The sequence below is a fragment of the Vibrio sp. HM8-C genome, from assembly GCF_058630515.1.
In genome coordinates, this window is sequence record NZ_JBMMKS010000003.1 from 115343 (window position 1) to 171818 (window position 56476).

60 protein-coding genes and 1 pseudogene (2 of these 61 cut by a window edge) are annotated in these 56476 nt (G+C 41.9%); 43 read left to right on the forward strand and 18 right to left on the reverse strand.

Features of this window, described 5'->3' with window-relative positions:
• The 3 genes from ACOSVQ_RS05280 to pabB all read right to left on the reverse strand — a co-directional run.
• A protein-coding gene (locus ACOSVQ_RS05280) for an aromatic amino acid transport family protein (protein WP_491981519.1) crosses the window boundary here: on the reverse strand, positions 1-939 show its 5' portion. Its footprint begins 315 nt before the window's first position; only the first 939 of its 1254 coding nucleotides appear in the window; it begins with the start codon at positions 937-939; the stop codon falls past the left edge of the window.
• Between the two features lie 263 nt (positions 940-1202).
• Complete coding sequence (locus tag ACOSVQ_RS05285; RefSeq protein ID WP_165311519.1) at positions 1203-1820, reverse strand: CoA pyrophosphatase; 618 nt, start codon at positions 1818-1820, stop codon at positions 1203-1205.
• 140 nt (positions 1821-1960) lie between these two features.
• Complete coding sequence (pabB, locus tag ACOSVQ_RS05290) at positions 1961-3334, reverse strand: aminodeoxychorismate synthase component 1 (RefSeq protein ID WP_491981520.1); 1374 nt, start codon at positions 3332-3334, stop codon at positions 1961-1963.
• Between the two features lie 182 nt (positions 3335-3516).
• On the opposite strand from pabB, the gene ACOSVQ_RS05295 reads away from it, so the two are divergent.
• The 13 genes from ACOSVQ_RS05295 (at position 3517) to ACOSVQ_RS05355 (ending at position 15697) form a co-directional block, all read left to right on the forward strand.
• Positions 3517-5034 (forward strand): fumarate hydratase, encoded by a 1518-nt coding sequence (locus ACOSVQ_RS05295; RefSeq protein WP_491981521.1) that lies wholly within the window; start codon positions 3517-3519, stop codon positions 5032-5034.
• 115 nt (positions 5035-5149) lie between these two features.
• A complete protein-coding gene (locus ACOSVQ_RS05300) occupies positions 5150-5335 on the forward strand; it encodes a hypothetical protein (protein ID WP_491981522.1) in 186 nt (61 codons plus the stop codon).
• A gap of 111 nt (positions 5336-5446) precedes the next feature.
• Positions 5447-6826, forward strand: coding sequence for a YcjX family GTP-binding protein (locus ACOSVQ_RS05305; protein WP_491981523.1), 1380 nt, complete (start codon positions 5447-5449; stop codon positions 6824-6826).
• Positions 6823-7845 (forward strand): YcjF family protein, encoded by a 1023-nt coding sequence (locus tag ACOSVQ_RS05310; protein WP_491981524.1) that lies wholly within the window; start codon positions 6823-6825, stop codon positions 7843-7845. Before ACOSVQ_RS05305 ends, ACOSVQ_RS05310 begins: the two co-directional genes overlap by 4 nt.
• Before the next feature lie 103 nt (positions 7846-7948).
• Positions 7949-9493, forward strand: coding sequence for a transcriptional regulator TyrR (tyrR, locus tag ACOSVQ_RS05315; protein ID WP_491981525.1), 1545 nt, complete (start codon positions 7949-7951; stop codon positions 9491-9493).
• On the forward strand, positions 9493-10071 hold the full coding sequence (rimJ, locus tag ACOSVQ_RS05320) for a ribosomal protein S5-alanine N-acetyltransferase (RefSeq protein ID WP_491981526.1): 579 nt from the start codon (positions 9493-9495) through the stop codon (positions 10069-10071). Before tyrR ends, rimJ begins: the two co-directional genes overlap by 1 nt.
• 1 nt (position 10072) lies before the next feature.
• Positions 10073-10663 (forward strand): HD domain-containing protein, encoded by a 591-nt coding sequence (locus tag ACOSVQ_RS05325; protein ID WP_491981527.1) that lies wholly within the window; start codon positions 10073-10075, stop codon positions 10661-10663.
• 9 nt (positions 10664-10672) lie between these two features.
• Positions 10673-11146, forward strand: coding sequence for a DUF2947 domain-containing protein (locus ACOSVQ_RS05330; RefSeq protein WP_491981528.1), 474 nt, complete (start codon positions 10673-10675; stop codon positions 11144-11146).
• Between the two features lie 256 nt (positions 11147-11402).
• Positions 11403-12821, forward strand: coding sequence for an SLC13 family permease (locus tag ACOSVQ_RS05335; RefSeq protein ID WP_491981676.1), 1419 nt, complete (start codon positions 11403-11405; stop codon positions 12819-12821).
• 95 nt (positions 12822-12916) lie between these two features.
• A complete protein-coding gene (locus ACOSVQ_RS05340) occupies positions 12917-14251 on the forward strand; it encodes an ATP-binding protein (RefSeq protein WP_491981529.1) in 1335 nt (444 codons plus the stop codon).
• A complete protein-coding gene (locus tag ACOSVQ_RS05345) occupies positions 14238-14711 on the forward strand; it encodes a response regulator (protein ID WP_491981530.1) in 474 nt (157 codons plus the stop codon). The genes ACOSVQ_RS05340 and ACOSVQ_RS05345 overlap by 14 nt, the downstream gene beginning before the upstream one ends.
• Before the next feature lie 249 nt (positions 14712-14960).
• Positions 14961-15182: a hypothetical protein gene (locus tag ACOSVQ_RS05350; RefSeq protein WP_491981531.1), complete on the forward strand. Its 222-nt coding sequence runs from the start codon at positions 14961-14963 to the stop codon at positions 15180-15182.
• A gap of 50 nt (positions 15183-15232) precedes the next feature.
• Positions 15233-15697: a hypothetical protein gene (locus tag ACOSVQ_RS05355; protein ID WP_491981532.1), complete on the forward strand. Its 465-nt coding sequence runs from the start codon at positions 15233-15235 to the stop codon at positions 15695-15697.
• An 89-nt stretch (positions 15698-15786) separates the two neighbouring features.
• Here ACOSVQ_RS05355 and ACOSVQ_RS05360 read toward each other — a convergent pair whose 3' ends face one another.
• A complete protein-coding gene (locus ACOSVQ_RS05360; RefSeq protein WP_491981533.1) occupies positions 15787-16962 on the reverse strand; it encodes a sugar efflux transporter in 1176 nt (391 codons plus the stop codon).
• Positions 16963-17191: 229 nt separating this feature from the next.
• Here ACOSVQ_RS05360 and ACOSVQ_RS05365 point away from each other — a divergent pair, with 229 nt between their 5' ends.
• Positions 17192-17374, forward strand: coding sequence for a hypothetical protein (locus ACOSVQ_RS05365; protein ID WP_491981534.1), 183 nt, complete (start codon positions 17192-17194; stop codon positions 17372-17374).
• 141 nt (positions 17375-17515) lie between these two features.
• On the opposite strand, the gene ACOSVQ_RS05370 is transcribed toward ACOSVQ_RS05365, so the two are convergent.
• Entirely contained in the window at positions 17516-17914 is a 399-nt protein-coding gene (locus ACOSVQ_RS05370) for an NUDIX hydrolase (protein ID WP_491981535.1), read from the reverse strand.
• A gap of 407 nt (positions 17915-18321) precedes the next feature.
• Between ACOSVQ_RS05370 and ACOSVQ_RS05375 the strand changes: the two genes are divergently transcribed.
• The 3 genes from ACOSVQ_RS05375 (at position 18322) to ACOSVQ_RS05385 (ending at position 23641) form a co-directional block, all read left to right on the forward strand.
• A complete protein-coding gene (locus ACOSVQ_RS05375) occupies positions 18322-19431 on the forward strand; it encodes a response regulator (RefSeq protein WP_491981536.1) in 1110 nt (369 codons plus the stop codon).
• Between the two features lie 6 nt (positions 19432-19437).
• Entirely contained in the window at positions 19438-21882 is a 2445-nt protein-coding gene (locus tag ACOSVQ_RS05380) for a sensor histidine kinase (protein ID WP_491981537.1), read from the forward strand.
• A 211-nt stretch (positions 21883-22093) separates the two neighbouring features.
• On the forward strand, positions 22094-23641 hold the full coding sequence (locus ACOSVQ_RS05385; protein ID WP_491981677.1) for an arylsulfatase: 1548 nt from the start codon (positions 22094-22096) through the stop codon (positions 23639-23641).
• Between the two features lie 73 nt (positions 23642-23714).
• Here ACOSVQ_RS05385 and ACOSVQ_RS05390 read toward each other — a convergent pair whose 3' ends face one another.
• From ACOSVQ_RS05390 to ACOSVQ_RS05400, 3 genes are all read right to left on the reverse strand, one after another.
• Entirely contained in the window at positions 23715-24056 is a 342-nt protein-coding gene (locus ACOSVQ_RS05390; protein WP_165311500.1) for a DMT family transporter, read from the reverse strand.
• A 148-nt stretch (positions 24057-24204) separates the two neighbouring features.
• Positions 24205-24408: a (Na+)-NQR maturation NqrM gene (nqrM, locus tag ACOSVQ_RS05395; RefSeq protein WP_491981538.1), complete on the reverse strand. Its 204-nt coding sequence runs from the start codon at positions 24406-24408 to the stop codon at positions 24205-24207.
• A gap of 15 nt (positions 24409-24423) precedes the next feature.
• Positions 24424-24900, reverse strand: coding sequence for a NifB/NifX family molybdenum-iron cluster-binding protein (locus ACOSVQ_RS05400; RefSeq protein WP_491981539.1), 477 nt, complete (start codon positions 24898-24900; stop codon positions 24424-24426).
• A 533-nt stretch (positions 24901-25433) separates the two neighbouring features.
• On the opposite strand from ACOSVQ_RS05400, the gene mglB reads away from it, so the two are divergent.
• The 5 genes from mglB to ACOSVQ_RS05425 all read left to right on the forward strand — a co-directional run bounded on the left by mglB (position 25434) and on the right by ACOSVQ_RS05425 (position 30772).
• On the forward strand, positions 25434-26408 hold the full coding sequence (gene mglB / locus ACOSVQ_RS05405) for a galactose/glucose ABC transporter substrate-binding protein MglB (protein ID WP_491981540.1): 975 nt from the start codon (positions 25434-25436) through the stop codon (positions 26406-26408).
• A gap of 127 nt (positions 26409-26535) precedes the next feature.
• Positions 26536-28044, forward strand: coding sequence for a galactose/methyl galactoside ABC transporter ATP-binding protein MglA (gene mglA, locus ACOSVQ_RS05410; protein WP_491981541.1), 1509 nt, complete (start codon positions 26536-26538; stop codon positions 28042-28044).
• 10 nt (positions 28045-28054) lie between these two features.
• Positions 28055-29062, forward strand: coding sequence for a galactose/methyl galactoside ABC transporter permease MglC (gene mglC / locus ACOSVQ_RS05415; RefSeq protein ID WP_491981542.1), 1008 nt, complete (start codon positions 28055-28057; stop codon positions 29060-29062).
• Between the two features lie 179 nt (positions 29063-29241).
• Complete coding sequence (locus tag ACOSVQ_RS05420) at positions 29242-30081, forward strand: AraC family transcriptional regulator (RefSeq protein WP_491981543.1); 840 nt, start codon at positions 29242-29244, stop codon at positions 30079-30081.
• Positions 30082-30130: 49 nt separating this feature from the next.
• The gene (locus ACOSVQ_RS05425) at positions 30131-30772 is read left to right on the forward strand and encodes a LysE family translocator (RefSeq protein ID WP_491981544.1); all 642 of its coding nucleotides are present in this window, start codon (positions 30131-30133) and stop codon (positions 30770-30772) included.
• Between the two features lie 245 nt (positions 30773-31017).
• Here ACOSVQ_RS05425 and ACOSVQ_RS05430 read toward each other — a convergent pair whose 3' ends face one another.
• The 5 genes from ACOSVQ_RS05430 to ACOSVQ_RS05450 form a co-directional block, all read right to left on the reverse strand.
• The gene (locus ACOSVQ_RS05430) at positions 31018-32658 is read right to left on the reverse strand and encodes a phosphoethanolamine transferase (RefSeq protein ID WP_491981545.1); all 1641 of its coding nucleotides are present in this window, start codon (positions 32656-32658) and stop codon (positions 31018-31020) included.
• A gap of 4 nt (positions 32659-32662) precedes the next feature.
• On the reverse strand, positions 32663-33019 hold the full coding sequence (locus tag ACOSVQ_RS05435) for a diacylglycerol kinase (protein WP_165311493.1): 357 nt from the start codon (positions 33017-33019) through the stop codon (positions 32663-32665).
• A 199-nt stretch (positions 33020-33218) separates the two neighbouring features.
• The gene (locus ACOSVQ_RS05440) at positions 33219-34745 is read right to left on the reverse strand and encodes a tripartite tricarboxylate transporter permease (RefSeq protein ID WP_491981546.1); all 1527 of its coding nucleotides are present in this window, start codon (positions 34743-34745) and stop codon (positions 33219-33221) included.
• Positions 34746-34754: 9 nt separating this feature from the next.
• Complete coding sequence (locus ACOSVQ_RS05445) at positions 34755-35252, reverse strand: tripartite tricarboxylate transporter TctB family protein (RefSeq protein ID WP_491981547.1); 498 nt, start codon at positions 35250-35252, stop codon at positions 34755-34757.
• A 187-nt stretch (positions 35253-35439) separates the two neighbouring features.
• Positions 35440-36411 carry a tripartite tricarboxylate transporter substrate binding protein gene (locus tag ACOSVQ_RS05450; protein ID WP_165311490.1) on the reverse strand — a complete coding sequence of 324 codons (972 nt, stop codon included), beginning with the start codon at positions 36409-36411 and terminating at the stop codon, positions 35440-35442.
• A gap of 353 nt (positions 36412-36764) precedes the next feature.
• Between ACOSVQ_RS05450 and cobU the strand changes: the two genes are divergently transcribed.
• From cobU to ACOSVQ_RS05485, 7 genes are all read left to right on the forward strand, one after another.
• A complete protein-coding gene (cobU, locus tag ACOSVQ_RS05455) occupies positions 36765-37322 on the forward strand; it encodes a bifunctional adenosylcobinamide kinase/adenosylcobinamide-phosphate guanylyltransferase (protein WP_491981548.1) in 558 nt (185 codons plus the stop codon).
• 11 nt (positions 37323-37333) lie between these two features.
• The gene (locus ACOSVQ_RS05460) at positions 37334-37942 is read left to right on the forward strand and encodes a histidine phosphatase family protein (protein ID WP_491981549.1); all 609 of its coding nucleotides are present in this window, start codon (positions 37334-37336) and stop codon (positions 37940-37942) included.
• Positions 37943-38421: 479 nt separating this feature from the next.
• Positions 38422-39681: an extracellular solute-binding protein gene (locus tag ACOSVQ_RS05465; RefSeq protein WP_491981550.1), complete on the forward strand. Its 1260-nt coding sequence runs from the start codon at positions 38422-38424 to the stop codon at positions 39679-39681.
• A gap of 69 nt (positions 39682-39750) precedes the next feature.
• Positions 39751-40665 (forward strand): carbohydrate ABC transporter permease, encoded by a 915-nt coding sequence (locus ACOSVQ_RS05470; protein WP_392477631.1) that lies wholly within the window; start codon positions 39751-39753, stop codon positions 40663-40665.
• A 2-nt stretch (positions 40666-40667) separates the two neighbouring features.
• A complete protein-coding gene (locus tag ACOSVQ_RS05475; protein ID WP_491981551.1) occupies positions 40668-41480 on the forward strand; it encodes a carbohydrate ABC transporter permease in 813 nt (270 codons plus the stop codon).
• 16 nt (positions 41481-41496) lie between these two features.
• Entirely contained in the window at positions 41497-44586 is a 3090-nt protein-coding gene (locus ACOSVQ_RS05480) for a beta-galactosidase (protein ID WP_491981552.1), read from the forward strand.
• A 96-nt stretch (positions 44587-44682) separates the two neighbouring features.
• Positions 44683-45768 carry an ABC transporter ATP-binding protein gene (locus tag ACOSVQ_RS05485; RefSeq protein ID WP_491981553.1) on the forward strand — a complete coding sequence of 362 codons (1086 nt, stop codon included), beginning with the start codon at positions 44683-44685 and terminating at the stop codon, positions 45766-45768.
• A gap of 10 nt (positions 45769-45778) precedes the next feature.
• On the opposite strand, the gene ACOSVQ_RS05490 is transcribed toward ACOSVQ_RS05485, so the two are convergent.
• Positions 45779-45916 carry a hypothetical protein gene (locus ACOSVQ_RS05490; protein ID WP_491981554.1) on the reverse strand — a complete coding sequence of 46 codons (138 nt, stop codon included), beginning with the start codon at positions 45914-45916 and terminating at the stop codon, positions 45779-45781.
• Between the two features lie 37 nt (positions 45917-45953).
• The gene (locus ACOSVQ_RS05495) at positions 45954-46115 is read right to left on the reverse strand and encodes a phage integrase N-terminal SAM-like domain-containing protein (protein WP_491981555.1); all 162 of its coding nucleotides are present in this window, start codon (positions 46113-46115) and stop codon (positions 45954-45956) included.
• 444 nt (positions 46116-46559) lie between these two features.
• Here ACOSVQ_RS05495 and ACOSVQ_RS05500 point away from each other — a divergent pair, with 444 nt between their 5' ends.
• From ACOSVQ_RS05500 to ACOSVQ_RS05515, 4 genes and pseudogenes are all read left to right on the forward strand, one after another.
• Positions 46560-46892 (forward strand): hypothetical protein, encoded by a 333-nt coding sequence (locus ACOSVQ_RS05500; RefSeq protein ID WP_491981556.1) that lies wholly within the window; start codon positions 46560-46562, stop codon positions 46890-46892.
• A 166-nt stretch (positions 46893-47058) separates the two neighbouring features.
• Positions 47059-47769 (forward strand): hypothetical protein, encoded by a 711-nt coding sequence (locus tag ACOSVQ_RS05505; RefSeq protein WP_491981557.1) that lies wholly within the window; start codon positions 47059-47061, stop codon positions 47767-47769.
• A 142-nt stretch (positions 47770-47911) separates the two neighbouring features.
• The gene (locus ACOSVQ_RS05510) at positions 47912-48535 is read left to right on the forward strand and encodes a DUF2971 domain-containing protein (RefSeq protein ID WP_491981558.1); all 624 of its coding nucleotides are present in this window, start codon (positions 47912-47914) and stop codon (positions 48533-48535) included.
• Between the two features lie 135 nt (positions 48536-48670).
• Positions 48671-49444: pseudogene (locus ACOSVQ_RS05515) on the forward strand (aminoglycoside phosphotransferase family protein).
• 117 nt (positions 49445-49561) lie between these two features.
• Here ACOSVQ_RS05515 and ACOSVQ_RS05520 read toward each other — a convergent pair.
• On the reverse strand, positions 49562-49879 hold the full coding sequence (locus ACOSVQ_RS05520; RefSeq protein ID WP_491981559.1) for a CcdB family protein: 318 nt from the start codon (positions 49877-49879) through the stop codon (positions 49562-49564).
• Entirely contained in the window at positions 49879-50124 is a 246-nt protein-coding gene (locus tag ACOSVQ_RS05525; RefSeq protein ID WP_053809770.1) for a type II toxin-antitoxin system CcdA family antitoxin, read from the reverse strand. The genes ACOSVQ_RS05520 and ACOSVQ_RS05525 overlap by 1 nt, the downstream gene beginning before the upstream one ends.
• Positions 50125-50323: 199 nt before the next feature.
• Here ACOSVQ_RS05525 and ACOSVQ_RS05530 point away from each other — a divergent pair, with 199 nt between their 5' ends.
• From ACOSVQ_RS05530 to ACOSVQ_RS05575, 10 genes are all read left to right on the forward strand, one after another.
• Entirely contained in the window at positions 50324-50833 is a 510-nt protein-coding gene (locus tag ACOSVQ_RS05530) for a ClbS/DfsB family four-helix bundle protein (protein WP_491981560.1), read from the forward strand.
• 125 nt (positions 50834-50958) lie between these two features.
• Positions 50959-51570, forward strand: coding sequence for a DsbA family protein (locus tag ACOSVQ_RS05535; RefSeq protein WP_491981561.1), 612 nt, complete (start codon positions 50959-50961; stop codon positions 51568-51570).
• Positions 51571-51896: 326 nt separating this feature from the next.
• On the forward strand, positions 51897-52496 hold the full coding sequence (locus tag ACOSVQ_RS05540; protein ID WP_491981562.1) for a glutathione S-transferase family protein: 600 nt from the start codon (positions 51897-51899) through the stop codon (positions 52494-52496).
• 143 nt (positions 52497-52639) lie between these two features.
• Positions 52640-53098 (forward strand): GNAT family N-acetyltransferase, encoded by a 459-nt coding sequence (locus ACOSVQ_RS05545; protein WP_491981563.1) that lies wholly within the window; start codon positions 52640-52642, stop codon positions 53096-53098.
• 171 nt (positions 53099-53269) lie between these two features.
• Positions 53270-53812 (forward strand): histidine phosphatase family protein, encoded by a 543-nt coding sequence (locus ACOSVQ_RS05550; RefSeq protein WP_491981564.1) that lies wholly within the window; start codon positions 53270-53272, stop codon positions 53810-53812.
• Positions 53813-53957: 145 nt separating this feature from the next.
• On the forward strand, positions 53958-54269 hold the full coding sequence (locus ACOSVQ_RS05555; RefSeq protein ID WP_491981565.1) for a DUF4144 family protein: 312 nt from the start codon (positions 53958-53960) through the stop codon (positions 54267-54269).
• 28 nt (positions 54270-54297) lie between these two features.
• The gene (locus tag ACOSVQ_RS05560; RefSeq protein WP_491981566.1) at positions 54298-54933 is read left to right on the forward strand and encodes an HAD family hydrolase; all 636 of its coding nucleotides are present in this window, start codon (positions 54298-54300) and stop codon (positions 54931-54933) included.
• A gap of 20 nt (positions 54934-54953) precedes the next feature.
• Positions 54954-55400, forward strand: a complete 447-nt coding sequence (locus tag ACOSVQ_RS05565; protein ID WP_491981567.1) for a GNAT family N-acetyltransferase — start codon at positions 54954-54956, stop codon at positions 55398-55400.
• A gap of 93 nt (positions 55401-55493) precedes the next feature.
• On the forward strand, positions 55494-55907 hold the full coding sequence (locus ACOSVQ_RS05570) for an SRPBCC family protein (protein ID WP_491981568.1): 414 nt from the start codon (positions 55494-55496) through the stop codon (positions 55905-55907).
• A gap of 143 nt (positions 55908-56050) precedes the next feature.
• Positions 56051-56380: a DHCW motif cupin fold protein gene (locus tag ACOSVQ_RS05575; RefSeq protein ID WP_491981569.1), complete on the forward strand. Its 330-nt coding sequence runs from the start codon at positions 56051-56053 to the stop codon at positions 56378-56380.
• Between the two features lie 37 nt (positions 56381-56417).
• On the opposite strand, the gene ACOSVQ_RS05580 is transcribed toward ACOSVQ_RS05575, so the two are convergent.
• A protein-coding gene (locus tag ACOSVQ_RS05580) for an RNA recognition motif domain-containing protein (RefSeq protein ID WP_165311472.1) crosses the window boundary here: on the reverse strand, positions 56418-56476 show its end. Its footprint extends 178 nt past the window's final position; the window shows 59 of its 237 coding nt (coding positions 179-237); its start codon lies off the right edge, out of view — the gene reads right to left on this strand; the stop codon is at positions 56418-56420.

Sequence of the window (56476 nt, forward strand, 5' to 3'; positions counted from 1 at the left end):
GTGACCGAAGTAGCTTGAAGTGATCGCAGCAAACGCAACCAGAGGACCCATGTATGAGATCAATGGTGACTCATGGATGTTTGCTAGGTAAGAAAGTACCGAAATGTTCTGAGCCTGAGCGTCTGCAAGTTGCTCTGGAGACAGAGAAAGAACCACAGAGAATACAAAGAACATTACAAAACCCATCAGCATCATTGCAGCGCCGCCAGTAACTGCGTCAGTTTTCTGAACGGCATTGTCACCGTGCTTAATTCGTTGCTCTTTAGAGAATTGTGAAATAACAGGGCTGTGGTTGAATGAAAAAACGATGATTGGAATTGCCAACCAAATAACAGAAGGCATTGTAGACCACTCAGGTGTTACTTCTACCATTGAGCTGTTCCATTCTGGAATTAGGTAGAATGAGAGGGCAAACAAAATTGCAACAAGTGGGTAAACCATTGCTGAAGTTGCTTTCAGCATCAGCTCTTTACCAAATACCACACCAGCAGTCATTGCTGCGATCAATAAGCCAGATAGTAACCAGCGTGGCATAGATTCCATGCCAATTTGGTTTACAAGGAATGAGTCTACCGTGTTAGTGATACCTACGCCGTAGATAAGAACAATAGGGTAGATGGCAAAGAAGTAAGCGAAAGTAATAAGGTTTGCGCCAGTTTTACCGAAATGTTCTTCAACAGTGTCTGTGATGTCTGCTTCTGGGTTTTTAGCGGATAGTACAAAACGCGCTAAGCTTTTGTGAGCAAACCAAGTCATTGGAGCAGCAATTAAAGCAAGAATAACTAATGGCCAAAAACCACCCGCACCCGCTTTAATTGGAAGAAATAGTACACCTGCTCCTACAGCTGTACCAAAAAGTGAGAGAGTCCATGCAAAATCTTGATAAGTCCATTTATTAGAAGATTGTTCTGATTTTTCGATAGCAATCGATGTGTTCATTTTTTATATCTCAATTTTTTATGGGAAAATAATTTCGGGCGCAATTCTCTATTTTTGTGTTGCAAAAAAAGTTGATGTAAATCACATCAAGTGTTTAGTGAGTAGGTTGTTTAATAAAAACAGCAGACAGATCACGAAAACTACGTGCCACACATGAGTTATTTTAGGATTAGAGATTAGAAAAACTAATTCTAACGAAGGTTGTACCAATGCTGTATGCTTGTGTTTAATTTATAATCAGTGTTTATGTTAATAAGTTTGATTTATTTGTGATGGATATTGATGTGACGTTGCAAAGCCTGAATGATTTGCGCCGTCATTCCCCAAATGAAATGTCGCTGATAGGGGATGGCAAATATTCTATGTGGTTGACTTTTGACCTGAAAAACGCCGGTGTAGAGTTTGTTTTTGTCGAGTAAGTGATCAGCCGGAACTTCGAATACTTCCTCAACTTCATTCGGGTCAATTGTTGCCTGATAGTCCGGATTAATGAAAGCCATAATCGGTGTCACAGAAAACTTACTGATAGTGATTATTTCAGGCAATTGCCCAAAGGTTTCAATATCGGAAGCGGCGATGCCGATTTCTTCTTCTGCTTCTCGGATAGCGGTTCGATAGAGTGTATGGTCGCTCTCTTCGTACTTTCCACCGGGAAAGCTGATTTGACCCGGATGATGTTTAAGGTGCTCCGCTCGTTTGGTTAACACGATGTTTAAACCATGTTCTCGTTGAACAAAGCCAATTAATACTGAAGCTTTACGTAGCGAATCTTTAGGAATCTTGTCAAAACGTCTCGTGGACTCAATATGATAGTCAACGGTTCTATGAAGTTGGAATCGTTGTATCAGTTCCGTTTTAGTGAGCGGTGTTTTGGCTTTCATGCTTATCCAATGGCTTTGATGCTTACCTAGAAGATTTAATGCTTATCTAATAGCTTAATTCCTAGGTATATAAATTTACTGTCGTTAGAAGTAGCCAGATAAGTCGCAACATGGTTGTTCCGACTTATCGTGTGTTCGGCTTATCTTTCTAATATAGGCAAAATTCTGCTCAGTTTGTCCAATGTTTCCTGAAATTCTGATTCACATTGACTGTCAGCCACCACGCCTCCACCAGCCCAAGCGTAGATTTTGTTTTCATGGGCAACAAGCGTACGAATAGTAATGCTGGTATCCATTTGACCATGACGGCTGATATAACCAATTGAACCACAGTAAGCGCTGCGACGGTGAGATTCGAGCTCTTCAATAATCTCCATAGCTCGTACTTTCGGTGCGCCAGTGATTGAACCACCGGGAAAACCTGCTTTCAATAAATCGCAGGCAGAATATTGGCTGTCTAACTGCGCACGAATAGTGCTCACAAGGTGATGTACCGCAGGGAAGCTTTCAATATCAAACAATTTAGGCACATGAACTGAGCCGGGAGCCGCAACACGACCGATATCGTTACGCAGCAGATCTACAATCATAAGGTTTTCAGCCTGATCCTTTTCAGCATTCGCCAGTTCAGTTGCATAAGCTTCATCTTGAATCTTATCTTCGCTTCTTGGTCGAGTACCTTTGATTGGCTTGGTTTCTATTTCCGTTCCTCTTAGCTGCAAGAAACGTTCTGGGGAAACACTGAGAATCGCGCCTTGTTGTGTGCGGATAAAGGCCGAAAATGGCGCTTGATTGTGGCGCTCAAGTTTTTGATAAGCATGCCATTCAGAGCCTTGATAGTGCGCTTCAAAGCGTTGTGCCAAATTGATTTGGTAGCAATCACCCGATTTCAAATATTCCTGAACTTGAGCAAATTTATATGCGTAACTCTCTTGAGTCATGTTGGATTGCCAAGGTGTGGTTAACGCAAACACTTCTTTATCAAGAGATTGTTGACGCTCTACGTTCAACCATTGCTCGGATTGTTCTAAGTTAATACCGATCCACTGAGCCGTTTTACTGTGGTGATCAACCACAATTGCCCACTCATAAAGACCAACAGCCATATCAGGCATATTAATGTCGTGCTGAGCCGTAACAGGGAGTTTTTCAACACGGCGACCCAAATCGTAAGCAAAATAGCCGACAGCGCCGCCAACAAATGGAAGAGTTTCACTGTAGCTTTGACTTGGAAGGTACTGTGCTTGTAGCTCTGCGATTAAGGTAAAAGGATCTTCCAATGAGGATGTAATGCCTGAAGGCTCGCTAACAATCGTTTCTTCACCAAAGGTGGTAAGAGTAACAATTGGGTTGGCCACCAAAATGTCAAAACGGCTATCAATATGTGTCTTTGAAGCAGAGCGTAACAGCATGGCCCAAGGGTGGTTTTCCACTGTCGCAAACAGTTGGTTTGCAATATCCGCGTGATAGGTAAGTGCTTTTGACTGAATGCTTTTTTGTTCGTTGTTCTTCATTTTAGTAGATGGTCATTTTGGTAAATTGTGACAAAGAGACTGATCACCGAATGGCGCGTTGAGGAAAGCAAGAGTATCATAAAGCCACTTGATGGGCTCACCAATTCCTACGCAATTTTCGTGATTCAAAGGTGAGCTGTTTAAGCTCAGCTCAAGGAAGCATAAATATAACGAGGCACGCAATGACGGTAATACGCAAACAAGACGTAATCAGTAGTGTAGCTGATGCTCTACAATACATTTCTTACTATCACCCACTAGATTTTGTCAAAGCCCTAGAAGAAGCCTACAACAAAGAAGAAAGCCAAGCTGCTAAAGATGCTATAGCGCAAATCTTGATCAACTCTCGCATGTCTGCAGAAGGCCATCGTCCTATTTGTCAGGACACAGGTATTGTTACCTGTTTCGTGAACATCGGTATGGCAGTTCAATGGGACTCTACTGATATGACGGTTCAGCAGATGGTGGACGAAGGTGTTCGTCAGGCTTACACCAATCCTGATAATCCGCTACGTGCATCTGTACTGATGGATCCTGCTGGTAAACGTATTAACACCAAAGACAATACGCCAGCTGTTGTGCATATCAATATGGTTCCGGGTGACAAAGTTGAAATTCAAATCGCGGCTAAGGGCGGCGGTAGTGAAAACAAAACTAAGATGGTAATGCTTAACCCGTCTGACGATATTGCAGAATGGGTAGAAAAAACCTTACCGACGATGGGTGCAGGCTGGTGTCCACCGGGTATGCTTGGCATAGGTATTGGCGGTACTGCTGAAAAAGCGGCAGTTCTGGCAAAAGAATCGTTGATGGAACACATTGATATCCAAGAGCTGATTGCTCGTGGTCCACAAAATGCGGAAGAAGAATTGCGTATTGATATCTTCAACCGTGTAAATAAATTGGGCATTGGTGCTCAAGGTCTTGGCGGTTTAACAACCGTTGTTGACGTTAAAATCAAAACTGCACCAACACACGCAGCATCTAAGCCAGTGTGTTTGATTCCAAACTGTGCAGCAACTCGCCACGTGCATTTTACTCTTGATGGTTCAGGTCCTGCTGAACTAACACCACCAAAACTAGAAGACTGGCCAAAAATTACTTGGGAAGCGGGTTCGAATACTCGTCGAGTAAACCTAGATACTGTCACTGCGGAAGAAGTTCAGTCTTGGAAAACCGGTGAAACTGTGCTGCTTTCTGGCAAGATCTTGACTGGCCGTGATGCGGCGCATAAACGTATCCAGACTATGCTGCAAAATGGCGAGAAGCTACCTGAAGGCGTTGATCTGAAAGATAAGTTTATTTATTACGTTGGCCCTGTTGATGCGGTGGGTGATGAAGCGGTAGGTCCTGCGGGTCCAACAACATCGACACGTATGGATAAATTTACCGACATGATGCTAGAAGAAGTAGGCATTATGGGTATGATCGGTAAAGCTGAGCGTGGTGCAGCAACTGTAGAGTCTATTAAGAAGCACAAAGCCGTTTATCTAATGGCGGTAGGTGGTGCCGCGTATCTTGTTGCCAAAGCTATCAAGAAAGCACGTGTGGTTGCCTTCGAAGATTTAGGTATGGAAGCGATTTACGAGTTTGAAGTTGAAGACATGCCAGTTACTGTGGCAGTCGATTCAACCGGCGCGAATGCTCACCAAATGGGTCCAGATACTTGGCGCGTGAAAATTGCAGAAGCAGCCAAGTAATTCTTAACAAAGATTATATTGACCAATAAATCACAAAAAGTGCGGCGAAAGCGGCACTTTTTGTCTATATAATAATTTAATAATATCTAACTTATTGAAACGTCAGGAGAGCATCATGCCTCGCTTTATAAAAATTCTTCAAATCCTCATAGCCGTGGTTATCGGTGCATTTGTTGGCTACGACCTTATTCTTCATGGGATCAGCATCTACGACGATAAGTACGTCACTATTACCTGTGTACTGTTTGTTATGTTGGAAATCGCACTATTTGTTATCTACAAACTCATTGAAGAAGACTAGTCCTCATACAATGAATACTAAGCCTCTGATTTTATTCAGGGGCTTTTTTATTCATCTCGTATTAAGATTAGTGGCGTCATTATGCGTTAAAGAATTTCTGGGAGACTGTAAATGAAGCGAATTCGCCAAGAAGTGAATGACTTAATTAATCGTGGTTTAGATGCGCATGTGAGATTGGCTGTAACGGGGCTTTCTCGCGCAGGGAAAACGGCATTCATTACGTCTTTGGTGAATCAACTGCTTCATACTTCAACCCATGACAACCTCCCTTTACTTGCTGCCGCTCGTGACAAGAGAATCATTGGTGCTAAACGAGTTCCGCAGACCAATCTGATGGTGCCTCGTTTTGGCTACGATGAAGCGATGGTACAACTGCAATCTATGCCACCAGAGTGGCCGATACCTACCCGCGATGTCAGTGAGATTCGGCTCGCCATCAAATACAAAACCAAAAAGCGCACCAAAAAGCTGATCAGCAGTACATCGACTTTGTATCTCGACATTATTGATTATCCGGGAGAATGGCTACTTGATTTGCCAATGCTTGAACTAGATTTTGCTACTTGGTCTGCACAACAATTCAATGCTATGCATGGTATTAGAGCTGAATTGGCAAAACCTTGGTTAGAGGAGCTAGAAAAGCTCGATCTCACAGCAGAGGCAAGTGAGAAAACCTTGGCTCATATTGCTGCTCTATATACAGATTACCTGCACAAGTGTAAGGATTCTGGTCTGCATTGGGTGCAACCGGGCAGATTTGTATTGCCAGGCGAACTGGAAGGCGCGCCGGTATTACAATTCTTTCCATGTCGAAATCTTGATGGTGAAACGAAAGCAGATAAGCACAGTGCATTAGCGCTGCTAAAAAGACGTTATGAGGAATATCAGAATAAAGTGGTCAAGGCGTTCTACAAACACCACTTTTCGACCTTTGACCGTCAAATTGTATTGGTAGACTGTCTTTCACCTCTCAATGCTGGGCATGAGTCCTTTATGGATATGCGCAGTGCACTTGAGCAAATCATGCATAGCTTCCGATATGGCAGAAATGGTCTCTTAAAACGTATTTTTTCGCCCAAGATCGACAAAGTGTTGTTTGCAGCCACCAAAGCGGATCATATAACTCCTGATCAATATGGAAATTTGGTGTCGCTGCTTCAGCAGATGATTCATCCAGCTTGGCAATCAGCGGCCTACGAAAATATTGAGATGAGCTGCATTAGCATGGCATCGGTTCGAGCAACTAAGTCAGGTCATATTGATACTAGTGACGGTAAGATTCCTGCGATACAGGGTTTTACAGAAGCCGGTGAGTCGATCACTTTGTATCCGGGTGAAGTACCAAGCAAATTGCCGTATCCAGATTTTTGGTTAAACAATCAGTTTGATTTCACATCATTTAGACCTATGGCATTAAGTCACGATGAGCCCTGCCAGCATATACGTATAGATAAAGCGTTAGATACCTTGATTGGAGATAAGTTGAAATGAGCGATTTAAAAGCGAAACAAGTCTTCACTCAATCTTTAGATAAAGAGACTGACAACATCGAGCTGACGGCGCAGAAGCAATTTTCTCAGCAAGAAAAATTCGTTCCTTCAGTCACTGAAATTGAAGAGACAGACGTAGAAACAGAGTTAGAACAGATTATTCGACCTAAACGGGGACGTCGTTGGTTAGCGACCAGCTTGCTGGTGGGATTCGGCGGGTTAGTGACATGGCAAGCTTTGGATTCCGTCTTTCAAGCCATCCAAAGCTCAGATTGGCTAAGTTTGGGTTGGACTGTTTTTATTGCCACGCTTGCGTCTCTTGGGCTTGGCGCTATAGGGCGAGAGCTCTGGAAGCTTCGCAAGTTACGCAACCATTTTTCTACGCAAGAGCAGGCTGAAGCGCTAATGACCAAAGACTTAGTTGGTCAGGGTGAGGCGTTTTGTGAATCGCTCGCGAAGCAAGGTGGAGTGTTATCTTCAACATCTGCCTATCAGCGTTGGAAGAGTAGCGTCAGTGATAGCCACAGTGATGCTGAAATTCTAGATATGTATGACGCGATGGTGGTGAGCGAACAGGATAAAAAAGCGACCCAGCTTGTCTCTAAGTTCTCGACTGAAGCCGCAGCATTAGTGGCGATTAGTCCGTTAGCTATTGCCGACATGTTGCTGGTGGCATGGCGTAACTTCTCCATGATTGACCAATTAGCACAGCTTTACGGTGTAGAACTAGGCTACTGGTCTCGTTTGAAACTGTTTAAATCTGTATTGGTTAACATGGCTGCCGCAGGAGCTAGTGAACTCGTGATCGATGCCAGTATGGATCTGCTGTCTATGGATTTAGCTGGAAAAGTTTCTGCTCGTGCAGGGCAAGGCATTGGAGTGGGCATTTTAACAGCTCGTTTGGGCTTGAAAGCGATGACTTTGTTACGACCATTACCTTGGCATAAAGATCGCGCTGTAAAATTAAGTGCAATACGCAAGCAAATCGTTGCGAAAGTCACCGCACTGACCGTGAAATAAGAGAAAGAACGCTCCAAAATACACAGATTACTTGACGCATTTCAGACCTTGATAGAAACTACTGTCAACTTTTCGTGACACTTTCTTATTGGGAAATCATTCAGTGCGCCTTGAAGTATTTTGCGAAGACAGACTTGGTCTAACTCGAGAGTTACTCGACATACTCGCTTCTAAAAATATCGATTTACGTGGTATCGAAATCGATATTTCCGGAATCATTTACTTAAACTGCCCAGACATTGATTTTGAAACTTTCAGTGAATTGATGGCTGAAATCCGCAGAATTTCCGGCGTTAAAGATGTACGCAAAATTCAGTTCATGCCGATGGAAAGGCATAACACGGAGCTTATTTCTTTACTGAACAACCTTCCTGATGCTGTTTTATCTATTGATCTGAAAGGTTCGGTGGATATGGCAAACCATTCGGCTCTCTCGCTATTTAATAAAGAGAGCGTTGATATAAATGGTGTACACATTTCGACATTGCTACCAAGTTTCAACTTCCAACGCTGGATTGAAGGGAGCAAGTCTCGTTTACGTGAAGAAATCGTTCTAGATGGTTTGGACTACTTAATGGAAATGATGCCCGTGTATATCACCGGTGAATCCAAAGAGTCGACCTTTGCCAGTGCCATGATGATCATTCGCCCACGAGTAACGGGTGTTGCCACGGAAACCCAGCTCTCTTTGCACAATAACTTGGGTTTTGAGCATTTTGTCGGTGTATCCAACAGGCATAAAGCGCTCATCACACAAGCGAAGAAACTTGCGATGCTCGACCAACCATTGCTCATTGAAGGAGACACTGGCACTGGTAAGGAGATGTTAGCGCGCGCTTGTCACAATCGCTCTGACCGAGCCGACCATCCGTTCTTGGTACTAAGCTGTGCTTCGATGCCTGATGACGTTGCAGAAACCGAGTTGTTTGGTCACGCACCGGGTTCGTTTAATCACGAACAAGGACACAAAGGCATTTTTGAACAAGCCAATGGCGGTACTGTATTACTTGATGAAATCGGTGAAATGAGTCCGCATCTGCAAATAAAACTGTTACGTTTCTTGCAGGACGGAACTTTCCGCCGTGTGGGTGAAGAGCATGAAATTCACGTCGACGTACGTGTTATTGCTTCTACTCGCTACAAATTGGCGGAGCTGGCTGAATCGGGTAAGTTTCGTGAAGATCTGTTCTATCGCTTAAACGTACTTACATTGACCATTCCACCATTGCGTGAGCGTCCAAGTGATGTTCAGCCGCTATTGGAGCTTTTCATCGCTAAACACACCACCAAATTAGGTATGGTGAAACCAAAGCTTGATGATGGTCTACTTGACCAACTCGCCTTATATCAGTGGCCGGGAAACATGCGTCAGTTAGATAACATGGTATTGCGAGCCCTTACAGAGCTGCAAGACGATGTGCTTACCGCTGATCTCTTCCATCTGCCTCAGTTGGAAAGTAGCAATGCAGGTATGACTAACATTAACCTTGATGGCTCTTTGGACGACATCATGAAAGAGTATGAAGCGCAGGTTCTTGACCGCTTGTATCAGTCTTTCCCTTCTAGCCGAAAATTGGCGAAGCGTTTGGACGTATCACATACATCGGTTGCCAATAAGCTTCGAGATTATGGAATTAAGAAACGTTGATGGATTCATACAGCACGCCAACATCGGTGTTTGAGAGTGATGATGAAATACTATTGGTCACCGCTCAGTTTAGCGATGCAGAACGCATCGCTAATTACTTCAAAGAAAACCGCAATCATTTAAAACCGTGGGATCCTAAACGCGATGAGGCGTTTTTTACTACTGAAGGTTGGCAGCAAAGATTGCTGAAACTTTCAGAGGTACACAAGTTGAGCTTGGGTTTTTACTTGCTCATTATCGATGCTAAATCGGATAAAATGCTTGGCACGATTTCATTTAGTAACATAAACCGTTTTCCGGTTCATACTTGTAATGTTGGTTATTCCTTAGCTCATGATGCGCAAGGAAAAGGAACCATGACTCGCGCATTGCAGATGGCATGCAATTACATGTTTTCTATTCAAAATATGCATCGAATTATGGCGGCTTATATTCCACGTAATAAACGCAGTGAAAGTGTATTGGAGCGTGTTGGTTTCTTGCATGAAGGACACGCCAAAGATTACATTTTGATAGATGGAAAATGGGAAGACCATAACCTGATGTCTTTGATAAACGCACATTGGAAAGAGGAATAAGATGGATCAGCGACTGCAGCAACAGCTCAATCTGGTATTGGAGTTAGATAGATTAAAATCGGTGTTGCGTCGTACTCGAATTCAATGTGCAGATGACCGATTGGAAAATAGCGCAGAACATAGCTGGCACGTTGCTATGATGGCTTTAGTCATGCAAGAACACGCCAATGAGCCTGTCGAAATCAGTCGAGTGCTGAAAATGCTGTTGATGCACGATATGGTTGAAATTGATGCTGGAGACACCTTTGTATATGATTCTTCAGCGTCAAAGGAGCAGGAAGCCAAAGAACTTGCTGCTGCACAAAGACTGTTTGGATTATTGCCACAAGAGCAGGGTGAAGAACTGTTTGCTTTATGGCGAGAATTTGAATCCGCACAAACCGCAGATGCAAAATTTGCGAAAGCGCTCGACCGATTGATCCCGATGATGCTGAATTTTAATAATCAGGGCATTGGTTGGCGTGAAAATGGCGTCACTCGCCAACAAGCATTAACCGTGAATCGCCGTATTGACGATGGTTCACATACGCTGTGGGAATATGCGCAGCAAATGATTGAACAAGCCACCGAAAACGGATGGCTCAAAGCTTAAGGACATTCCATGTCGTATTTGCCTTTGGATGATTACCAAAGAAAATGGATTTTCACCCATCAATCTATGCCAGTTCCGGAAGAGGATTTGGCACAGATAAAACCTATGACGCAACTTCGAGCAGCTCAGTATTGGAAAGAAAATTTGAGTTCACAGAGTCCAGATGCAGAACGTTTCAGCTCTCAAGACTGGCCGAGTAAAGCGGGCAGTTGGTCTAACGAAGTTGACTGGATGGCAGAGTGGGAGAGTGATGATGAAGCTCTACCTCAAGCGGTATTAGACCATATTGACTGGCAGGATGATGTTACCGTCTATTTCTGCTATGAAAAATACAATGTTATTGAAACTAAATGGTCAGTGTTTAAACGTCATTGGAAGAACTTCCTGTTCTACGATGATGGCCCAATTCTTCTTGGTCGTCGCCGTAAAGAGGCGCTGTGGTTTAAGACCAATGGCAAAGTAAAACTTGGCGTGCATGAGTAACGTTTGTTCAGTGAATCATAAATCCGGCTTAAGCCGGATTTTTCTTTTTCATCATTTATTTATCTGTACTCAATTCGTTGCGAGTGTGCCTGAGTCCTCATTTTTGACATGTTATTTTCAAGGATTGCTGAATCGTTGATCTCACTCCTAATATTTTAGAATTGCTCTTCCATAATGGAGCCATTGGTTTGAATTCTGGAGTCTTAACTCCAGTGTTTGATATTGGATTAACCAGCTGCTAGGAAGAGTGTCCATGATACGCCCTTACTTAAAATTCATTATTCCAATTGCAATTCCGTTACTCATTTTGCTTATGCCGTTGTCGGCGTTCCCATTTGATGGTCTGACACTTATTCAGCAACGTGTTATCGCGATATTCTTACTGGCAGCTCTGCTTTGGGTATTTGAACCTATCCCAATCTACGCGACGTCGGTCGTCATCATTGTCCTTGAATTGCTCATGCTTTCCGATAAAGGGCTCATACTTTTTCGTTTAAATGAGTCGCAGCCAGAGTTTGGGCATCTGCTGAAATACAGTGACATCATGGCGACGTTTGCAAGCCCAATAATCATGCTTTTCTTAGGTGGCTTCTTCTTAGCGATGGCCGCAACTAAGTATCGTTTGGACGTTAACTTAGCGCGTGTGTTACTCAAGCCGTTCGGCCAAAATCCCAAATACGTCATGCTAGGTTTGATGCTGATTACTGGCGTGTTTTCGATGTTTATGTCAAACACGGCGACTACAGCGATGATGCTGTCGATTTTGGCACCTGTGATTGCGGTTTTTGGACCAAAAGACCCAGGGCGAATAGCGTTTGCACTGTGCATTCCTGTGGCAGCCAATATTGGTGGTATAGGAACACCAATCGGGACTCCACCTAATGCTATAGCGCTAAAATATCTCGTTGGAGACAATCTGATCACCTTTGGAGAGTGGATGGCGTTTGGTGTGCCGTTTGTGGTTGTGATGATGGCGCTATCTTGGTTTTTGATCTGCTCTTTATACAAAGCAGATCAGCAAAAAATTGAACTCACGATTAAAGGTAAATTTCTAAAAACACCGAAAGCTCTGGTGGTATATATCACCTTCGCAGCCACCATATTGCTTTGGTTGGTAGGCGATTTACATGGCATGAACTCTTATACCGTTGCATTAATTCCGGTCGCTGTGTTTTCTGTGACTGGCATCATCAATAAAGAAGATCTTAAGAAAATATCGTGGGATGTGTTGTGGCTGGTTTCTGGTGGTATTGCTCTAGGCTTAGCACTGGATAAAACAGGCCTAGCCGAACTAGTTGTTCACAGCATTCCGTTTGGTGAGTTTTCCCCTTATGTGGTGTTGTTTGGCGCCGCTTTCTTATGTTTGTTGATGGCGAATTTCATGTCACATACCGCGACAGCTAACTTACTGATGCCAATTATGGCTGCCTTAGGTGCGTCAATGACCTCACTAAATGCACTTGGTGGCGAAGTTACATTGATTCTGGTTGTCACATTTGCCGCTTCTCTGGGTATGTCTCTTCCAATCAGTACACCTCCAAATGCCTTAGCTCATGCGACGGGGTATGTACAAAGTCATCAGATGGCAAAAGTGGGTGTTGTGTTAGGTGTGGTGGGTGTGCTGCTAAGTTTTGTAATGGTTGCTGCACTTCATATGGTTGGGTTCATTGGCTAGTTGACGAACCATTCAGTGAACGAGAAGTGTTATGAACGAACAGTCTTATTAACGAACAGTGTTATCAACGAACGATGGTGTGAACGAGCAAAAGTATGAACGAGCAAGAACGCACATTAGTTGAGCGGTATTTCAGAAACGGAGACAGAACGGTAACCTTGCCTGCTGGGAGCAAAGTCCTCCAGCAGGATGGCTACAACGATAGACTTTATTATGTGCATTCCGGCGAGTTGTCTGGAGATTATGAAGAGCACGAAGGTCGTCACGTTAAAGTGTTCTCGGCATCTAAAGGAGCATTTATTGGTGTACACAGCTTCTTTTCTGGAAACTGGACGGCGTCTTCGACGGTTATCGCTCAAACGGATGTCACACTAAGTTGGATTGATAGACATTGTGGGGCCATTGAGGAAGAGATCTACGGTTCTCTTAGTACGCAATTCATGCCCGTTATTGTCGCCGAACTTAATCGTCGTCAGAGACGTGCTCATCAGGAAGCGGTTGCTAAAGAAAAAGCTCTGGAAAAACTTCATACAGCAGAGCAGATGACAACACTGGCACAACTTGCGGCGGGTATTTCACACGAACTGAACAATGCTATAGGCGTCGTGAGTAGTAAGAGTGAGCGTCTTGAAAGCTTGTTTATGGCATTGCTTGAAGAAGTACACCCAGAGGCGAGTCAGTTTTTTGATTATGGATTGATGCATGGACAAAAGGTTTCATCGAGTGAGGCAAGAAGGCGAGGCGCAATTTTAGAACGTAAGTATCAGCTACCGCAGAATGTTGCCAGAGAGTTGGCTAGAGCAGTGCCAGAAGATGAGCTTTCTTTGCATTGGTTAGATAATCCTCATCTTGCCATTCGCTACTGGCAAATGGGGCGTGATTTGCATGATTTACGTGTCGCCGCAAGCCATACAGTAGGGATTGTGAAATCGGTAAAACAGCTTGCAAGAAGTGAAGTCAATATGGATGAGGTGCTCGATGTCAACGACACCATAAATCGTGCGCTAACTTTATTGCAAAGTGACTTACGTAGAGTCTCGGTTCGTATGAGGCCAGGTAAGTTGCCAAGGTTAAAAGGGTCACAAACGGAGTGGGTTCAGGTTTGGGTGAACATCATTAAAAATGCATGTGACGCTATGATGGTGACGTCAGAACCAAGGCTAGATATCCAAACCAAGTTTAGTAAGCACCGTCTACTGGTCACCATAAGCAATAACGGACCGGAAATAGACGAAGTTACAAGGCGGAAAATCTTCCAACCAAGTTTTACGACTAAAAAAGATGGCTTGTCGTTTGGATTGGGTTTGGGCTTGTCGATAGTGAAACGAATTGTCTCAGGCTACGGTGGCAGTATTGCAGTAAAGAGCGACCAAGGCGCAACGATTTTCAGAATAAAGTTACCAGTAGAGGATGACCATGGAGAAGCTTAATATCATATGCGTGGATGATCAGAGGGAAGTATTGAGTGCGGTACTTCAAGACTTAGAACCTCTTTGTTTCTGGCTAAATATTGAAGACTGCGAGTCAGCTTCTGAAGCACTGGACCTTATGGATGAACTGGACGCAAACGGCGAACATATCGCTTTGGTTATTTCAGACCACGTTATGTCAGAAAAAACAGGTGTTGAGTTCCTTACTGAAATTAGCGGCGATTCACGCTTTACTCATACCAAAAAAGTACTGTTAACGGGTCAGGCAACGCATTCTGATACTATCAATGCAATCAATAGTGCCGGTATCAATCGATATTTGGAAAAGCCGTGGGGCACGAGTGATTTAATCGAATGCGTGCGAACCTTAGCGACGGAATACATTTTCGAGAGTGGGCTTGACTATTCACAATGGCAAAATGAACTTGATCAAAAAGTTCTCTTGAGCCGCCTCCATTAAACATATCTCCACATGACGATGGTCAACATGCTTGACCATCGTTAGTGTTTCTCTTCGTTCCAACATCTCTTCGTCATATTCAACGCCAGCGTTGATATCCACATAATGCCTAAAAGAAATAAAAGCTAACTATTGAGATGAAAGCCAGGTATTGAATTAGAAGTCACTCGCATAAAATATTGTGCATTCAGGTGCGTATATCTTAAAGGCGTATATTCGCTAAGTGTTTAACACTAAGAGGATATTTCGATGATTAGATACTGCAAGCGCTGCAAAGCTTCGACTGAACACAAAGAAAGCCTAGTACGCAAACCTTCAAGTTACGACAGTGACAAATCAATATTAGGTCGTCTCATGTTATTCATACACGAGTTCATCAATGGCGGTCATTACTACAACATGAATCGCTATGTTATCTGCACAATCTGCGGCAAAAAAACACTTGAGAATATGGGTAATGAGTTCGAGTAACCGTCATGTACAGGCAAATCAGTTTAGGAAACTAACGTGGAGGAATCATTGTGTACATTTGGAACATTAACCAACTCAAAAGTGACATTAGGCATAATAGACTTACTGAAACAGACCGATTTATCTATCTTTTCATTCACCTGTTTTTCATAACTGTTGCTATAGACCTAATAGGTTACCTACCTGAAAAATATGAGTTTAATATTTGGAATGCGATGAACTCTATCGTGAATGTTACTTTTTTATGTATCGGAACTTATGCCGCATACAAAGTGAATGGTGGGTACGCAGGAGTTGATTTTCTTGGGCGATATTTTAGTTTGAGCTTTGTTGTAAATGTGCGTTTTATTGTATTGCTTATTCCTGTAATGCTTGTTCAGATGTTGATTATTTCTATCTTCGAAGATTCAAGTGAGACGACTTATTTGGCTGCAATTGAAAGCGTACTCTATGCAATCTGGTCAGGTCTTTTATATTGGTATCTGTTTAAGCAGTTCAAAGCGATACAGAACTAAATGGCAAAGTATTCAAACATAACGAAGATCGTCAAGTCGTGAGCACAAATGTACGCTTTCCTCTTGTGCTCACTGCTAGATTTTCTCTCTTAAGCGCACTGAACTTTCCGTTGCTGGTTAGCAATATAAGCATCGAAAAGTATCAAACCGATAAACGAACAAGTAATAGCCCCAAGACATAACAACAGTGGCGCTTTAAAGCCAAAGTACTGAGAAATAATACCCATAGTGCTGGTTCCTATCATAGTTCCTACAAGCATAGCATTTGTATAAAAGGCGGACGCTTTACCCACGGAACTCGGTGCAAAATCCTGCATGATGGTGATGCCTAAACCGACAAAAATTCCGAAGAAAAGCCCATTCAAAATTTGCAGTGCAAAGAAGATATTCAATGATGTGTTGAAATACATTCCGATATAGAAAACTGCACCCGCTATAAAGCCCAATCGGATTACTTGGCTCTTACCAAAACGTTGTGCCCAACCAACAGCTAGAAGCATTACTGGTATTTCTACTGCGGCCGTTATCCCCATAAAAATGCCGGGATAGGACTTTGACAGACCAAGTTCTTGAGTCATAAACAAAGGCATGGCGTTGATGTAAGTGCTGTTAGCTATATTCGCAAGCAGCACCACAACACCAAGTAGCCAAACTGCCATCGGTAGCTTAGTTTTTGGTTTGTTCTTAATTTTATCGGCTTCAATGACCGGTGCTTTGAACAGAAAAGCAATCCATAACAGAACGAATCCTGCGATTGCCGCTGAGATATAAAAGTTGTTATCAAATCCAAATTGGTCAACGGACAAAAAGGCCAAAGGCGGGCCAAATATCCACAGAAAGGAAACAGAAGAACGCATTTGAGAGTTCAATTTAGCACTGTTTTTACCCGTTGAATCCGCATAGCGTCTAATCACGGTCAAAATGAGTGGTATAGAGCTTGAAGCGAGAGGCATCAACACACATCCGATAGTGATCGCGTGCCAAAATTCCGTAGCAAAAGAAAACATCATCGCCGCAGAAAAAATACCGGCTAAAGAGACAATTAGAAGAAGCTTACTGGATACGCCTTTATCAATAAGTCCCGTTAGTTTCTGGCTTACGATGATGGTCATCAGTGCAGTAAGAGACGTGTAAAGCCCAATAAGAGCAGGCTCTGTATGAAGCTCGCTTACCAGAAACAAACTCATAATTGGCATGATAAAGGCAAAAGCAAGTGCGGTAAGTCCATTCATTGCGAATAGAACCGGAGTTTGGGTCTTGAACAACGTCTGTCTCCTTATGGTGTGAGATGTGAGATATATCACTTAACAGACTGTTTAGTAAGTGTTTTGTTGAATATGTCATCAATCAGGAATCTATAGCTGATTTTAAAGGTGATGTAGATCTCATTTATTGTGAAACTTAAGTTTCATTTTTAGCAGGTGCAAGAGTTTGATAAAGGGAATAACGTTATTGAAACAAATAATTTACACAATAAAAAAAGAGAGTCGCCTGATGAAAGTACTGATTAAATACACACAAGCTGGAAAATACCGAGATCAAGAGTGGGAAAGTTTAACTACTCGAGAAGTTGGCGATATCCAAGCTGTCACTCCACCTTTTGCCGCTCAACTTATAGGTCAAAACAAAGCATGTTTGATGAAAACTGATAACGACGAAATTATGTTTCATGCGTAAATTTTCGTTATCTCATTCTCTTCAATTGGTGCTGTAAACTCGGATTCATTGTTTGCAAGCAGTGAAAACTGTAAACATAAAATCTCAAGTCTTACAGCATCGAACAAAGAAAAAGCAGTGTTGTCCTTCGATTAAACATTATCAATCAAACAAATAAGGGCTAACTCGTCCAATCTCTGATAATGCAATTCTGTCAACTTCGGTGGCTACCGGAGCGTTATCAATGCCGTACCATTCAACGGTGTCGGCTTCCAACGAGAGAATTGAACCTTCCCATTCAGTAATCACGTAATAGTGTAGAAGCTGCAATTCAATGGTCGGATGATAAAGTGAACACAGATACTTGGCGTTTTTAGGGATGATATCGAGCTCTTCTTTGAGTTCTCTATACAATGCTTGTTGTTGTGTTTCTCCCGCTTCTAAATGCCCTCCGGGGATAGCAATCAAACCGGGATCGGTTTCTTTCGATTTTGAACGACGCTCTAACAAAACTTTTTCATCTTTCAGCAAGATGAAAGACACACATTCAAATGCTTCCATTTATTCTCATCCATATGATGTCACTTGATTTAGTTTTTCAGCATAGCATGTTCATCGTGCAGAAAAACTTTTGAATCAAAGATATCCGTTGAAACATCGCTTTTGAAAAATAACTTATTGAAATAGATAAAAAGTGAATATTTATTTAAGTTAAAAATCTAAGTTTTTTAACTGAATAAAATGGCAGATTTGCATTGAGAGTATTTACTCCAAAATAACTTATATTTTTTATAGGTTTAAATAATTCGATTTCTGTCACAGCCTTATAATGTGATAAAAGTTATACATGGTGTATAAGCTATTTCTAATATTGTTAAATGCTTATCTATATTGATTATTAGAATAAAAAATAAATTCAACTCGTCGAATGGCAATACTTTTATAATCAATAATATAAGGAAGTTGAGATGTATCATTCCTCTTCAAGAACTCCCACATTGCTTGTTATAGACGATATCCCAGAAAATCTCAGCTTGATGTACAAGCTGTTAAAAGATGACTACAAGGTTAAAGGTGCAAACAGCGGAGACAAAGGTTTAGCGATTGCAGAAAATGATAGACCTGACCTCATCCTGCTTGATGTGATGATGCCAAATATGGATGGCTTTGAAGTCTGCGAACATTTGAAAGAAAACCCCGCCACTAAAGATATTCCAGTTATTTTTTTAACAGCGAAAACGGAAAGCGTTGACGAGAGAAAAGGACTTGAACTCGGTGCCGTTGACTATATTACTAAGCCGATTGTTCCTGAAATTGTAAAGGCTCGCGTTGGTACGCATGTTTCTTTAAAAAGGGCTGCTGATATTCTCAAAGGCGAAAACGAGTCTTTAGAAAAAGAAGTCCAAAGAAGAACACTAGAAAGTATTAAGCAAATTGAAGAGCTACATGCCATTCAGGACGTTGCTTTCAACGCTATGGTTTCGCTCGCGGAGACTCGAGATAACGAGACTGGCAACCACATTCGACGAACACAGCTTTACATTAAGTTGCTTGCTGAGCGTTTGAGTTTAAATCCGATATATACAAAACAGTTAGATGAGAACACCATCAACTTACTCTATAAGTCAGCACCGTTACACGACATAGGCAAAATTGGTATTCCAGACCATATTTTGCTTAAAAATGGCAAGCTGACCTCAGAAGAGTTCGAGATTATGAAAACCCATACCACCATCGGTTATGAAGCAATTAACAAAGCAGAAGAGATTAATGGCAAGGCGATGAGTTTTCTGCGTGTAGCGAAGGAGATTGCTTATTCACACCATGAAAAGTGGGATGGATCAGGTTATCCACAAGGTTTAGTCGGTGAAAAGATACCACTTTCTGCGCGACTAATGGCCATAGTCGATGTTTACGATGCATTAATTAGCAAACGGATTTATAAGCCACCGTTTTGTCATCCCGAAGCTATTAATATGATTGTAAATGGCAGAGGTACTCACTTTGACCCGAATATTGTAGACGCCTTCCTAGAAGTGACCGATGAGTTTAATGCTATTGCCTTACGTTACGCGTGATTTGTTATGACTAAAGATAATCAAATAAGTGTTCAATCCTGGGTATGGCGTTCTATGGTCAAAACGGGAATTATTCCTCTCGTTTTGGTTGAAGTCGCCTTGGTTGCAACTTATCTGGTAAGTAACCATTTTATTAGCTCAGACAACATGGATTATATCCGTTCTCAGGTCGACAACGAGCTTAACATAGCAACGACTATGGAAAGTGATTTAGTTCGTGAACGGATAAACGCGATTTCACGACTCGCACAGATCTATAGGAGCGAAACCGAGCGGGTACTCTCCGAAAAGCTGGACGCGGACGATGTTGATATGTCCAATTTAGCCTTTAGTGATAGTGGGGTTTTATACACCAAAGAAGACAGAGGTGGTTCTGCATCCTTTTACTCTGCTATTACCACAAATAATGAAAAGGATATCAATAAAGTATTTCAGCTTGCTCAGCTAGATCCCTTAATGAAACAAATAAAGAATAGTGACCCATTTATTGCGGCGGTCTATTTCAACAGTTGGGATTCTTACAATCATATTTACCCATGGTTTCAAACAGTTGAACAATATCCGGTTGATATGAATATTCCGGAATACAATTTCTACTATTTAGCTACGGATAAATATAATCCGCAAAGAAAAGTCGTTTGGACTGATGTCTATATTGACCCTGCAGGACAAGGATGGATGACTTCCGCTATCGCGCCTGTTTATAACGATGGGAAGCTAGAAGGGGTTATCGGGATAGATGTTACTGTCGATACCATAGTCACCAACATTCAAAACTTGATTGTCCCTTGGAATGGCTATGCCATTCTAGTCAGTGGTGAAGGCACTATCATGGCTCTGCCGCCGAAAGGCGAAAAAGATCTTAATATTAAAGAACTCAAACATCATGATTACGAGGGCGCTGTCACTGAAGAAATGTTCAAGCCTGAGGACTTCAACTTATTTAAGAGAGCTGATACTGCGTCGTTGCAGTCTCATTTCAATACACAGAACCAAGGTTTAACCAAGTTAATACTTAACAATGAAAACAAGTTGGTCTCTTGGGGAACCATTCCCGAAACCAATTGGAAAGTGCTGTTCGTTGTTGATGAAAATGAAATGTACCAAGAGTCGATGGCATTGAAAGATAAGTATCAGAACATTGGCTATATCATGATTGCTGGTTTGGTCGGTTTTTATATTCTTTTTCTCGGGTTTACTTGGCTGGTATCAAAACGTATGAGTGAATCTATCGCTGCGCCGCTCTCTCAAATTCGTAATATGTTCTACAAGATGAGTACAGGTAACTTCGATGTTTCACATGAAAAATTCCATCTAAAAGAACTAGACGACACCGCGAATGCCACCATCCAAATGGGGAATAAATTGGGAAAACTGACTTCAGAGCTGATGACGGCAAAAGTAGAAGCTGAAGAAGCCAACATCGCGAAAAGCCAGTTTATTTCAAATATTAGCCATGAAATTAGAACGCCAATGAATTCCATATTGGCTCTTTCCGATATGCTGCTGGCCAAAACGACGGGTGATCAACATGACTCTCTTATTAGGATTAAAAAGTCTGGTGAGCATTTATTGTTGGTGATTAATGATGTTTTAGATTTGTCAAAAATCGAATCTGGCCGGCTACAAATTGAGTTGATCCCTTTCAACTTGTATTCCATCGCGCAAGATGTTTTCGAACTGTTTGAAACCAAAGTATCTGCAAAACGCCTTGGTTTTCACGTTTACGTTGAAGAACACATTCCTACCTTGATTGGAGATCCACTACGAATTAAGCAAGTGTTACTTAATTTTGTCAGTAACGCTGTTAAGTTCACAGGAAACGGCGACATAAATATCCGAGTAGGCGTGATTGCAACTCTGACAGACAAAATGAAACTTCGCATTGAAGTTAGCGATACCGGAATAGGTTTAACGGATTCAGAGCAATTAAAAATTTTCGAAAGCTTCCAACAAGCCGATTCTTCAACCACGCGAAAATATGGTGGCACAGGACTAGGGCTGACTATTTCTCGTAGCATTGCTCAACTAATGGGCGGTGAAATCGGTGTGGAAAGCACCGAGGGTGAGGGTAGTACATTTTGGTTCGAACTCACGCTAAAAACCCATACCGAGTTTAATGAGGACAAACCTTATGGCTCATTGCAACTCAGTAATAGCCGCCATCAGGAAATTTACCGACAAACCGAAGTTGAGGTTTCCGAAGACATCGATCTTGAAAACATTCTTGAAAAGTTAACCTGCCTCAATGAGTTGCTAAAAGAAAGTAACCTAGCCGCAGAAGATTATTATTTTGAGCAAAAATCTCTTTTCGACACGGTTGTTCCTAACTGCAGCATTCAATTAGCGGAGTTCATCACACGTTGCGACTATACCAATGCGTTAAATGTAACTCAGCGGATCGAACAATCCCTCGTTGAAAAAGGACTGACAAATACTGAGTGCCGTTAGCGATTTTCGATATGAGCTGTTGGAATTAGCGTCGCATATTTAATATTTGAGAAAATAATAGGATAAATTTAGGTATGTATCTTTAGGCATTGTTTCAACTTCTATCTATAGTTAACAGCATGTTAGCTGAATTTAGCTAGCATGCTTTCGTCTAACTAAGGATAGAATTATGAAGACAAACGTCAGGCGTCTTACACCCCTTGCATCCGCAATGTGTGCACTGTTGCCCGTAGCAGCAATGGCAAAGTCTGACCAACCGAACATTGTGGTTATTTTTGGTGACGACATTGGTTGGCAGAACGTAAGTGCATACGGCATGGGTACCATGGGGTATACCACTCCCAACATAGATAGTATTGCAAACGAAGGTATTAAATTTACCGACCACTATGCTCAGCCTAGTTCAACCGCGGGAAGAGCAGCTTTTATTACTGGTCAGTATCCAATTCGCTCCGGTATGACTACGGTAGCGATGCCTGGGGGTGCACTAGGTATTAAGAAAGAATCACCGTCTTTGGCGGAGGTACTTAAAAAGGCCGGCTATGCGACAGGTCAATTTGGTAAAAACCACTTAGGTGACCATAACTTTGCATTGCCAACAGTCCACGGTTTCGATGAATTTTTTGGCAACTTATATCATCTAAATACTCAAGAAGAGCATGAGCAGCGCGACTATCAAAACTTCGCAAAAGCTTATTCTGGCTCAGTAGAAGAGTATCAAAAGAAATTTGGTACACGTGGTGTTCTACACTGTTACTCAACAGACAAAGCGGATAAAACGGTAGACCCTCGTTTTGGCGAAGTCGGTAAGCAAAAATGTGAAGATACCGGTCCATTAGGTCAAGAACGGATGAAAGATTTTGACCGCGCAGAAATGCTACCAGCAGCGTTAAACTTCATCGATAAAGCGATGAAAGATGATAAGCCTTTCTTCACGTGGATAAACACCAGCCGTATGCATCTATACACTCGTCTAAATGATGAATGGCGATACGCTGCGGAGAAATACACCAGCGAATACGATTACTATGGCAGCGGTATGTTACAGCATGACGCCGACATCGGCTTCTTGCTTGAAGAGCTGAAAAAACGCGGCGTTAAAGATAACACTATAATTCTCTATACAACGGATAACGGTCCTGAGCATTCGTCTTGGCCTCATGGTGGTACAACGCCATTCCGTGGGGAAAAAATGACCACTTATGAAGGTGGTGTCCGTGTTCCTACAATGGTGAGTTGGCCTGGTAAGATACCTGCTGGACAAGTTCTCAACGGCATTCAAGGGCATCAAGATTTGTTTGTTACTCTCGCCGATGCTGCTGGTGTAAAAGATGTCAAAGAGCAAATGTTGAAACAGAAGAAACAGTATATTGACGGTGTTGATAACCTCGATTATTGGATGGGTAAGTCTGATCATTCTGCTCGAAACTCAATTCTTTATTACTTTGAAGGAAAATTGTCGGCAGTACGCGTTGGACCTTGGAAGTTCCATTTTGCGACAGCAGAAAACTATTATGACAACCTTAAAACTCTTGCTAAACCAAGGTTGTTTAACTTGAGAGCTGATCCATACGAAAGCTACGACAGTATCGATGCGTATGGGCACTTGGTTCAAAAAATGTCTTGGTTATTGGCTCCGGTACAAGAAATCGTTAAAGAGCATGTTCAGTCATTGGTTGAATATCCACCAACCCAAGGTGGCTCGACATTTGATATGGCGGAAACCATAGAAAAAGCGATGAAACAGACACAACAATAGTCTGAATAACAAGTTGAAAAGCTCATGGGGATTCTCATGAGCTTTTCTTTTTGGCAATTAATGTGAATCGAAATCAATGCGTCACTGATTGAGAAAAAACATTAATAATAATGGTACCAATTAGGATAAAGCTCATACCAGTAATGGCGTAAATATCGAGTTTCTGCCCATAGACTAGCCACGAAATACTCGCAACGAGCACAATGCCTACACCACACCAGATCGCATAAGCAATACCTAACGACATGGTTTGAACGGTAATCGAAAGGAAATAAAAGGCGAGGGCATAAGCAATCAGCACTCCTGCGGTAATAGTCAAAGACGTAAACTGATTCGTTTTTGGCAAGTAAGATGTAGCAACAACTTCTAACAAAATCGCAATCAACAGTGTGGCAAGTGGAGGCAGAGCAAGCATAGTAATTCCATTGGGATGAGTCTTCGAATTATCCGATAGTATAAAACCAATGTTGCTGTTTTCTGAACGTAACTAAATGAACGAATACTAAAAAGTAACAACCCGTCGTTAAGTTAACCGTGGGCTGACTTACACAGTTTGTTGACCACTAATCCTTTGAATTTGGCTCTTCGATGCTATAAAGCTTTTTCTGGTGTTCGTCACATTGAGTTTCACAGTTGCACACCTTATCGACACCTACGTTTGATAACCCACCACAACTTCCTTGTATTGGTTTTCTTCTCGCCATGACACCAAGTGTCATCAACACGATAAATAAGATAAAAGCACCAAAGGTAATCAAATAAATCATGGTGGTTATCTCCATTCAACGATCAATACCGTAGATTTTTTGTAGTTTACTTAGTGTGTTAGGACTAAGTTGGTTCATTCGAACTGCAAGCTTGTTTCCCAATTGAGCATGTTTGCTTTTACAACATTGATGGTCTTTGTGCTGCTTGTTCACAGACGGCCTAGCAAAGCTTATATCAGTAACAGGTACAAGCTTAGAGAAGTCTAAAGCTGTGACTTCAGCTCCTCTAATTATAGTGAAAACCTTTATGCCTTGATGGAAAAGGCTGGAAAGCATAGCTTCACCAATATTTTTTACGATAACAGCGTTAACTTTCTGTTGTGACAGTAGTGCATTGATCTGAGCTTTTTTCCCGCAGGAACGGTTTTCATTGACGTGTAGAACGTTAACGGTCTCTTGTTGCTTTGTTACATCATCAATGATCAGAAATTGTGGTGCTTTTGAATAATGATTAAACACTTTGCCATTGCAAATTGGGATCGCATATTTCATCGTAGTGTCCTTGTTATAGCTGAAGATACCCCAGTAACTCGAACCATGTCATTTTGTTAATTTTTTACAAAGTTTGACAAGTGAGAAGGGGTGATGAAGCAAATAATGAACCTGTAAATAGCATATGCCAATTATTTAAAGTGCAATTTAAGTATTCAAATTTTGTTCATTTACAGGTATAACAAGGCTCTCAGCGATTTATTTACTCTATTTGACCCTTCTAAGTTCAATATATTCATATGTGATTTTATCTATTCAAATATGAATAAAATGCTACCAAAATGTGATCTGTGTTCCCATGAAAACGCGAAATAGGTCTCGCTGTTACACTATGTTACGTACGAGGTTTGTTTTTGCATGTGGCCTCAAACAATTTAAACAAATAGTTACAATTGTAAATTAGCGCTAACAAAATCCTATCTAGCTCACACAATTCATCCTGTTAATCAATATACTTCAATGCGTAAACGTTTTCATTGGAATGGTAAACGTTTCCCTACACGTATATTAATAAAGACAAATAGGACACTTACATGAGAAAGCTAACTGCACTTGCTATGCTTACTGCTGGTATGGGTTTCGCAACACAAACTCTTGCTGATACTACTTTGGGTTTCACTATCTACAAATACGATGACAACTTCATGTCTGTTGTTCGCCAAGCTATCGAAAAAGAAGCTGCTGGCGATAAAGACGTTCGTCTTCTAATGAACGACTCACAAAACAGCCAATCAATGCAAAACGACCAAGTTGACGTTATGTTGGCTCGTGGCGTTCAAGCGCTTGCTATCAACCTTGTAGACCCAGCTGCAGCACCTTCTATCATTAGCAAAGCGAAAATCGACGACGTTCCAGTTGTTTTCTACAACAAAGAGCCAAGTGCAGCAGCACTTGCAAGCTACGACAAAGCTTACTATGTAGGTACTGACTCTAAAGAGTCTGGCGTTATCCAAGGCGACCTAATCGCTCAACACTGGAAAGCGAACAAGTCTTGGGACAAAAACGGTGACGGCGTTCTTCAATACGTAATGCTTAAAGGCGAACCAGGTCACCCAGATGCTGAAGCTCGTACTACTTACTCTGTTAAGCAAATCAACGAGAACGGCATCAAGACTGAAGAACTTCACATGGATACAGGCATGTGGGATACCGCAATGGCGAAAGATAAAATGGATGCATGGTTATCTGGCCCTAACGGTAGCAAAATCGAAGTTGTTATCGCAAACAACGACGGTATGGCAATGGGTGCAATCGAAGCACTACGTGGCGCTGGTCAAAAAATCCCAGTATTCGGTGTTGACGCTCTAGCAGAAGCTCTAGCTCTAGTTAAAGCTGGCGAAATGGCTGGTACTGTACTAAACGATGCAACTTCTCAAGCTAAAGCAACATTCGAACTAGCTCGTAACCTAGCTGAAGGTAAATCAGCAACTGAAGGTACTCAGTGGGAAATGAAGGACAAAGTTGTTCGCGTTCCTTACGTAGGTGTTGATAAATCAACTCTTGAGTAACAGACGTTATATCTAGGGGGCGCCCAGCCCCCTATATTTACCCGTTAATATCTTAATTAGTATTTATTATTAAATAATTATTAATTGATATTTATTGGTTTCAAATTAAAAACAATTAAGTGATGCCATGGTAGATCAAACACATGAATTCCTGTTAGAAATGACAGGGGTGAGTAAATCATTTCCAGGTGTAAAGGCATTAGATAAAGTTAATTTAAAAGTTCGACCGCATTCTATTCACGCTTTAATGGGTGAAAACGGCGCGGGTAAATCGACGCTATTAAAATGTCTATTTGGAATTTACGAAAAAGATGAAGGCGATATTATTTTCTTAGGAAAGCATATTAACTTCTCCTCTTCTAAAGAAGCATTGGAATCTGGCGTTTCCATGGTTCACCAAGAATTAAACCAGGTTAAACAATGTTCAGTAATGGATAATATTTGGCTTGGACGCTATCCAAAGAAAGGTTTATTTGTAGACCACGATAAAATGTATCGTGATACAAAAGCTATTTTCGAAGAGCTAGATATTAATATCGATCCACGAGTTAAAGTTGCAACTTTATCTGTGTCTCAAATGCAGATGTTGGAAATTGCGAAAGCATTCTCTTACGACGCTAAAATAGTGATCATGGACGAGCCAACTTCTTCTCTAACTGAAAAAGAAGTTAATCACTTATTTACCATTATCAATAAGCTGAAGGATAAAGGCTGTGGTGTGGTATATATCTCTCACAAAATGGAAGAGATATTTGCTATCTGTGATGAAATTACCATTCTACGTGATGGTCAATGGGTTGATACACGCCCACTGAAAGGCCTAGATATGGATAAGATCATCGCGATGATGGTTGGTCGAGAATTAACTCACCGTTTCCCAGAGAAGACTAACGTTCCTAAAGAAGTCATCTTAGAAGTTAAAAACCTAACAGCGTTGAACCAGCCTTCGATTCAAGACATTTCATTTGAATTGAGAGCCGGTGAAATTCTAGGTGTAGCAGGCCTTGTTGGTTCGCGTCGTACAGATATCGTTGAAACAATTTTCGGTATCCGTGAAAGAAGCGAAGGGCACATTGTTCTTCATGGTCGCGAAATGAAAAACCGCGATGCACATGAAGCGATTGGTAATGGTTTCGCTCTAGTAACTGAAGAACGTCGTTCAACAGGTATTTACGGTAACCTTGATATTACTTTTAACTCATTAGTTGCAAACGTTGATGAGTATAAAACGAAATCAGGTTTATTAAGTAATAAAAAAATGAAGAGTGATACTCAGTGGGTAATTGATTCGATGAGTGTTAAAACACCAACGCATCAAACTCAAATAGGTTCACTTTCAGGTGGTAACCAGCAAAAAGTTATTATCGGTCGTTGGTTATTAACCCAGCCGGAAATATTAATGTTGGATGAACCAACTCGTGGTATCGACGTGGGTGCTAAATATGAAATTTACCAACTAATGTTGGAGCTCGCGAAGAAAAATAAAGGAATCATTATGATTTCTTCAGAAATGCCAGAGTTATTAGGTACTACCGATCGAATTTTAGTAATGAGTAACGGCCGCGCAGCGGGAATCGTGAATACTAAAGAAACCACCCAGACTGAAATATTAGAGCTAGCCTCTCGTTACCTCTAGGGAAACTATTATGGATGCTGTTAAGTCATTTGCATTAAAGCACTTAAAAGAAGGTGCAATTTACGCGGTTCTGTTTATTTTATTAGCGGTTATCGTTATTCAAGAACCATCATTTTTAAGCTTACGAAATTTAAGTAACATTTTAACTCAGTCATCAGTTCGCGTAATTATCGCGCTTGGTGTTGCGGGTCTAATTGTTACACAAGGTACTGACTTATCTGCAGGTCGTCAGGTAGGTTTGGCTGCGGTTATCTCAGCAACCTTGCTACAGTCTATTGAAAACGTTAACAAAGTATTCCCAAGTATTGGTGAAGTGCCAATCGTTGCGGTTATCCTTTGTGTATGTTTAATCGGTGCAATCATCGGTCTAGTGAACGGCGTTATCGTTGCTTACATGAAAGTTACTCCTTTCATTGCAACACTAGGCACAATGATCATCGTTTATGGTATCAACTCTCTTTACTACGACGCAGTTGGTGCATCACCAATCGCAGGCTTTGACGAGCGCTTCACAGCATTCACCCAAGGCTTTATTCGAATAGGTGGGTTCCGATTCTCGTACATAACCTTCTACGCCATTATCGCTGTAATATTCATGTGGGTTCTTTGGAACAAGACTGTATTCGGCAAAAACATTTTCGCTGTAGGTGGTAACCCAGAAGCTGCAAAAGTATCAGGTGTTAACGTACCAATGACTCTACTAAAAGTGTACGCACTTTCAGGTGTCTTCTATGCCTTCGGTGGTATGTTGGAAGCGGGTCGTATCGGTAGTGCAACCAACAACTTAGGTTTCTTATACGAACTTGATGCAATCGCAGCCTGTGTGGTAGGTGGTGTGTCATTCGCGGGTGGTGTTGGTAGTATCGCAGGAGTTGTAACGGGTGTTCTCATCTTTACCGTTATCAACTACGGTATGACATACATCGGTGTTAGCCCTTACTGGCAGTACATCATCAAAGGTTCAATCATCGTATTCGCGGTAGCATTGGACTCAATGAAGTACGCAAACAAGAAATAATTTATACCTTTGAGTTGTTATTAGCGCTGCCTTGGCAGCGCTTTTTTTATGTTTTATTTTTTTGGGATTCACAAGGTTAGTCGGCGTCGCTCCCTTTCGTGATCGTTAGCATAATTATTGCGCTGAACGGTTCAGTGCAATACGATGAACCACTAGTTGGGAGTGGGGAGTGGGTTGTTGTGGCGGAAACTGTTCGGGATGTAAATCAGCGTTTTTGGAAGAATAAGGATATTCCCTATTTAACGATCCGCACTACTTGCAATAGTACGCAGAGTTATAAAGCTCATAGCCATAGTGAATTATCGATAGGCATTATTGAGTCTGGTGAGACTCGATTGTCACTACCCAATGAAAATGTAGTTCTGAAAAACGGCGATATCATTCTAATAGCACCGAATGTTGTTCATGCTTGTAATCCTTTAGCGCATAAGCCTCGCAGCTACCATATGTTGTATCTCGATGATGATTGGTGTTGTCAGGTTTTGTCTAAGATCTACGGATACGAGATTCAGCGATATCATTGTGAGCAAAAACTGCATTCAGCATGGCAGGGAAATCTTGATTTTTCCGATTTGGTTTTCAAGTTATTTAATCATCCTACCAACGACGTTGTGACAACGGTACAAAGTAGCTTACTGAATCTGGTTAGCCGTTATTGTGTGCCTCTAACAAACAACGAAGAGGAAAGCGAGTTAGTCACAAAGTTACGCGAACGACTGCTTCATGATATCGCTTGTGTTCCTTCGTTGGATGTTGTGTCACAGGAGCTAGGACGCCCCAAAGAGACATTGATTAGGTTATTTAAGAAGCAGCTTGGTATTACGCCCAAGTCATTTTTAAACAATACTCGTATCGAAAAAGCGAAGATACTACTTAAGTCAGGGATGAACATCGCTGACGTTGCGGCTGAAGTTGGTTTCTCGGACCAAAGTCAGTTGCATCGTACATTTGTGAACTATACCGCCTCAACACCACGTCAATATCAGCAAGTAACGTCAATTTTCGACAATAATTGTTAAGTTAGAAAACCTATAGTCTGACGACAGTTTTGGCTATAGGTAAATATTCATGTCACTTTCAACTCTTTTTCCCGTTGCATTTCCTGCATTGGCACTGGCTCACTTTGTTGCGCTTTTAAGCCCAGGACAGGACTTTTTCTTAATTGTTGGCCACTCAATTCGTCATAGATTGCAAGGCAGTCGATTTATCTGTCTTGGCGTTGCGCTGGGGAATGCACTTTATATCGCATTAGCCATACTGGGCTGGACCAATATTAGGGACAATCAGCTCGTTTTTTCCTTTGTGGAAGTATTAGGGGCTATCTATCTTTTGTGGATAGGGCAACGGTTGCTGAGAAGTCAAAAAACAGGGTCATTAGTCGAGGCTGAACACGAAAAGGAGAGAGCTCCGTCGGCTATCAATCAGCTGTTGCTTGGTTTGAATTCAGCGCTACTCAACCCAAAGAACGCTCTGTTCTATATGAGCTTAATGACTGTCATTTTGGGAAGTGAAGTCACATTGATTCAGCAAGTTTCTTGCGGAGTATGGATGTTTTTTGCAGTTTTACTCTGGGATCTATTTATAGCATCTGCGATTGGGCGTCCGCACGTGCAGAAGCAACTCAAAGCGGTGATACACATCATAGAGAGAGTAGCTGGATTGGTGCTGATCTTCTTTGGAATAACGTTATTTACGAGTTACTTAGCCTAACCGTACTCCCCAACAGTGAGTTTGGATATCGCGACTCAACAACTTAGCAAATGGTATGTAAATAAGAACGTTAGGAAATTATAGCTATCACAGGTGATTGTTTTGCTACAGGCTTATGTAGATTATTTGAGTGTGTGGAGATTCAAACTAATTACCTAGTTGTGTTCAAAACAGCATAAGCAAAAAAAAAGCGCCCAGTTAGGGCGCAAATATCACACAGTGAATTGTGAAAACATCAATAACGATTAAGAACGACAGCTAGCGAATAAATCCATATCTGGGTTGTAGGCTTTTGTGTTCACATCCATGATGCCTAGTAGCGAATGGAACACATTGTCCTGCGAGTATTGTCTGGTGGTTGCGTGGTTCTCAAGACAGCCTTTTTGTACGTGTTTTTCTTGTTTGAAACCGTCAGATAACCAAACGATAAGCGGTACGTGAGTTTGGTTGTTTGGCGCTAAACCATAAGGCATACCGTGTAAGAACATACCGTTTTCACCCAACGATTCGCCATGGTCTGAGATATACACAAGAGCCGTGTTGTATTTGTCCTGCAATGCTTTCAATTTATCTATGGTTTGTGCAACAACATAATCAGTATAGGCAATAGTGTTGTCGTAGCTGTTCACGATCTGCTCGACGCTACAGTTTTCGATATCACTGCGTGGGCAGTCTGGTTGGAATGCTCCCATCGCTTTTGGATAACGTTGGAAGTACGTTGGGCCATGGCTTCCGATAAGGTGCATAACCATCATACGATTCCCCTTAAGGTCATCGACTTTTTGGTCAAAGTTTTCCAACATCGCCATGTCGTAACAAGTCTCGCCGTTACACATATCATCGACGCGTTTACGGTTGATTTCTGTTTTCTTGATGCGCTTAGCCACTTCTTTGTCGCCACCATCGTTTTCTTGCCACGCAACGTCAACTCCAGCATGGCTTAGGATATCCAATACGTTGTCTTGGTTGTCTGCAATATCTCTGCTGAAACTACTCTTATCCATTGCTGAGAACATACAAGGAACCGAAACTGCGGTTGCTGTGCCACACGAGCTGACATCTTTAAACGAGATCACGTTTAGGTCGCGAGTGTATGGGTTAGTAGGGCGCTCATAACCATTAAGTTCATAGTTGTATGAACGAGCGGTTTCACCCAACAAGAATACAAACAGTGTTGGCTTGGTTTGCGCAGCGGCTAATGCTTCTGGTGATTGCTTTGCATCCAAACCAAGCTCTTTATAAATAATCGGTGTAGAGAAGTATTTCTGTTTAACAAATTTGGTTGTGCTGTAAACAAATTGAGTTGGAATGATCAGCTTTTTCAAATAGCTATTGTTACGACCTACAGACGCATAATCTTGGTAATACATAATAGCGATCACGCCAATCACTACTAATGAAGCCATCATTGAACCTAACTTTCTTAAAGTAAAGTTAACCCAAGACGTTGGCTTTTTAATTTTGGTAAAGGCAAGTACAGCAGCTGGCAACAATCCTAACAACGCAACCCAACCAAGTGAGTAGAAACTCAAGTAAGAACCAGCTTCACTCGAATCTGTCTCAACGATGTTGTTGATCATATCTGTATCAAACAAAGTGCCATAGTTGTAGCTCGTGTAGCTAACAAAGCTAGATACGATTATTAACACAATGAAAAATGGCTTTGTAATGTAAGGCCAGCTGAACAGGTTGAACAAGAAATTTAGTGCGGCAGCGAAGAAGAACGGCAACGAGATAATGAAGCCGATTTTTACGCTGTCGAGCTTACCAAAAATGCCGACTAAGGCAGCGTAGACTGGCAGATTCATTACTAAAGCGAAAAACGTTGCCAGCACTAAAGTAACGCCAGCATAAGAGAGTGAGAAATTGGGTTTAATCAGTTTCATAGCGTTACACCAAAATAATTAGCCAAGTAAAAGCAGCAAATGCTAGAGCAACAAACACTGCTGCTGAGCCGATATCTTTCGCTCTCCCGCTGAGTTCATGCTTTTCACTACCGATTCGGTCAACCACCGCTTCAATGGCTGAATTAAGCAATTCCGCTAGTAAAACCAGTGTTAAAGAACCCACCATAGCGATGCGTTCTAAGTTGGTGACAGGAAGAAAAAAGAGACTGATGGTGAGAAGCGCGGAAGCAACCAGTTCCTGACGGAAGGCTGCTTCGTTTATCCATGCGGCTTGTAAACCTTTCATGGAATAGCCTGTCGCAAAAATTATGCGTTGAATGCCTGTTCTGCCTGGTTTCACAATAAATACCTTTAGAGAATGTGTTTCTATGCAGGTGATACTACGAGGGCAAGTGTGAAATTTATGTCGACAGAAATTAGAAAACTCATTCTTAAGTTTATTTATATCGAAAACAAAAAAGCCTAGTGAAGACACTAGGCTTTGATATTTACGGTTCTTTTTTACGACTAATGGTTTTTACAACTAGTGGTTTCTAGTTTTATTGCACCTTAGCCGCTTGTGGGCGGCGAAGCTTATTCGCAATCACAGCAAGCAGTGGGCTGACAAGTACTAGCACTGAAATAACCGTGAAGGTTAGAGTGATAGGGCGTTCCCACAAGAAGCTAATTTCACCATCGGAGATCATCAACGCACGGCGCAAGTTCTCTTCCATTAAACCACCTAAGATAAACCCAAGTAGTAGCGGTGCTAATGGGAAGTTAGCTAGACGTAGGGCAATAGCTCCCATTGCGATGAGAATCATAATGAATACGTCCATTGTGTTGAATGAAACCAGATACACACCTGTGATTGAGAAGAACAAAATCATAGGTAGAAGCACCGTTCTTGGTACAGCCAATAACTTAGAAATGTAAGGGATCAATGGCAAATTCAGAATAAGCAAAACAATGTTGCCCACATACATTGAAATGATTACTGACCAGAACACATCTGGATGTTCAACAAACAGTCTAGGCCCTGGTTGAATACCGTAAGCGATCAATGCACCAAGCATAATCGCCGTCGTACCTGAGCCCGGAATACCAAGCGTTAGTAGCGGAACAAACGAACCACTTGAAGCTGCGTTGTTTGCAGATTCTGGTGCGACTAGACCACGAAGTGAACCTTTACCAAATTCGTCACGTTTGTGTTTTGGTGCAATGTTACGCTCCATACCGTAGCTTAGGAACGCAGCAATCGTTGCTCCTGCTCCCGGCAAAACACCAGTAAAGAAACCGAGTAGAGAAGAGCGTAGTGCAACAGGCGCAGCTTCACGGACTTCTTCTTTGGTTACTTTCATACTGCCGATATTGGCAAGTTTGTCGTTTTCTTCATTTCTCGTATCAAGTTCTGGCTTCAAAATGCCCATTAATGTTTCGCCAAGCGCGAACGTTGCCATAGCAAGCAGCAGGAAGCTAAAGCCATCCATTAAGTCAGTTAAACCGAAAGTAAAACGCTCTACACCGATACCTTTGTCGATACCTACGGTTGATAGCATCAAACCAAGAATGGTCATCATCCACGCTTTAATCACTTGCCCTTTACCTGCAAAGGCAGCAACAGCGGATAGACCCATTAACATCAATGCGAAGTAGTCGGATGATTGGAAACTGAGTGATACTTTTGCTAAAGCAGGTGCAGCTACAAGTAGCATGATGGCTGATAAAGTACCACCAGTGAAAGAAGCGTAAGCGGCCAATGCCAACGCTTTACCTGCTTGGCCTTTTTGCGCCATAGGGTAGCCGTCAAACGCGGTTACCACAGTGGCAGAACAGCCGGGCGCGTTAATCAGGATTGACGATGTTGAGCCGCCAAAAATCGCCCCGTAATAAACGCCCGCCATCAAAATAAGACCTGAAGAAGGTTCTAAGCCATATGTAATAGGTATCATCAAAGCGATGGCAGAAATCGGGCCTAAACCCGGCAACATCCCAATAAATGTACCGACAAAACAACCGACGATCACCATCAACAAGTTAAATGGCATTACGGCGGTAGAGAGTCCTTGTAAAATTCCGTCTAACATAATCCGTTCCTACCAAATAGTGAAAATAAGTCCGGGCTCTAGGTAAACATCCAGCCCTTTGGTTAATATCAAATAGAAAGCAATGACAAACGGGAAAGATGCGCCCAGAAGCACTGACTTACGGCGCTCGCCCAGCAAATAGAATCCAGCTAACAGGAAGAAAGCCGTTGCCAGTACGAAGCCTAAATAAGTGAGTCCGATGCCGTACAGTGTCATTAGTAACAAAAAGCCAATCAGCAGTTTCCAGTTGAAATCCAACACCGCACCACTTTTCTTATCTGGTTGCCCCATTACCAGCAGAAGCAGTGATAGACCAACACCAATGTAGGTCAAAATGATGGGTAATGTTTTGGCGCTGAAAGGTTCATCTTCATCGCCGGGAAACATAGGTATCAGCGACGTTTGATACCCATAGCAAAGGCACAGCACGAGAAAAATCATTGCGCCTACACGGTCTCGGCACAGTAAGGATTCTTTGCTGAATAAATTCGTTGGCGATTCCGACATATCCAACTCCATGTTCTACAAATTAAAGGGAAAGAAAACCGTAATTGAGCAAGGTAATGAAGGTCATTAACCAAGAGTAAGTCATTCGCTGCTAGTCGAATGTCCAACCAATAAACAAAGGAGTAATAAGCACACTCAATTACGGGTAAAAGATTTGGGGCAAGCGCTACTTACCCCAAAGGAGAGATTATTTCAGGAAGCCTAGTTCGCGCATTAAGTCGCCCATTTGCTTTTCTTGATCTTCTAAGAACGCAAAGAACTCTTTGTCCGCTTTGTAGGTGTCGATCCAGCCATTACGGTCACGAACCACTTTCCATTCATCTGTTGTGTACATCTTGCTTAGAGCAGCATTCCACTCGTCCACTTTCTCTTGGCTAACACCCGGTGCAGCGAAGAAGCCGCGCCAGTTAGCAAATACCGTTGAGTTGTTGTAGTCAGCAAGTGTTGGGATATCAGGAGCAGACTCAAGACGTTTTGGTGAAGTGATAGCCAATACTTTCACCTGACCATTACGCGACATTTCCAGTACTTCACCCAGACCAGTTGAAAGCAGCTGAGTTTCACCAGAAAGTAGAGCAGCCATTGCTTTACCGCCCGCATCATACGCTACGTAACGCACTGCTTTAGGGTCTAGTCCTTGACCTTTAAATGCAGCCGCAGCAACTAAATGGTCCATGCTGCCACGTGCAGAGCCACCAGCAATTTTTACGTTTTTAGGATCGTTTTTAAAATCAGCAACGACGTCTTCCCAAGTGTTGTATTTAGAATCACCAGCAACAACAAGAGCGCCGTAATCCGATACAGTTGCCGCTACAGGTGTTAAATCGCGGAAAGACTGTGGGAACACGCCAGAAAGAGAACGAACGACGATAGGTGTCGAGTTCACCATCAAGGTGTCTTCTTGACGATCAGCCGTCTCAATAAGGTGAGCAATAGCTTTACCACCGCCGCCACCAGATAGGTTTTGGTACGAAACATTATCGATGAGGTGTGTTTTCATCAGTACATCACCAGTACCACGAGCTGTCATATCCCAACCACCGCCAGCGCCGCCAGGGATCAAGAAATGAATCTTCTCTAGCTCTGCAGCCATACTTGGTAGTGAGAATACGGCTGCAAGAAGCGACGCAGCTAGGGTCGGTTTGATATGTTTTAACATTTTCACGTTCCTTATGTTTCCGCACCATTCCAATACGAACGATGCTTATAGTTATATTTCCCGCGAGTAGGGCAGAAATTGCTTAACGGGTAGTGAAATGTTATGAGAGTGTTAACGATAAGTCTGTAAAGACGAGATAAAAATAATATTGGTTATTGTGGTGATTCTGTTCATAAAGTTCACGGCTTCTTCAAGTGAGACGGAGCTAAACAATCTGGTTATTCATTTCGTTAGCATTCTTTCGTTAGTATTCTCTCACTAGCTTTTTTTCGTAAGACAGTGCGATAACTCACTGTGCTTAATAGCAAATATGTGGCTTAATTCATGGAGTTGGAAATAGTGGAGAACACAACATGGCAGTAAGGTTGTATCTGGGTGGGGCTCGTAGCGGAAAATCGGCGTTTGCTGAGCAGCAAGCATTGAATTTGTTAGAAGAAGGCAAGCGTACTCACCCTCAGACATGTCTCCATTATGTAGCAACCGCAGAACCATTCGACGATGAAATGAAAGAACGTATTTCACTCCATCAAGCTCGTCGTGATGAGCAGTGGGTTAATCATGAATACCCAGTAGAACTGCCAAAAGTGCTAATGGAATTTAAGCAGCATGATGTCGTGCTGGTGGATTGCCTGACGGTTTGGTTAAACAATGTAATTCATTATTTGGGTGATAACGCTGACAGTGAGCAAATCAAGCTTAAACTTAATGAGTTAACGGATGCTCTGTCGCAAACCCAAGCTACCGTATTGTGTGTTTCAACCGAAGTGGGGCTGGGTATCGTGCCGATGAATGCGCTCACCAGACTCTATGTAGACCATTCTGGGTGGATGAACCAAGCCGTTGCGAGAGTTGCTGAACAAGTCGACTTTGTTGTGGCAGGGTTACCAATGAATCTCAAAGGCGGTCAATAAGGCAAAAGGAGATGACGATGAACCTTTACTTATTAAGGCATGGGAAAACCCAAGGTAAACCAGCGTTAAATGGTCATATTGATGTGGCTGTTGATGAGTCGATTCAAAACTCAATTGCTCATGCACTTTTGAAGCACTATTCCTTCCACAAAGTCTATTCATCGCCACTGATTCGGTGCCAAAGAGTGGCTGAGTTGGTCACAGAGCTTAAACCTGCATTAAAGCTAGTAATTGAACCGCGATTGAAAGAACAGAACTTCGGAGACTTTGATGGCGTACCCTTTGACGAACTCACGCACGAATGGAAGAGGCTAGAGCAATTCTGGTCGAACCCTGCACTGAATCACTTGCCTAATGCTGAGCCTTTGCAAGAAGGTTATGAAAGAGTGGTTGAAGCGTGGGAACAAATCATTCAACACTGTGAACAAGACACCTTAATCGTCGCTCATGGTGGACCTATCCGTTACATACTCGCACATGTCTTAGGCTTGGATTGGCAAAATCCACAGCTTTACACCACCTTGGCTATAGAAAACCAGAGCATCACACATATTCAAATCAATAAATTTGAAGGTCATGTGTATTACTCAGTTAAGGGAATTGGTATTCCACTGGTTTAATAAAACGTTTTCACAGCTTCTTTTCCATGACCTTTCAAATTGGATGCGTTTACAGTGAGTGATTTTTGCTCGCATCATAACGTTTCCACCTCTGACTGTTTCACATTCAATTCCTTGTCTAGCGGTTAAACAACGCTAAATTATTTTCAGAAAATACACCGCTTTTTAATCTTTAAATTTAATAAATGTGTTTTTATTCAATGATATAGCTTCATGTTTCTTTGTTTTTTTATCGATTTTTGAAACGGAAAGACGAGATACTCTAACGATTCAGAGATTGCTTATAAGAAAATTTATTGTTTAGAGGATCACGAAATTGAGCGCTAGGTCTTACTTAACTTGGATGGTGAATGTTAACCTGAATTGTAAACGTTTCCATATTGCTTTGATGATTGATGAACACGGAATGTTTTCATTGTGCAAATCAGTGGTTGGTTAAGGTGATGTGGCACCCTACTCATAAAAAAGAGAATGTGATTATGAATAAGAAAATGCTTAAGAATATGCTTGCAACCTCGATTGGTTTAGCGTGTTTCAGTAATGCAGCACTTGCAGATGAAATTACTGTATGGGCTTGGGATCCAAACTTTAACGTTGCGATTATGGAAGAAGCAGCGAAGGTTTATACCAATGACCACCCAGAAACGACGATTAAAGTCGTGGACTTCGCAAAAGCAGACCTTGAGCAGAAACTGCACACTATGCTTGCATCTGGCGTTACGTCATCACTTCCTGATGTTGTTCTTATTGAAGATTACAACGCACAAAAATATCTACAGTCATACCCAGGTTCTTTTGCACCAATGACCAAAGATGTTGATTACAAAAACTTCGCACCATACAAAGTGAGCTTGATGACACTGAATGGCGAAGTTTACGGTCTGCCGTTTGATACTGGCGTAACGGGTATGTACTACCGTACCGACTTGCTAGAGAAAGCAGGCTTCACAGCGAAAGACCTAGAAAACATCACTTGGGATCGCTTCATTGAAATTGGTAAACAAGTTAAAGCGAAAACTGGCGTAGCTATGTTGGGTATGAACCCAGATGACCTAGGTCTAGTGCGCGTTATGATGCAATCAGGCGGTGAGTGGTACTTCAATAAAGATGGTTCGCTAAATATCACTACCAACGAATCACTAAAAGAAGCCTTAAAAGTATTTAAAGATTTGATGAGCCCAGATGTGTCTCGTCCAACTATCGGTTGGTCTGAGTGGGTGGGTACATTAAACCGTGGTCAAGTGGCTTCTATCGTAACAGGCGTTTGGATTACACCGTCTGTTGAAGCAGGTAAAGACCAAGCGGGTGAATGGGCGGTAGCCGCAACGCCACGCCTACATAAATCAGGTGCGGTGAACAGCTCTAACCTTGGTGGTTCAAGCTGGTACGTATTGAACTCTTCAAAAGAGAAGCAAGAAGCAATCAAGTTCCTTAATGCAACGTTCGGTTCAAACGTTCCATTCTACGAAACCATTCTTAAAGAGCGTGGTGCAGTAGGTTCTTACATGCCTTCTGGTCAATCAGCGGCTTACCAATTCAGCAATGAATTCTTCGGTGGTCAAAAAATCTACGCTAACTTCTCAGATTGGTTAGGTATGATCCCAGAAGTGAACTACGGCATTTACACCTATGAAGTGGACGCAGCATTGAGTTCAATGTTACCTGCGATCGTTCAAGGTGCTCCAATCGAGCAAGTGTTGGGCGATGTTCAACAACAGCTTGAGTTCCAACTACGTTAATTTGTCTTCCTTAGGCACCTGCAAGGGTGCCTAAGTGCCTTGTTTTACACTGCTTTCTTGGTTTGCCTTATGGATACTTCTACTGCCATCAGTAAAAAACAGAAAAAGAGCAAAAAAAGCTTTCACCGCTTTTACGATATTAACGGTTGGTCGTTTGTTCTTCCTGCTGTCATTCTTGTCAGCCTCTTTATGATTTATCCCATTGTGAATTCGCTCTGGATGTCGATGCACTCTGGACGCGGCGTCATGATGCAGTTCGTTGGTTTTGATAACGTATTACGTCTTTTTAACGACCCATTCTTCTTAAAATCACTGAAGAACACGTTCATTTTCCTTGTTATTCAAGTGCCAGTGATGATTTTGCTCTCGCTGATCCTGTCTTCATGCCTTAATGCACCGAATTTGAAATTCCGTAGCTTGTTCCGACTCGCTATTTTCTTACCTTGTGTCACATCACTTGTTGCGTACTCAATTCTGTTTAAGAGTATGTTTGCATACGAAGGGATCATTAACTCCTTCCTGATGTGGGCACATATTATTGGTGAACCGATTCCATGGTTATCCGATCCGTTCTGGGCAAAAGTGACCATCATCATTGCGATCACTTGGCGTTGGACGGGATACAACATGATTTTCTTCCTGTCTGCGATGCAAAACATCGACAAATCGATTTACGAAGCTGCGCGCATGGAAGGGGTTAGCCCAACCAAACAGTTCTTCTTTATTACCGTGCCTTTGCTAAAACCGGTGATTCTGTTTACTACCGTGATGTCGACAATCGGCACGCTGCAACTGTTCGATGAAGTGGTCAACATTACTGCTGGTGGCCCAGCAAACGAAACCATGACGCTTTCTATGTACATCTACAACTTGTCGTTCAAGTTCGTACCAAACTTCGGCTATGCGGCGACGGTGTCATACGTCATCGTATTCTTCGCAGCAGTACTTGCGATTATGCAATTCAAGATCGCTAAGGATAAATAACGATGAGTAAGAGCCAAATTAACCGCGCTTTAATGTATCTGTTTCTCACGGTGTTCTCGTTTATCTCTCTGTTTCCTTTTTATTGGATGGTGGTATCGAGCACAAACACCGCAACCGAGATCAATAAGGGTAAATTTACCTTTGGCGATCAGCTGCTTGCCAATATTACGCGGTTGAGTGAACAGGTGGATCTGGGGCTTATTTTCTGGAACACCAGCAAAATTGCCATCATCAGTACTATTGTTACCTTACTGATCTCTTCAATGGCAGGGTATGGTTTTGAAGTGTACAAAAGTAAGCTGCGTGATCGTGTTTACGGTGCATTATTGCTCACCATGATGATTCCATTTGCAGCGTTAATGATTCCGCTATTTACACTGATGGCGAAAGCACAACTGTTGGATACCCATGCAGCCGTGATGTTGCCAACGATTGCGTCGGTATTCATTGTTTTCTACTTCCGCCAATGTACAAAAGCATTCCCGCATGAGCTGATTGATGCAGCCCGTGTAGACGGCGTAAAAGATTGGAAAATTTACCTGTTTGTTTACATCCCTGTGATGAAAACCACTTACGCAGCGGCATTTATCATCGTATTCATGACATCGTGGAACGCGTTCTTATGGCCACTGATCGTGCTGCAATCTGCCGAATTAAAAACAATTAACCTCGTTCTATCATCTCTATCGTCTGCCTATTTCCCTGATTTCGGAATCATCATGGTTGGAACTGTCGTCGCGACACTCCCAACTTTGGCTGTGTTTTTCGCAATGCAGAAGCAATTCGTTGCGGGTATGACAGGTTCGGTGAAATAAGTCTGGAATAATAAAAATGAGAACATTTGAACAAATTATTAGTGCGCGTGAATGGGAAAACCAGCATGTAACACATCACAATGTGATTGCTGCTCACGCGCCGTTGAAAGCATACACAAGTAAAGAAGCTGCATTAACAAAACAAGAATCAGAGAATCAACTGTCTTTAAACGGCGAGTGGAAATTTAAGTTATATGACCGCCCTGAAAACGTTTTAGCAATGACGGTTGAACCTGAGTTTGATGATTCAGGTTGGGACAACATTACTGTTCCTAACAACTGGCAACTACAAGGTTACGACAAACCTATTTACACCAACGTGAAATACCCGTTTGCTGATACACCACCGTACGTTCCCGCGGATAACCCAACAGGCTTGTATCGTCTGAGCTTTGAAGTGCCAAAACACTTTGCTGGTAAGCGTCAAACCATCACATTTGATGGTGTTAACTCTGCATTCCATCTTTGGTGTAACGGCAAGTGGGTAGGGTATTCGCAAGATAGCCGCCTTGCTGCTGAATTCGATTTGACCGATTTCTTAGTGGAAGGTGAGAACCAACTGTCAGCAATGGTGATTCGTTGGTCTGACGGTTCTTATTTAGAAGACCAAGACATGTGGTGGTTAAGCGGTATTTTCCGTAATGTCACGCTATTAGCTAAACCGCAAATCTCCATTCAAGATGTACAAATCTTAACGCCGTTAGATGCGTGTTATCGCGATGGTTGGTTGAATGTAACAACCAGCGTTAGCGAGAAAAACGCGGCGAACCGTGTTGAGGTTGAGCTATTTGATGCACAAGGCAACTCAGTGTTTGGCGTGAAGTCAGCAAGCTGTGGGCAACGTATTATTGATGAAAAAGGTCCTTGGTTAGAGCGCGCAGAGCACAAGATCTACGTTGAGAATCCACATAAATGGAGTGCTGAGTCACCGTACTTATATCGCTGCGTTGTGACTCTATTTAGTGGTGAAGAACAACTTGACTGCGAAGCCTACAATGTGGGTTTCCGCAGCGTAGAAATCACCGATGGTCTGCTTAAAGTGAACGGAAAAGCGATTCTGGTTCGTGGTGCTAACCGCCATGAACATCATCCAGAAACTGGTCATACAATGACTCGCGAGACCATGCTGCAAGATATCAAACTGCTTAAGCAGCATAACTTTAACGCAGTTCGTACCGCTCACTATCCCAATGATCCGTTGTGGTACGAGCTATGCGACGAATACGGTTTGTATTTGGTTGATGAAGCGAACATTGAAACACACGGCCAGTTCCCGATGTGTCGCCTTTCTGATGACACAACTTGGCTAAATGCGTATATGCGCCGCATTACACGTTTGGTCGAACGCGATAAGAACCATCCGTCTGTGATCATTTGGTCACTAGGAAACGAATCGGGTATTGGTGGCAACCACCATGCTATGTATCAGTGGACAAAGTTACGTGACCCATCACGCCCGATTCAGTACGAAGGTGGCGGCTCAAATACAGCAGCGACTGATATCATCGTGCCTATGTATTCTCGTGTTGATAAAGACCAAGTCCATCACATCGACCCAACGGTGACACCAAAATACGCATTGAAAAAATGGCTAGGTTTACCGGGTGAGCATCGTCCACTGATCCTGTGTGAATATGCTCATGCTATGGGTAACAGCTTAGGTAGTTTTAACAAATACTGGCAAGCTTTCCGTGATTATCCGCGTCTGCAAGGCGGTTTTATTTGGGACTGGGTTGACCAAGGCATTACTAAAGCCGATGAAAACGGCACTAAATACTGGGCATACGGTGGCGATTTTGGCGATGAGATCAACGACCGTCAATTCTGTATTAATGGTTTGATTTTCCCTGACCGCACTGTGCATCCAACTGTTTTAGAAGCGAAACACGCACAACAGTTCTACCAATTTAAACTGCTTGGTACTGAGCCATTAATTATTAAAGTGACCAGCGAAAACCTATTCACTTCTTCTGAGAATGAACAGCTATCGTGGACGATCACAGAAGACGGTTTGGTTATTGAAAGTGGTGAAATTCCGCTGATTGTTGATGCTGAGCAGTCTATTCAGTTGCAACTTACTAAGGCGTTACCAGAAGCTAAGGTCGGTAAGTCATACCATTTGAATCTACAGGTTAGTTTGATTGGTGATACAGCGTGGGCACAAGCGGGTCATACAACGGCAACATATCAGTTTGATCTACCGTCATCACCATCACTACTAGTGAAGCGCGCAAAATCACAAGGTGTTTTGGCTTCTGCTTTATATGTTGATAACGCAACAGTAAGCGGTGAAGGCTTCGCTATTCGCTTTAACAAAGAATCGGGTGTGATTGATAGCTGGATGGTTGATGGAGAAGAGAAATTAATCTCAGGACCAAAAGACAATTTCTACCGCGCACCGTTAGATAACGATATTGGTGTGAGTGAAGTTGACCGCGTCGATCCAAATGCATGGTCTGCTCGTTGGGATGCAGCAGGCATTAATCAGCTTGATGTGGAATGTGTTGAGTTACAACTGTTTGATAAACCGAATGTCGTCGAAGTCGTCACTCAGTTTGTGCACAAAAATGCGCAAGGTGTATTGATGGCGACGGTTTGGACTTACCGCATATACGCCGACGGAACTGTATCGATTGATGTAGATGCTCGCGTAGCGAAAAGCGCACCACCGTTGGCTCGCGTAGGTATGGAACTGGCACTACCACAGAAACAGCAATCGGTAGAGTGGTTTGGTCGTGGTCCACATGAGAACTACCCAGACCGTTTGGATTCAGCGCACATTGGTCGCTACACCGCTAACCAAGAAGAGATGCACACAGGATATATTTTCCCATCAGACAGCGGATTACGTTGCGATGTGAAAGAAGCGCAAATTGGCGAGCTTAGTGTACAAGGTGACTTCCATTTATCTGTTAGCCGTTTTGCTCAAGAGCATGTAGCCCAAGCGAAACACACCAACGAACTGAAAGACAGTGGCAACCTGTTTGTGCGAATTGATGGATTCCACATGGGTGTTGGTGGTGACGATTCATGGACACCAAGTGTACACGACGAGTTTAAACTCAACCGCGAACGTTACCGTTACCAAGTTGAATTGAAGTTTTAATCAGATGCCGTCTGTGCTGGCAATTACATAGCCAGCACATTATCGGTAGAGAGTGACTCCAGAACTCTCTAGAGAAGCAAATTTAAGGATGTAAAGATGGCAAATATTAATCTTTCCAATGTTGTTAAACGCTATGGCGAACACACGGTGATTCATGGTGTTGACCTTGATATTAAACACGGTGAGTTCGTTGTGTTTGTTGGTCCATCTGGTTGTGGTAAATCAACATTATTACGTTTAATTGCAGGCTTGGAAGACATTACAGACGGCGTGTTGTGTATTGATGATGAAGTGGTAAACCATGTCGACCCAGCAGAGCGCGGTATTGCGATGGTGTTCCAGTCTTATGCGCTTTATCCACATTTGACTGTGGAAGAGAACATGGGCTTTGGCATGAAAATGAACGGTTTTCCAAAAGCTGAAATCAAACAACGCGTAGATGCTGCCGCAAAAGCGCTGCAGCTTGACCACTTAATGGATCGTAAACCGAAAGATATGTCAGGTGGTCAACGTCAACGTGTTGCTATTGGCCGTGCGATTGTGCGTAACCCGAAAGTGTTCCTGTTTGATGAGCCATTATCCAACCTTGATGCTGAACTGCGTGTAGATATGCGTTTGCAAATTTCCAGTCTTCACCGAGAACTCGCAACGACTATGATTTATGTTACTCACGATCAAGTTGAAGCGATGACATTGGCAGACAAAATCGTTGTGTTAAAAGATGGACGTATTGAACAAGTTGGTTCTCCACTTGAGCTGTACAACCGCCCAGCAAACGAGTTTGTTGCTGGCTTCATTGGTTCTCCGAAAATGAATATGCTACCTGCAAAAGTGACGCATATTGGTGAAGAAGGTGCAACGCTCAAACTGCCTGACGGTCAATCGATCACTCTTAATATCGACCTCTCTAAAATTACACTAGGCGATAAACTGACATTCGGTCTTCGCCCTGAGCATTTATCTGTCGGTGGGGAAGGTGACTATAACCTTCATTTCAAAACAGACGCAGTAGAGAGACTTGGTAACAGTACTTATCTGTTCGGTGTGGTAGGTGGTTACGAAAACTACAAAGTTCACTTGTCAGGCGATGTAGCAGTAAAACGTGGTGAAGAAATCGAACTCACTTTTAACAAAGCAAACTGTCACGTGTTCAAAGACACAGTGTGTATCTCTAATATTTAGTCGTTGATACTCAGCAATAAATACAGAGGCGGATTCGGTTAAACGATCCGCTTTTTCCATTCCAAATGCGAATAGCACCATAATCAAAATCTATATCTTTAACTCTAAGACGGACACTTTCCATCAAACGTAATCCTGAACCGTACATCAGATGAAATGGTAAACGTGACTGAGCTGGAATTATTTCAAAAATGCCTCAACCTGTTCGCATCCGAGTTCCTTTGGTGTGGATTGTGATTAAAGCGAATGAACTGAACAATCCAATAACGATAGGTATGTACTGTTGTTTTAGCGTAATGGCGCGCCAGCATAAATTCAGTTAACTGACTTAAAAATGGTGATTTCATCCCGTTACCTTTGAAAGCGAATTGTATTTACAGGTATGGAATCACGATGTGGTAGATCAACAGGAGTAAGTCCACATTTTGAGATGTGACGTTATGGAAATAATGCAAAAGTCATTGTTTTTGATTAAGTTAATTGATTATCTACAATTGAGATTAGAAGATTAGAAGATTAGAAGATTAGAAGATTAGAAGATTAGAAGATTAGAAGATTAGATGGAACATGATTTGTGGAATTGTTCCATATAAGAACTGTTAGCTTATATTTAATTGTCACTCGCAATATTAAGTTGATAAAAATTTTAAAATCAGCCTTCATTTATTTTTGAGTGTTAATAATTTATGACGATGTATCGCAGTAAGGCATGCTTTTTTTGCATTTTTCTGTTAGCAGGCTGTAAAACAACGGAGCAAATAGCGCAAGAAAGGTATTTGGCTGCATCCGCTATGGACAATATAGACTTGTGCTATAACTTGGGCAAAGAAGATGATTTCGAATATTGGAAAATTTTGAAATCTGAACAATTTAAAAGAATAGAAGTAGATAAAAATTGGGATGTGCCGTCTAACGTTTGTGATAGAGCGGTAGAACTAGGAAAAGATGCACAATTACAAGCAGCGTTGCGAAAGCAACGAAATATGGAAAACTGGTCTAAAGCGATAAACGATGCGACTAAGTCAATAGCTGATGGTTACAGTAAGGCTGCAACCTATTACACCCCACCAGTGAGAACCACGTGCCAAACGTACGGTTCGATAACTAGCTGTGATTCATACTAAGTAAGCTAACAAACGGTTGAAGAGGGACTACCAACGCTTGGCGAATTTAGTTCTAATGGGCTTTCGTGATTAAGGCAGTTATTTATAGTTTATTGCAAAGCGTTGTTAGCCCCTTAACCGGGCGTTAAGTTTCAGTAGAGTCCAGAGCATACAAACGGAATTTAAGATGGTAGGGAAGTTTGAGTTAGATCCTCTGGTTATAGATGAGTCATTAGCTAAAGGTGCGATGAAGCGTTTAGCGCGAGAATGCGTTGAGAATGTCAATAACATCCGTTTTGTTAGTAACGGTGGTTTAAAGAACATGCAGAAGAAAGCAAAGTCTTTGTTCAAAGATGGCTCAGTTTCTGGATTTTATATTGGAGAGCGCGATTGTCTGGCTATGTTGGTAATATATGACCAAGTAAAGGAAATGTTTGTTGGTGCATATCTGGCTAAAGTTAACGGGAAGTACTCTATATACGACAGTGACATGCGTTTCTCTAAACATGCAATACAGCGTTTAATTCAGCGGTTGAAGACAAAGAATCCAAGACTTGATGTTGCTAAAGCAATTCATGAGCAAACAAAATACGTGCTTACCCGAGATGCCCAAAAAATAATTAATATACAAGAAAAGTGGCGAACTCCGGGACTAAACTCGGTAGATACGGCTCTACCTTATATTAATAATGGTGAATTACTAGGTATGTGGTTCACTGCGTCAACTAGTGATGTCAACTGCACATTCGTTGGGCGAATTGTTGCTAAGACTTTTGTCGATTCAGAAAAACTACGAGAGCCTCAATATGCCAAATGTATGGAAGCATATAATTCGCAGTTAGTTGCAAAATCTTCAGGTGAAAAAATGCCCCACTTTAGTTTGATAAATGAAACTTAACAAACTGTTCAAGAGGGATTCGCAACGCGTGGCATTTTTACTATGCGTTGGTTTTAGTGTTTAAGGCGGTTTGCGGCGGCTTTTGTATTGCTTTGCTCACCCCTTAACAGGGCGTTATGCAACAGAAAATAAGGAGTTAAAATTGGGACTATCATTAAAGAGATATACAGAGCTACCTTTTTTAATAGATATGTTGGTTACAAAAGAGATGGCTCTATTGAATCCAGATACATGGGATGATAGGAATGACTCTTTCTATATAAAACAATATGCCAAAGTTAAAGGTTTAAAATCCACATATGCACTTTGTTTGACTGAAGCTTCTGAAACGTATCACCATTGGAAGATTTTCTCGAGTGGCACTAGTGGGATATATGTTGAGTTCAACAGAGATAAGCTTTTAACAAGTCTGGAAAACCAAACTGATTTACAAACCAAATCCGTTGAGTATAAAAAAATTACAGAACTTAGAGAGATAAATCCCGAAACTAATGAGTTTCCATTTTTGAAGCGAATAGTTTTTAAAGATGAACAAGAGTTTAGACTTTTTGTCGGTTCGGATACCGATCTTGGCCCGATACTACGCCTGAAATTTGATTTGGCGTCAATTAACCGTATTGTCCTGAGTCCATGGCTGGCACAATCAGTCGCTGACCATGTTAAATCAGTTATTAAGAATATTTCCGGTTGCTCAAACATAAAGGTGTATCGATCTACATTAGTAGAAAACGAAGACTGGAAGAGTTTTGCCGAAAGTGTCGCATAACAAACTGGTTAAGAGTGATTCGCAACGCGTGGCATTTTTACTTTGCATTGGTTTTAGTGTTTAAGGTGGTATGCGGTAGCATCGGTATTGCGTTGCTCACACCTTAACAGGGCGTTAGTTACACAGGGAGGTAGCGTGGAAGAATTATCCGGTGGAAGAGAATCTGCAATATATCGAGATGGTGAAGTCGTCTACCGACCTCTTCAGTCATGGCGTTCTACAATTCATCTTATTTTGAAGCATCTTGAGCGAGCAAAGGTTGATGAAATCCCAAAGTTTTTAGGTGTTAATCAAAACCAAGAAATCTTAAGTTTTGTCGCAGGTAATACCTACAATTATCCGTTAGTTGGCGCAATCGCAACAAATGATGCACTCAAGTCTGCGGGTAAATTATTACGTAAAATACATGACTCAACAGTTTCACTTTAGGAGCAAATTGATGTTAATGCACACCGATGGATGTTAGAGCCGAGAGAACCACTCGAGGTTATCTGTCATGGTGACTTTACCCCATACAATGTTGCTCTATTAGAAAATACAGTTGTTGGTGTGTTTGACTTCGACACGGCTCACCCAGCACCAAGAATATGGGATTTAGCATATTCGGTTTATTGTTGGTCTCCTTTCAAAACTGACAGCAATGATAAGCTAGGCACAATCTCAGATCAGGTGGCTAGAGCTAAGTTGTTCTGTGATAGTTACGGTGCAACTGAAATGGAAAGAGAACAATTAGCCGATGCTATGGTTCAGCGATTACAGGCTTTAGTAACCTTCATGCGTAGTGAAGCCGAAAATGGTAATGAATCCTTTGCTGAAAATATAGAGCAAGGTCATCTTCAAGCTTATCTAAATGACATAGAATATATCACTGAAAATAAAGAAAAAATTCAGTGCGCATTGTGCAACTAACAAACGCCAAAAGAGGGGCTGTCAACGCGTGGCATTTCCAGTACCAGTGAGCCGCAGTGGTTACGGCTGTTGTGTTCGAGTTTAGTGGCAGTGCGTTGCCAGCCCCTTAGGCGGGCGTTATATGCCAGTAATCAGAAAATCGATAGCAGAGATGATCTCGTTTCTAAAAGTGCTGAGATTATTCACTGGTTCTCGTAGGATTTTGGTTGGAACACTCGCCATTTGATGCGTAAGAATTACGAAGTCACCTTCATCAATATGGATTATTGGGCATAGGTGACTTGGTGCTTTTTTCTCTAATAATTCTGTAGGCGTCAACGGAATCACTAAGCGAGTGTTCAGTGTATCCAGTAATTCACTTTGAACGTCGACAAAGTATGGGTACGCAGTTGCAGTGCTCTTATCGTTGTTTTTGTATAGTGAAAATTGTGACATTAGAATACTCGGTAAGAATCGGAAAATAGCCCGTGGTTTTCAGTTAGCTCGTTACAAGCATTAATGGCATCAGCATTTTGCTCTAACCATTCAGCTTTGAGGCGTTGACTTACTTCTTTTTCAAGTGCCTTTTCCATTGTTGCTGAAAGGTTTATATTTAAGCGCTTAGCTTCAGCGAGTAACTCACTGTTTAAGCTTAAGTTCGTAGCCTTTTTTGGTGCTTGTGTACTATGTGTGTTTCTCATGATAGTAACCTATGCGTATTGTATTTGCGCATAAATTATAGGTGCAAGACAAGCATATAACAAGTTGTTCAAGAGTGATTCGCAACGCTTGGCGTTCTACATTCAAAGCTGTGTTAAGTGTTTATGATGTAAAGGTTTAGGTTGGGTGGTTTAGCGTTGCTCACTACTTAACGCGGCATTATGTGAATGGAGGTCGAAATTGTCTTCTGTACCAAAAAATAAGGATGAATTGGAGTTAGCCATAAACTCTATATTCTCAAAACTAATGACTGACTATCGCGCAATTCCTGAAAGTAAAGCCCGCAAAGTCGGTGTAGAGGGAAACATTAAAGGTACATTCATTAGCGTTAGTGATACAGCCGCTTACTTGATTGGTTGGGGAAAACTCGTTCTAAAATGGCATCGTTTAAAATCTCAAAATCAGCCTGTGGATTTTCCGGAAACTGGCTATAAATGGAATCAACTAGGGTTGCTAGCCGAAAGTTTCCACGAAGAATATCGAGACTGGAAGTACAGAGATTTGCTTGTTGAGCTAGAGTTTACGATAAACGAGATACTTCTACTCATTTCAAGCTTAAGTAACTATGAGTTGTATGGTGTAGCGTGGTATGAGCAATGGACACTAGGGCGTATGATTCAGTTTAATACATCATCGCCTATGAAAAATATGCGTACAAAAGTTAGGCGTTTCAACCGGGAATTCATATAACAAGTTGCTTAAGTTCACTACGCTAGCTAAAGCTGGCTTCGTGGGATGCCGACACTTCGCGTTTTGCACCCTTTAGCAAGACGTTATGTGTCAGAGATATTCCCACTTAAATGGAGAGTAATGCTATGCGATTTATATATGTTATGGATCCTATGTGTGCTTGGTGTTTTGCCTTTCAACCTGAGTTGGAACAATTTTTGGCACAGCATCCTACAGCAGAAGTTGACTGGATAATGGGAGGTCTAGCTCCTGATAACCATGAGCCTATGGATGATAATCTGAAGCAAACAATTTCTTCATATTGGTATCAAATCGAGAAGGTATCTCACGTAACTTTTAACCATAGTTACTGGGAGTTGAATATACCTTATCGTTCAACATATCAAGCTTGTAGGGCAGTAATATCAGCTGAGAACATGGTAGCAAGTAGCTCTGAAAAAATGGTAAAGGCCATCCAATCAGCTTATTACTCAGAAGCTAAAAATCCGTCGTTGAATCAAACATTGATTGACTGCGCTAAGTCGCTCCAATTGAGTGAAAGCGAGTTTGCACTCCAATTGGAATCGGAAGAAATTGAGCAGCAGTTTCAGGAGCATTTAGATATAGCAGGTCATTTGCAAGTAAGTGGTTTCCCAGCTCTTTTCTATGTCTCAGAAGATAATAAGGCTTATCCTTTAGCTCTTGGATATTGCAAGGTAGGGGAGCTTTCTAAGAGATTTACTCAAGTAAGCACTTAACCAACGTTTAACGCAGATTCCCACGCTTGGCGGTTTGATTGAAAATGTCGTCGCTTTGATTCCATCAGCTAATGTAGCTTCTCTCACTGTTGTAAAAGCAAACAATTTCGTTTTTACTGGCATCGTCATTGATGACGATAACGAAGAACTGGAAAAGTGGGTGCTACACAAAACTTCCTTTAACTAGCGAAATCACATTGTTGAATTTGATACTAGTGGCTCTGATGGTTTGCATGGAACTAAGTGTTTAAGGCGATTTGTGGACACTCATATATCGTTCGTCAGATGAGAACTCAATATAAAAATTTTCAAAAGGGAGTATTGAAATGAAATTAATCGTGGGGACTGATTCAACTTGGTCTTTAAGAGCGTGGATCTGTGCGCAAATCGCTGAACTAGAAATCGATATTGAGCTTATTGATCTTTCCAAGCCTTCATATAAAAGCGAAATAGAGAAATATTCGCAAGCTGGCTTAGTTCCTGTGTTAGAAGTTGATGACTACTTTATTCATGATTCGCTAGCGATTGCAGAATATTTTGAGGAATTGTCTAACGGAAAATTATATCCGTCATCTCAAGTGGAACGTGCCCAAGCAAGAAGTCTATGTGCTGAACTGCATTCTGGGTTTTTCAATGTGCGAAAAACACTGCCGTTTACTCTCGATAGCGTATTACCGTACCTTTCTGATAACGATAAGGTGAATAGAGAACTAGAGCGAGTTGAACAGATTTTTTCTAAAGCCCAGTTACCTTTTATGTTTGAATCCGCAAGTGCCGTAGATGCGTTTTACGCCATACTCGCATTTAGATTGAAGGTATATGGGGTGCATTTGAATGGTAAGGCTGGGGAATACCAAGAAAGTCTTGTTAATTGGCCTGTTTTGAAAGAAGCAATTAGCCTTGCCGTCACATGGAGAAATGCATAAGAAGCACCGCATGATGTCATTAGTGGGTGTACTGTGGACTCGCCAGTTTTAGCATTAATGTTGTTAAGTTTGAGTGGAGTGGTGTGTATGCACCACATTAACAATGTGTTGTATGCCTTGGTTAAATGAGGAAGTTTGCAAGGATGTATTTAAGAGAAGCAAAAGTCGATGAGCTAGATGCCATTTATGACATGGGTTTCGAAACTTGGCATGAAGGTATGACTTATGAAGAGTATTTAGCGGAATGCCGTGGTAACGATAAATACCAAGCAGGTACGTGGTACGTATTAATTGAAAACGAGCAGGTCGTTTCGTCCCTCATCGTGTATTCCAGAATGTTTGATCTTGACGATTCCTGCTTTGGTATTGGTTCAGTTGCAACGCCAAAAAGTGAGCGGGGTAAAGGTTATGCATCCCATTTGGTTAAGTTAGTTACAGACGAATTGTTCGCGAACCACAACTGCAAGTTCTTGTTCTTACATAGCGATATTGACCACAAGTTCTATGCTAGGCTTGGCTTCGAAACTATTGAAGGCTCTAACTGTATGTATATCTCAAAGGATTCTTCGAAGTTTTCTGGTTCAACACCAAGATACTTCTAGTTAGGTATTATGGGCTGATGATTTGTTGAAGCATTTGGTTATTGTCAAATGCAGGATAGCTATTGAAGTCGTTAACTTATTGGTTAGCCGTAATAAGCCTGAAGCAACCATGAATAACGACTATTGGCTTAAAAACCTATTTTTACGAAGATAAAGTTGAGAAGTTTGAATATGGAAATTGTATTTGTAAGACATGGTGTGCCTGACTATTCGCTGTCTGATGAGAGAAATATGTCTCAGCTTGAAAAGGATTACGCGCCACTTGATCGAGCCTATTTGGACGACATTCATGCGGTTGCCGCTGAATTGCAGCATGAGAATGCAGAGATCATCATATCGTCTCCTTATACTAGAGCACTTCAAACCGCAGAAATTATTAACCGCAAACTTGGACTAGATCTTTATGTCGAGCATGACCTGCGCGAGTGGCGAGCAGACTTGTTAGGTGGCTTTGTTGAGCTTAGTGAAAGAGATAGACGATGGGGTGAATACCGCTCGTTATTAAAAAGCCAGATTGAACCGACTGGCGATTTGTATGAGTCTTGGTGTGCGGTTAAATCACGAGCTGAAAATGTTCTTAAGAGATACAGCGGATATTCAAAGGTAATCGTAGTCTCTCATTTCAATGTGTTTGAAAGTTTGGCTGGCTACCAAGATGAAGGTATAGCGTGTGGTAGTTACCGCCGTTTGACACTCGATAATATTGACGAGTAAAGCTTTCAACATTGACTGTAGTTATCGATCAAATTTGGTTTAAATTTGGCCTTGCTTTGAGAGTTGTTTACTCTATTTTCCTTTAAGGCTTTGGTAGGCCTTAGTATCGCGTTATTGAGTATTACGTTACGTTCTGGAGATGTTCATGATCAACTGGCCTTGTATTTTAAAACTGGACGGAGACGATGAACTCATTTATCTGGGTTCAGAGAGTACTTTTCAAAGTGAATGTGCTGGATTGATTGTGAGTCAGGCAGACAGCGTAATTGATTCACTAGGCTTCACTTATGCGATTAAGTCCAATGGTTCGGATTTAACGTTAGTCGACAAACACGTTCAAATTACGGCAGATGACGCTTCAAAACTCATTCAGCGTCATGAGTTTTGTCTTGCTGAAGTCTGTTTAACGAAAATTCAGTTTGAGACGGTATCCGACGCAATTAACTGTTTGAAATAGAAACAAGAAAAACTATAGGGAGAGAGTTTTGAAAGAGTATCAGGTGTACCTGTTTGATATGGATGGTACTTTAGTGAATTCTGAGCCCTTAAAAGGAAAAGCGTTAGCGCTGGCTTGCGGTGATTATGGTTCAAAAGTGGATTTCAACATCTACAAAGAGGTGATGGGTGAAAACTGGCAAATGGTAACCAGTCACTTTTTCAAAAACGCAAATACCTATCCTGAACTTGCCGAGTTCAATAAACACTTTCGATCTCACTACGAGCAGCTTTTAGCTGAAAACTTAGAGTTAAACCCTGGTGCGAAAGCCTACATTAAGTACCTGAACGATGAAGGGAAACGCTGTGCAGTGGTTAGTTCAGCAGCCACTTGGATGGTAGACAATATTCTCAACTCTCTAGAACTCAGAGATTCATTTGAAGTAGTGATTACCCAAGAGCACGTGACAAAGCATAAACCAGATCCAGAAGCGTTTAACTTGGCGTTATCAAAACTCGCTGTTGAACCACAACATGCATTGATATTTGAAGACTCGAATGCAGGAGTATTAGCTGGGCTAGCAAGTGGTTGTGATGTGGTGGCGGTGAGACATGGGTTCAATGGGAAAAACGATTTGAGTGGCGCAATAGCTTGCATTGATAGCTTTGAGGAAATGTTAGTTTAACAGGGCGACACAGGAAACATATGGACATAATCCTTTCACAATTTAAACCGCATGAGCATTTGCCTGCGTTCGCCGAATTTAAACGGTATATGAAGCCAATCGTCGATAGCGCGATAGGGTGGGATGAAGATTTTCAAAGATCATCATTCGAATCGAGGCTACAGCCAGAGTGGTTTCGCTGGATACTATCGAATGGAGAAAAAGTGGGCTATGTCTGTAGTCGCCTCAAATCCAGTAGCCTTCATATCCATTTACTTATTATCTTTGAACATCAACACAGAAAAGGTTTTGCGACGTCTGTTATTAAAGCAATCAAATCTGAAGCAAATTCACAGCGATTAGATTTAACTTTGAGCTGTTTCAAAAACAATCTTCCAGCAGCTAACCTGTATAAGCAGTTGAAGTTTGAAATCAGCTCAGAAGATGAACATTTCTATAACTTCATCAGTGTGGTGGAATATTCGTAGTGAAGCCATTCATTCGAAAATATGTACGCTTTAGTGTTCTAAATACCTTAATGCAATGTTGGCTGTCATTTATTAGATAAATAGGGGAAGGGGATGAAAATTCACATTTCGGCTACCGTAAACGCACCAAAAGACAAAGTTTGGCAAGCCTATACAACGCCAGAAGACATCGTTCAATGGAATGCAGCTTCAGACGATTGGCACACCACCGAGGCGAGTGTGGATCTGCGTGTTGGTGGTCAGTTTTGCTCTCGAATGGAAGCGAAAGATGGTAGTTTTGGTTTCGACTTTGCAGGAACTTATACCAATGTAGAAGTTGGGCATCTCATCGAATACGAGTTTGGTGGTAGAACCGCACAGGTAGTATTTGCTGATGAAACTACGGGAACACGGATTGACATTAAATTTGATCCTGAAGACGAAAACCCAATCGACATGCAAATCGATGGCTGGCAAGCAATTCTTAACAATTTTAAATGCCATGTGGAAAGCCAACAAAGCGAGTAGTTTGTTGGTAAAGCATTTATGCATTCGCCAGTGCTTTTCTTGGCGTTAAAAAGTCACAAGATGAGTATGGTGATTTGGTGTTTAACTAAGCGTTATATAAGCAGTCGTATGGGATTTAATCGAATTTACTCAAGGAATGAAGAATGGAAATAGATAACCTGCCTTTTGGAATTACAGATTGGAGCGATGTCGAGAGAACAGAGCACACTGGTGAAACAGGCATGGCTTATTGGCGAACTAAGCATTTTGGTAAGCTTCGTGTAAGGATGGTTGAGTATTCTGAAAACTATTTGGCAGACCATTGGTGTTCAAAAGGACACATCTTATTCTGCATATCAGGAGAGCTAACAACTGAACTTGATGATGGCCGAGTTTACACGCTGAAACCGGGTATGAGTTACCAAGTTGCAGATAATGCAGAAGCTCATCGTTCTTCAACTGCAGTTGGCGCTAAGCTTTTTATTGTTGATTAATAAAAAACCAGCTTCATCAGCTGGTTTAATCATTCGATTATTGCGCTTCTTTTACGCGAATCTTGCTTTTGGCAACACTAGCTAGATTAAGTGCAG

What these genes read in the sequence shown, in the direction of transcription:
- ACOSVQ_RS05330 (WP_491981528.1), top strand. Translation starts at nt 10,673, where the DNA reads ATGTCGTATTTGCCTTTGGATGATTACCAAAGAAAATGGATTTTCACC.
- ACOSVQ_RS05565 (WP_491981567.1), top strand. Translation starts at nt 54,954, where the DNA reads ATGGACATAATCCTTTCACAATTTAAACCGCATGAGCATTTGCCTGCG.
- mglB (WP_491981540.1), top strand. Translation starts at nt 25,434, where the DNA reads ATGAGAAAGCTAACTGCACTTGCTATGCTTACTGCTGGTATGGGTTTC.
- ACOSVQ_RS05400 (WP_491981539.1), bottom strand. Translation starts at nt 24,900, where the DNA reads ATGAAATATGCGATCCCAATTTGCAATGGCAAAGTGTTTAATCATTAT.
- ACOSVQ_RS05365 (WP_491981534.1), top strand. Translation starts at nt 17,192, where the DNA reads ATGAAAGTACTGATTAAATACACACAAGCTGGAAAATACCGAGATCAA.
- ACOSVQ_RS05540 (WP_491981562.1), top strand. Translation starts at nt 51,897, where the DNA reads ATGAAATTAATCGTGGGGACTGATTCAACTTGGTCTTTAAGAGCGTGG.
- ACOSVQ_RS05500 (WP_491981556.1), top strand. Translation starts at nt 46,560, where the DNA reads ATGGACAATATAGACTTGTGCTATAACTTGGGCAAAGAAGATGATTTC.
- ACOSVQ_RS05495 (WP_491981555.1), bottom strand. Translation starts at nt 46,115, where the DNA reads ATGAAATCACCATTTTTAAGTCAGTTAACTGAATTTATGCTGGCGCGC.
- nqrM (WP_491981538.1), bottom strand. Translation starts at nt 24,408, where the DNA reads ATGATTTATTTGATTACCTTTGGTGCTTTTATCTTATTTATCGTGTTG.
- ACOSVQ_RS05450 (WP_165311490.1), bottom strand. Translation starts at nt 36,411, where the DNA reads ATGTTAAAACATATCAAACCGACCCTAGCTGCGTCGCTTCTTGCAGCC.
- ACOSVQ_RS05340 (WP_491981529.1), top strand. Translation starts at nt 12,917, where the DNA reads ATGAACGAGCAAGAACGCACATTAGTTGAGCGGTATTTCAGAAACGGA.
- ACOSVQ_RS05555 (WP_491981565.1), top strand. Translation starts at nt 53,958, where the DNA reads ATGATCAACTGGCCTTGTATTTTAAAACTGGACGGAGACGATGAACTC.
- ACOSVQ_RS05295 (WP_491981521.1), top strand. Translation starts at nt 3,517, where the DNA reads ATGACGGTAATACGCAAACAAGACGTAATCAGTAGTGTAGCTGATGCT.
- mglC (WP_491981542.1), top strand. Translation starts at nt 28,055, where the DNA reads ATGGATGCTGTTAAGTCATTTGCATTAAAGCACTTAAAAGAAGGTGCA.
- ACOSVQ_RS05375 (WP_491981536.1), top strand. Translation starts at nt 18,322, where the DNA reads ATGTATCATTCCTCTTCAAGAACTCCCACATTGCTTGTTATAGACGAT.
- ACOSVQ_RS05430 (WP_491981545.1), bottom strand. Translation starts at nt 32,658, where the DNA reads ATGAAACTGATTAAACCCAATTTCTCACTCTCTTATGCTGGCGTTACT.
- ACOSVQ_RS05545 (WP_491981563.1), top strand. Translation starts at nt 52,640, where the DNA reads ATGTATTTAAGAGAAGCAAAAGTCGATGAGCTAGATGCCATTTATGAC.
- ACOSVQ_RS05485 (WP_491981553.1), top strand. Translation starts at nt 44,683, where the DNA reads ATGGCAAATATTAATCTTTCCAATGTTGTTAAACGCTATGGCGAACAC.
- ACOSVQ_RS05475 (WP_491981551.1), top strand. Translation starts at nt 40,668, where the DNA reads ATGAGTAAGAGCCAAATTAACCGCGCTTTAATGTATCTGTTTCTCACG.
- ACOSVQ_RS05345 (WP_491981530.1), top strand. Translation starts at nt 14,238, where the DNA reads ATGGAGAAGCTTAATATCATATGCGTGGATGATCAGAGGGAAGTATTG.
- ACOSVQ_RS05525 (WP_053809770.1), bottom strand. Translation starts at nt 50,124, where the DNA reads ATGAGAAACACACATAGTACACAAGCACCAAAAAAGGCTACGAACTTA.
- ACOSVQ_RS05440 (WP_491981546.1), bottom strand. Translation starts at nt 34,745, where the DNA reads ATGTTAGACGGAATTTTACAAGGACTCTCTACCGCCGTAATGCCATTT.
- ACOSVQ_RS05465 (WP_491981550.1), top strand. Translation starts at nt 38,422, where the DNA reads ATGAATAAGAAAATGCTTAAGAATATGCTTGCAACCTCGATTGGTTTA.
- ACOSVQ_RS05325 (WP_491981527.1), top strand. Translation starts at nt 10,073, where the DNA reads ATGGATCAGCGACTGCAGCAACAGCTCAATCTGGTATTGGAGTTAGAT.
- ACOSVQ_RS05300 (WP_491981522.1), top strand. Translation starts at nt 5,150, where the DNA reads ATGCCTCGCTTTATAAAAATTCTTCAAATCCTCATAGCCGTGGTTATC.
- ACOSVQ_RS05480 (WP_491981552.1), top strand. Translation starts at nt 41,497, where the DNA reads ATGAGAACATTTGAACAAATTATTAGTGCGCGTGAATGGGAAAACCAG.
- ACOSVQ_RS05550 (WP_491981564.1), top strand. Translation starts at nt 53,270, where the DNA reads ATGGAAATTGTATTTGTAAGACATGGTGTGCCTGACTATTCGCTGTCT.
- ACOSVQ_RS05285 (WP_165311519.1), bottom strand. Translation starts at nt 1,820, where the DNA reads ATGAAAGCCAAAACACCGCTCACTAAAACGGAACTGATACAACGATTC.
- ACOSVQ_RS05305 (WP_491981523.1), top strand. Translation starts at nt 5,447, where the DNA reads ATGAAGCGAATTCGCCAAGAAGTGAATGACTTAATTAATCGTGGTTTA.
- ACOSVQ_RS05570 (WP_491981568.1), top strand. Translation starts at nt 55,494, where the DNA reads ATGAAAATTCACATTTCGGCTACCGTAAACGCACCAAAAGACAAAGTT.
- ACOSVQ_RS05425 (WP_491981544.1), top strand. Translation starts at nt 30,131, where the DNA reads ATGTCACTTTCAACTCTTTTTCCCGTTGCATTTCCTGCATTGGCACTG.
- cobU (WP_491981548.1), top strand. Translation starts at nt 36,765, where the DNA reads ATGGCAGTAAGGTTGTATCTGGGTGGGGCTCGTAGCGGAAAATCGGCG.
- ACOSVQ_RS05370 (WP_491981535.1), bottom strand. Translation starts at nt 17,914, where the DNA reads ATGGAAGCATTTGAATGTGTGTCTTTCATCTTGCTGAAAGATGAAAAA.
- ACOSVQ_RS05385 (WP_491981677.1), top strand. Translation starts at nt 22,094, where the DNA reads ATGTGTGCACTGTTGCCCGTAGCAGCAATGGCAAAGTCTGACCAACCG.
- mglA (WP_491981541.1), top strand. Translation starts at nt 26,536, where the DNA reads ATGGTAGATCAAACACATGAATTCCTGTTAGAAATGACAGGGGTGAGT.
- ACOSVQ_RS05350 (WP_491981531.1), top strand. Translation starts at nt 14,961, where the DNA reads ATGATTAGATACTGCAAGCGCTGCAAAGCTTCGACTGAACACAAAGAA.
- ACOSVQ_RS05390 (WP_165311500.1), bottom strand. Translation starts at nt 24,056, where the DNA reads ATGCTTGCTCTGCCTCCACTTGCCACACTGTTGATTGCGATTTTGTTA.
- ACOSVQ_RS05380 (WP_491981537.1), top strand. Translation starts at nt 19,438, where the DNA reads ATGACTAAAGATAATCAAATAAGTGTTCAATCCTGGGTATGGCGTTCT.
- ACOSVQ_RS05460 (WP_491981549.1), top strand. Translation starts at nt 37,334, where the DNA reads ATGACGATGAACCTTTACTTATTAAGGCATGGGAAAACCCAAGGTAAA.
- ACOSVQ_RS05575 (WP_491981569.1), top strand. Translation starts at nt 56,051, where the DNA reads ATGGAAATAGATAACCTGCCTTTTGGAATTACAGATTGGAGCGATGTC.
- ACOSVQ_RS05445 (WP_491981547.1), bottom strand. Translation starts at nt 35,252, where the DNA reads ATGTCGGAATCGCCAACGAATTTATTCAGCAAAGAATCCTTACTGTGC.
- ACOSVQ_RS05535 (WP_491981561.1), top strand. Translation starts at nt 50,959, where the DNA reads ATGCGATTTATATATGTTATGGATCCTATGTGTGCTTGGTGTTTTGCC.
- pabB (WP_491981520.1), bottom strand. Translation starts at nt 3,334, where the DNA reads ATGAAGAACAACGAACAAAAAAGCATTCAGTCAAAAGCACTTACCTAT.
- rimJ (WP_491981526.1), top strand. Translation starts at nt 9,493, where the DNA reads ATGGATTCATACAGCACGCCAACATCGGTGTTTGAGAGTGATGATGAA.
- ACOSVQ_RS05310 (WP_491981524.1), top strand. Translation starts at nt 6,823, where the DNA reads ATGAGCGATTTAAAAGCGAAACAAGTCTTCACTCAATCTTTAGATAAA.
- ACOSVQ_RS05520 (WP_491981559.1), bottom strand. Translation starts at nt 49,879, where the DNA reads ATGTCACAATTTTCACTATACAAAAACAACGATAAGAGCACTGCAACT.
- ACOSVQ_RS05505 (WP_491981557.1), top strand. Translation starts at nt 47,059, where the DNA reads ATGGTAGGGAAGTTTGAGTTAGATCCTCTGGTTATAGATGAGTCATTA.
- ACOSVQ_RS05490 (WP_491981554.1), bottom strand. Translation starts at nt 45,916, where the DNA reads ATGTACGGTTCAGGATTACGTTTGATGGAAAGTGTCCGTCTTAGAGTT.
- ACOSVQ_RS05470 (WP_392477631.1), top strand. Translation starts at nt 39,751, where the DNA reads ATGGATACTTCTACTGCCATCAGTAAAAAACAGAAAAAGAGCAAAAAA.